The sequence below is a fragment of the Mycobacterium asiaticum DSM 44297 genome (assembly GCF_000613245.1).
GTDB lineage: Bacteria > Actinomycetota > Actinomycetes > Mycobacteriales > Mycobacteriaceae > Mycobacterium > Mycobacterium asiaticum.
The window spans coordinates 218237-275907 of record NZ_HG964938.1 but is presented as its reverse complement, the minus strand read 5'-3'; the positions used below and the strand labels follow the sequence as shown (position 1 = coordinate 275907).

The following is a 57671-nucleotide window of genomic DNA, read 5'->3' as shown; positions in this document are numbered from 1 at the left end:
GAGCCGGCCTGCTGGACCGGATCGGCGAACTTGGCCTGACGCCGGACATCTTGATCAACAACGCAGGCCTGTCCACGTTGGGTGTGGTCGCCAAGTCCGTTCCGGAGGACGAACTCAACCTCGTCGAGGTTGATGTGGCCGCAGTGGTCGATCTGTGCAGCAGGTTCCTCCCGGGTATGGTCGAGCGGCACCGCGGCGCAATCCTCAACGTGGCATCGGTCGCGGCGTTCGGCCCGCTGCCCGGGCAGGCGGCCTACGGTGCGGCCAAGGCCTTCGTGCTGTCCTACTCGCACAGCCTGCGCGGCGAACTGCGGGGCACCGGCGTGTCTGTGACGGCGCTGTGTCCGGGGCCGGTGGACACCGGGTTCGGCGAGGCGGCCGGGTTCACCAAGGAGGAAGCCGAATCCGCCTTGCCCAAGGTGATGTGGATTCCCGTCGATCAGGTGGCGCAGGCAGGAATTGACGGACTGGCGGCCGGCAAGGCGGTCGTCGTCCCGGGAATGGCCAACCGCATCTCCGCGGGGCTATTCCGGGTGGCGCCGCCGGAATGGATGCTGCCGTTCCTGGCCCGGAACCACCCGGGCGTCAAACGCGCCCTGGCCTGAACTGCTTAGCCGGCTCTAGCCCGTCCGGTCGCTTTCGTTGGCCGCGCGCAGCAGGTCATCGCGGGCCCGCGCCACCCGGGATCGCACGGTGCCGACGGGGCAGCCGCTGATCTCGGCCGCCTCGGCATAGGACAGGCCGAGGATCTGCGTCAAGACCAGCGCCTCACGGCGCTGGGGGTCCAGTCCGTCGATCAGCAGGCGGACCTCCACCATGTTCTCGATCCGGCTGCCGCGACGGGCGGCCCCGGCTGCGGCGTCGAAATCCGTCACATGCGTGGTCCGGGGGCGGCTGGAGTTGTGCCGGATCTGGTCGACGACCACTCGACGGGCTATGGACAGCAGCCAGGTGCGCGCGCTGGAGCGTCCGGCGAAGCGGGGCAGTGCGCCGATCGCTCGAAGGAATGTCTCCTGGGTGAGGTCGTCCGCAGTTGCCGGGTCGGCCAGATAAGCAACCATCCGCCAAACATCGCGTTGGGTGGCCTGGATGAATTGGGTGAGGGCGGCCCGGTCACCTCGTCCGGCACACTTGGCGAGGTGAGTAATTTGATCCTCGTCGTCACCCACGTTTGTAGAGACTAGGCCATATCCGCCGGAACTAATGAGCGAGTTCCGACGACTGTTCTCTAGACATGGTCACGGGAGGTGAGGAGTCAGGATGTCGACCGCGGTAACCCACGCGCAGTCCGGGCGTCCCGAGCTCGTTCAGCTCGAAATCAGCGGCATGTCCTGCGCGGCCTGTGCGCACAAGGTCAAATCGACGCTCAACAAGCTGCCGGGGGTTCGGGCCTCGGTCAACTTCGCCACCCGGACGGCGACCATCGAAGCCGACGAAGGAACCACCACAGAGGAACTGTGTGAAGCGGTACGGCGGGCCGGTTACCAGGCCGAACCGCGCCAGGCCGGCAGTGCACACGACACTGATCCCGACGCCGAGCATGCCCGGTACCTGTTCACCCGGCTGGCCGTCGCCGCGGTGTTCTTCGTGCCGCTCGCCCACTTCTCGGTGCTGTTCGCGGTAATGCCCGAGTCGCGCTTCACTGGCTGGGCCTGGCTGCTGACCCTGCTCGCCGTGCCGGTCGTGGGATGGGCGGCGTGGCCGTTCCACCGGGTCGCGCTGCGAAATGCCATGCACGGTGGCGCATCGATGGAGACGCTGATCTCGGTGGGAATCACCGCCGCGACCATCTGGTCGCTGCGCACCGCCTTCGGCTCGCCTCCGTCCACCGAGCGCCGGGGGGTTTGGCAGGCGCTGCTGGGCAGCGATGCCATCTATTTCGAGGTGGCGGCCGGGGTCACGGTCTTCGTCCTGGTAGGGCGGTACTTCGAGGCCCGTGCGAAGTCCAGGGCGGGCAGCGCCCTGCGTGCCCTCGCCGCGTTGAGCGCGAAAAGCGTCGCCATCCTGGAGCCGGACGGCTCCGAGATGGTGATCCCGGCCGACGAACTGCGCGAACAGCAGCGCTTCGTGGTGCGCCCGGGCCAGACGATCGCCGCGGACGGCCTGGTCGTGGAGGGGTCAGCCGCGGTCGACATGAGCGCGATGACCGGCGAGGCCAAACCGGTCCGGGTGGACCCCGGGTCGAGCGTGATCGGCGGAACCGTCGTTCTCGACGGCAGGCTGATCGTGGAGGCGGCGGCGGTCGGTGCCGACACCCAATTCGCGGGCATGGTCCGGCTGGTGGAGCAGGCGCAGGCGCAGCGCGCCGACGCCCAGCGACTCGCGGACCGGATTGCGGCGGTCTTCGTCCCGTGTGTCTTCGTCATCGCGGGGCTGACCGCCCTGGCCTGGCTGGCCGCCGGTGGCGGGGCCGACCGGGCATTCTCGGCCGCGCTGGCCGTTCTGGTCATCGCCTGCCCCTGTGCGCTTGGTCTGGCGACCCCGACGGCGATGATGGTCGCGTCGGGTCGCGGTGCGCAACTCGGCATCTTCCTCAAGGGCCATCATTCGCTGGAGGCCACCCGCGCGGTCGACACTGTCGTGTTCGACAAGACCGGGACCCTGACGACGGGTCAACTCACCATCAGCGCCGTCACCGCTGCGCCCGGCTGGGACGCCGACGAGGTGCTGGAGTTGGCGGCGACGGTGGAAGCCGCCTCCGAGCACGCCGTCGGGCTTGCGATCGCAGCGGCCACCGCGTCCCGGCGGTCGCTCGCCGACTTCCGTGCCGTTCCGGGTCGCGGCGTCGCAGGCACCGTGGCCGGCCGACCCGTGCGGGTCGGCAAGCCGTCCTGGATCGCCCCGCGGGATCCGGCGTTGGCAGCCGCCCGGCGCGATGCCGAATACCGCGGTGACACAGCGGTTTTCGTAGAGGTCGACGGCCGAACGTGTGGCGTCATCGCGGTCGGTGACGCGGTGAAGGAGTCAGCGGTGGGCGCCGTTGCGGCGCTGCACGAGCGGGGATTTCGGACGGTCCTGCTGACCGGTGACAACCCGGCCTCGGCGGCGGCGGTGGCAGCGAGCGTCGGGATCGACGAGGTGATCGCCGACATCCTGCCTGAGGGCAAGGTCGATGTCATCGAGCAGCTGCGGGAACGCGGCCGGGTGGTGGCCATGGTCGGCGACGGCATCAACGACGGGCCGGCACTGGCATGTGCCGACCTCGGCATGGCCATCGGGCGCGGCACCGATGTGGCGATCGGTGCTGCCGACGTCATCCTGGTCCGCGATGACCTCGAGGTGGTGCCGCTGGCGCTGGACCTGGCCGCCGCGACGATGCGCACGATCAGGGTCAATATGGCGTGGGCGTTCGGCTACAACATCGCCGCGATCCCGATCGCCGCTGCGGGGCTGCTCAACCCGTTGATCGCCGGCGCAGCGATGGCGTTTTCGTCGTTCTTCGTCGTGTCGAACAGCCTGCGGCTGCGCAACTTCGGTGCCGACCGAAGCGATACGGTAACACCCGGCTATGCGGCCGAACCATCCGTCGGCCACAGGTGACCGCGCCGCCGCCCGTGAGATGCGTTCTGCGGCAACACGATATCGGGCTCCGATGCGGCGCTTGACGGGGTCGGTCCGCGCGAGTCGCCGCTTCGCCACACCATGGTTGCCAATATTGCGCCGATCACGACCGGCAGGTGAGTCAGCACCCGAGCGGCCGTGACGGCGTCGGACAGTGAGTCAATCACCACATAGACCGCGAGCACCAAGACATACGCCGCCGACACCGCGGCCAGACCGGCCGCGGCCCGCGGCCACACGGCCGCGACGATCATCACGACCGCGAGGGCTATCGACCACGAGGTCGACTCGTTGAGCAGGTGGCCGCCCGGTGCAACGCCGTGGTGGTCGGGAAGTCCGACGCTCACTCCGAGACCCTGGGCGCCGGCCAGCGCCAACTGGGTCAGTCCGACACCCAGCAACGCCCAGCGCTGCCAACTCGCCCGTGCCCGCACCGGCGCCGGGGCGTCGGGCCCGAACGGGCCCACCGGCGTGATCACCGGCCGGGACCGCACCAGCCGGCGCAGCAGGTCGGCTTGGTCGGCCACCTGGTCGAACCAGTCCCGGCACGCCCCGCATTCGGCGAGATGTTCGTCCACCCGCGCCGACGGCACGGGCTCGCGCTCGCCGTCGATCCGAGCCGACAGCGCTTCGCGCGCCACCTCACAATCCATATCTCTATAGTCGCGCAAGTGGGGCCCGATGTTCCCGGCAACCCGGCACACCGCTCACTCGAAATCCACCTCGGTGGTGGGCGCGCGGAACCTCTTCAGCGCTGTGAGCCGGTAGGCCAGTGGGACGACTCTGCGTAGCAGCAAGCCACGACCCGGCGGAGCGGGCAGTTCGCGCACGGCCCGGACACCGGGGACGGCACGCAATTGCGAATAGTCCTCGGCGGTGAACCAGAACGGCATCGGTGGCGCCGTGTAGTGCTCGCTGAGCCGGAAACCACGCCGCCGCGAATACATACTCAGTAACCACGGAACGCTGTCGAAGATGAGCCGGCCGTTCGGAAATCGTCTGGCGCACTGTTCGATCAGGCCGAACACGGCGGGGCGCTGCAGATACTGGAACAGACCCTCGGCGGTGATCAGCACACCGCCGGTGACGTCTACTGCGTCCATCCAGGAGTAGTCGAGCGCGGACTGAGCACGGTACTGCAGCCGGTCGGTTGCCGGAAGCAACTGCCGGCGCAATTGCACGATCGGCTCGAGGTCCACCGACAACCAGGTCAGCTGTCCGTTGTCCACGCGCCAGAAGCTGGTTTGCAGGCCCTCGGCCAGGGCCACCACCGTGGCGCGTGGACGCGCCGCCAGGAAATCGCGGGTGGCGTTGTCGAAAGCCAAGGCGCGCAGCGCTGTTGCCTGATGGGTGCGGCCGAAATGGTCGTAGTCGTAGTCGATGCTGTCGCGAAGTCTGATCGCCATCGGGTCGTCGATGATGCCGTCCGGACGAGCGGCCTCGGTTGCCCGCTGATGCAGCGTGAGCAACGCGGTCTCGGAAACGCCCTGCAGGTGACGGCCGTCGACGGTCGGCATGGATCCGACTCTACTGATCACGGGTTTCCGCCTCGCCGCTGTCGACAGGGAACTTTCGGCCCGCCCCGGACGACTACCTCAGACGACCGAGCAAACCGACGCCCCGGAGGTGGCAGCCTGACTGGCCCGATATGGATGGCGATGCCCCCCGAGGTGCATTCGTCACTGTTGAGCGCCGGACCCGGGCCGGGATCACTGCTTGCCGCCGGGGCACGGTGGCATGAACTCAGCGAACACTACGGACACGCGGCCGCCGAGTTGCGCCGGGTGCTGGCCGAGGTGCAAGCCGGCGCCTGGCAGGGCGCCAGTGCCGCAGAATATGTAGCGGCACATGGCCCGTATCTGGCCTGGCTGGAGCAAGCCGCGCTGGACAGTGCCACTGCCGCGGCACAGCATCAGGCGGCGGCGGCCGCCTACGATAGCGCACTGGCCGCCATGCCGACTCTGATGGAACTGGCCACAAACCACGCGGTGCACGGTGTCCTGGTCGCAACGAACTTCTTCGGCCTCAACACCATTGCGATCGCCCTCAACGAGAGCGACTACGCCCGGATGTGGGTGCAAGCCGCCGACACCATGGCTGGCTACCAAGCCCTCACGGCAATGGCGACCGCGGCAGTGCCGGCCGCCCGGCCCGCGCCACCTATCCTCACGTCCGACTCGATCACGTCGCTGGTCGACAACCTGGCCGATTTCCTGGCTGATCCCTACAAGTATTTTCTGCAGTTCTTTCAGCAATTCGGACTCAGCCCGCCCGGCGCCGTTGCGCTGGCCGTGATCGCGCTGCTCCTCTACGACGTCCTCTGGTACCCGTACTACGCCTCGTACTCCCTACTGCTGCTTCCGTTTTTCACTCCCGCGCTCAGCGCCCTGAGCGCCCTTGGCGCGCTCGACGGCGGGTGGCTTCTCGAGCAGCTACCGGATGCGCCGGCCACGGCGGTCGCCGCCGCGCCTGCCCAGCGGATGAACGACAACATCGCGACCCCGGCATCGCCCGTCGCCGCGAGCGCGGCCAGCGCGGTCCAGCACGCCGGCACGCCCGACGCCGGCACTACCTCCGCGACCTCGCCCGCCGCCGGTTCACCGGCGCCCGGTATCAGCTACGCCGTGCCCGCTATGTCACCACCCGGTGTCGGGTTCGGGCCCAGAGCCGCGACGACGGCCACGGAAACTGTCGGCGAACCCGTGAAGACTTGCACCACAACGAGATTGGACCGTCAAGCGGGGGCTTGGCGTCGCAGCCGCGGCAAGAGTGGCGCTGTGCTACGCGGGTACCGGGACGAGTTCCTCGATGCCTCTATGGATAGCCCCGTCGCCGACGAGGGGGCCGAGGCGACAGCGAGCTCCCTGGGCGCCGGTCCACTCGGTTTCGCCTCCACAATTCCTGAAAGCGCCAGTGCACCAGCAGGATTGGTGCAACGCCAGGCAGGGGGCGCCGGCACGACGGTCCCGTTGCTGCCGGCCGGTTGGGACATCTCGGACGAACAACCGGCGAGGCGCCGATGACGCCGACCCAACCAGTGACCCCAAGGATCCGTCAAGAATGCACCAAGAATCCGCCAAGCAACCGGTGGCAGATTCCTCCCATCACGAATGTTGAGTCGCCGTCGATCCGGCTGCCGGCTCACCAAGGGGGTTTGCATCACGACAGATATTGATTTCCAGCACATTTCGCGCCGCTGCGGCGTGCGCCCATTCAACGACTGAAAGAACAATCCCATGACTCTTAACGTCAAAGGCGAGGGACTCGGAGCCCAGGTCACCGGCCTGGATCCACAGAACCTCGACCACATATCCACTGAGGAAATTCGGGACATCGTCTATACCCACAAGCTGGTGGTGCTCAAAGATGTCCATCCCTCGCCCGAGGAATTCATTCAACTCGGCAGGCTCGTCGGTGAGATCATTCCGTATTACGAGCCGTTGTACCACCATCAGGACCATCCCGAGATTTTTGTCTCCTCCACAGAGGAGGGGCAGGGGGTCCCCAAGACGGGCGCCTTCTGGCATATCGACTACATGTTCATGCCGGAGCCGTTCGCGTTTTCCATGGTGCTGCCGCTAACAGTGCCAGGACACGACCGCGGCACCTACTTCATCGATCTTGCCAAGGTGTGGCAGTCCCTTCCGGCCGCCAAACAGCGGCCAGTCCGCGGGACATTCAGTACCCATGATCCGCGGCGCCACATCAAGATTCGGCCGCGTGACGTCTACAAGCCCATCGGGGAAGTGTGGGACGAGATCAACCGGACCACACCGCCCATCCAGTGGCCGACGGTGATCAGACACCCGCACACAGGTGAAGAGATTCTCTACATCTGCGCCACGGGCACCACCAAGATCAGCGACAAAGACGGTAATGTGCTCGACCCGGCGATCCTGCAAGAACTGATGGAAGCCACGGGTCAGCTCGATACCGAGTACAAGTCGCCGTTCATTCACACGCAGCACTACGAAGTCGGCGACATCATTCTGTGGGACAACCGCGTCCTCATGCACCGTGCCAAACACGGTACGGCCAACGGCCACTTAACCACTCACCGTCTGACCATGATGGACGGACTCGAAACACCAGGATATCCAGTATGAGTACCATCGTTTTGTCCCCTTCTGCCCAAACCCGCACGGAGTTCGCGGATATCACCGACACCGGCCCCATCGAGGAGCACCTCCTCGCCAGAGTGCTCGAGCCGTACGCGTACAAAGGGTGCCGCTATTTGATCGACGCGTCGTACAAGGCGACCGCCGATTCGGTGTTGGCATATGGGAACTTCAGCATCAGTGAGCCGGCCTACATCCGGAGCACGGGCCACTTCAATGCGGTCGAGTTGGTGATGTGTTTCAACCAACTCGCATATTGCGCCTTTGCGCCGGCGGTTCTCAACGAGGAAATTCCGGTGCTGCGCGGCTGGTCGATCTCCGACTATTTCGACCTGCAGCTGCCGAGCATGCTGATCAAGAACACGTCGTCGCGCTTCAGAAGGCCGATTCACGCCCAGAAGTTCTCCGCCCGCCTGTTGTGTCAGAACTTCAAGGTCATGGAGCGGTCACTGCGCTACCTCTCGGTCCCGTGTGCGATCGAGTTCTGGGACGAGTTCGGTGGGGCGGCGACCGCTGAGGTCGAACTAGCCGCCCTCAACATCCCGTAACCGGCTGGCAGGAAAGAAGTTAGGAAGTCATGACGCAATTACCGTCCACCGTGCTGGAGCGTGTTGTCGCACAGGCGCGGCAGCGGCCCGATGCCATCGCACTGCGTCGGTGCAACGGCCGCAGCACGCTCCGGTACGGCGAACTGGTCGCCGAGGTGAACCGGCTTGCCACGACCCTGCGTGCGGCCTCGGTTTCGCCGGGCGCTCGGGTGCTCGTCATCTCGGACAACGGGCCCGAGACGTACCTGTCCGTCCTGGCTTGCGCCAGGGTCGGCGCGATCGCCGTCATGGCTGACGGCAATCTCCCTTCGGCGACCATTGGGCGGTTCGGTCAAATCACTGCCCCGAGCGCGATTCTCGTCGCGCCCGGGAGCAGGACCGGCACCGCCGATCTGCCGGACACGCTGCGGTCGATACCGTCGATCCCGGTCGACGTGACCGACGGCGTGCAAAGCACCGGGCCGGTACCGGACACCGATACGCCGTTCCCGGAGCGGGGCGCCGACGATCCACTGGCGATGATTTTCACCAGCGGCACGACCGGCGAACCCAAGGCCGTGTTGCTTGCCAACCGCACCTTCTTTGCGATCCCGGACATTCTGCGGGAAGCCGGGTTGAACTGGGTGACCTGGGTCGACGGTGAAACGACCTACTCGCCACTGCCGGCCACACATATCGGCGGACTGTGGTGGATCTTCACCTGCCTGATGCGGGGCGGTCTGTGTGTCACCGGCGGCGAGAACACGACTTCGCTTCTGGAGATTCTCACCGCGCACGAGGTGGCCACCACATGCCTGGTTCCCACCCTGCTGGCCAAACTGATCGCCGAACTGAAGGCCGGCGATGCCAAGGTCCCGTCGCTGCGGCTGGTCGGATACGGCGGCTCACGAGCGATCGCGGCCGACGTGCGAGCCATCGAAGCCATGGGCATTCGCACCGCGCAGGTTTACGGCCTCAGCGAAACCGGCTGCACCGCACTGTGTCTCCCGACCGACGAGGGATCGATCAGCAAGATCGAGGAAGGTGCGGTGGGACGCCCATACCCCGGCGTGCAGGTTCGACTCGTTGCCGCCGACGGCCGTCCCGCCTCCTCCGGGACCCTGTGGATCAAATCACCGGCAAACATGCTGGGGTACTGGAACAATCCGCAACGCACCGATGAGGTGCTGGTGGATGGCTGGGTGAACACCGGGGATTTGCTTGAACAACGCGAGGACGGCTTCTTCTACATCAAGGGCAGGTCGTCGGAAATGATCATCTCCGGCGGTGTGAACGTTGCGCCCGATGAGGTCGACCGTATTGCCGAAGCCGTGCCCGGGGTGCGGGAGGCGGCCTGCTATGAAATCGCCGATCAAGAGTTCGGCGCGCTGGTGGGTTTGGCCGTCGTCCCGTCGGCGGACCTGGACGAGACGCAGACGCGAAAGCTCAAGCAGGCGATCGCGGCTCACTTCCGGCAGGAGTCGGAGTCGGCGGCACGACCGTCGACGATAGCCATCGTCACCGCCATTCCGCGCACCCAGTCCGGCAAGGTGATGCGGGCGTCGCTGGCCGCGCAGGCTGGCATCGAAATGGTCGGAGTCGACGCTCGTGGTTGAGGTGGTGCGGGAAAAGATTGTCACCGCCGTCTGTGAGGTCCTCTACATCGACGAGACCGATCTGTTCGACGGGGATGCCACGGATCTGCGAGACCTCGGACTGGACTCGGTACGGTTCGTCCTGCTGATGAAACAGCTTGGGGTGAACCGCGAATCCGAGGTGCCGGCGCGACTGGCGGAAGATCTGTCGATCGCGGGCTGGGTTCGGGAATTGACCGGAGGCCTGGGGTGATCACGCGAATCCCGTTGAGCAGATCGCAGCGGAACCTCTACAACGGGGTGCTGCAGGACAGTGATCCCGCGCTGTATCTGATCGGCAAGACCTACCGGTTCCATCCGCTGCCGCTGCCCGGGTTCTTGGCCGCCCTGCACGCCACGATCTCCGAAAATCCCGTGCAACTCTGCATTCTCGAATCCGCCGGCACCGATTATCCCGAACTGACACCGCGCCTGCGCACCGGTGACATCGTCCGGGTGCGGTCGGTCGATGACGCGGACACCGCCCGGTGCGCCGACGACATCACCCGCTCCTGGTCCTCGGGCATTGTGGACAAGCCACTAGTCCGCTACACCGTTTGGACCACGAACGACGGCCACGTGTCCGGTCTTGACGCCCACACCCATCACATCCTGCTCGACGGTGGCGCCACCGGGATCATCGAGAATGACCTGGCTCGGCATCTGGCGGACGCCGGTAGTGAAAACGCCAGCGTTACCGAGGGTTTGACCAGACTGGCGGCGGCCCACCGACGTGAGGCGGCCAAGGTTGACGAGGCGCTGCAACGCGTCGGGCCTGTGGTGCAACGTGAGCTCACCGACGATGCGCGCCGCGGCCTGCACAATTCCGGCTCGGATGAACCGCACGGGGCGGCCGCCAAGGGTGTCCTGCGTGAGTCAGTCACCCTGTCCGGCAACGCCTTTGCCGCTATCCGAGCTCTCTCAGAGGACAAGCAGGTCCCGCTCAACGTGCTGGTGGCCGCGGCGGCCGTCGGGGTGTTTTCCAGCCTCCGGCAGAGCACCGACAACCTACTGGTACACGCGGTGGATAACCGGTTCGGTGATCCGGAACTGGATGTTGCGACCTGTCTGGTCAACTCCGTCGCGCACCCGGTCCGATTCTCCCCGTTCGCCTCGGTAGCCGATCTCGTCAACACGCTCGACCGAGGCTACGTCAGGGCCGTCCGGCGGCGGTGGCTTCGTGAAGAGCATTTCCGCCGTATGTATTTCGCGATCAACCGGACCACACAGGTAGAGACGTTGACCCTCAATTTCATCCGCGGGGCGTGTGCGCCCAGCCTGCGCCGGTACCTGTCCGAAACGCCGATCGCCACGGATATCGGTCCGGTCGAGGGTATGACCGTGGCCAGTGTGCTGGACGAGAACGAAGGCATGCTGCGGGTGGCCATCTGGGACAGGGCGGATCGGTCCGCGGACAAGGCATATCGCGGCGTCGCCGCACGCATCGGCGACGCGCTGGAGTCAATGGCGGCGTCGTGGGAACAGCCGATTGCCACGGTGGTCGACGAGTGGTTGCGCATCGACCCGGACGGGGCCTACCGCCGCAGCGGGGCGGCGTTCCGGCCCGAACCGCCGGCCGTACCGGCCTGGTTTCTGAACTCGCCGGCAGGTGCCCGCGGGATATTGGCCAGTCGCCCTGATGTGCAGGCCTGGCTCGCCTGGCTGGTCCGCAACGGTGTGGTGCCCGGCGACATCGTGGTCTGCTGCGACGACGACACGGACCGGACCATCGACCTGCTGATCGCGTGCCACCTCGCCGGTTGCGGATACAGCGTCTGCAACAGCGGAGACGAGATGCCGTTGCGGGCCAGCGCGATTGCCGAGCACATCGACGATATCTCGGTGCACGTGGTCGAAATCGCCGCGGCAACGTTGACCGCGGCGACCGCCGACGAGAACGACCGCGAGCTTGTCGACGGACGTGTCGAGCTGGTGGCAAGGGATGCCCGGTTGTCGGCCAGGACCGCCTACGTCATGCCAACCTCCGGGACCACCGGGACACCCAAGCTCGTCCACGTCACCCATGGGTCGCTGGCGCTGTTCTGCGCCGCGGTCGCACGGGCATACGGATGGGGCACAGCGGACCGCATCCTGCAATGCGCCCCACTGACATCCGACATCAGCGTCGAAGAGATCTTCGGCGCGGCGGCCTGCGGAGCGCAGCTACGCCGGACCGCAGCCATGAAGTCCGGTGACATTACCGCGCTGGCAGCCGACATAGCCGCCGAGAACGTGACCGTAGTCGACCTGCCGACTGCCGTATGGCAGCTACTGTCCGAGGACCGCGAGGTGGTCGACATCATCCGCCGCTCGAGCGTGCGGCAGATCGTGATCGGCGGGGAAGCCGTACGCCCGCGCGCCGTCGACAAATGGGTCGCGGCACCGGGCGAGCGAGAGATCTCGCTCGTTTCCAGCTATGGCCCGACGGAAACCACCGTGGTGTCCAGCTATCTGCCTATCACCGCTGCCACCGGCGACCCCGCCCGGCGCCGGGTGGGCCGGCCGCTGGTGGCTGAGTCAATGTTCGTCGCGTTCGGTGAGATCGTCATTGTCGGTGACCTGGTCGCAACGGGCTATCTCGGCATTGACGGCGGCGGCTTCGGCACCGTGACCGCCGTGGACGGTTCGCGGTATCGGGCGTTCGCCACCGCTGACCGGGTGACCGCCGACGATGAGGGTCATCCGGTCTTCGCCGGACGAAAAGACGCGCTGGTCAAGATCTCCGGTAAGCGGGTCGATATCGCCGACGTGAGCCGACGCATCACCGAGGATCCCGCGGTATCCGATGTCGCCGTCGAATTGTGCGACGGAAGACTCGGGGTGTGGTTCCAGACGCAGCGAAGCCGCACAGACGGTGCGGACACCGCCACGGCCGCACGCATCCGCTGTGTCCTGACGAGACTGGGGGTGCCTTCGTTTTTCGTCGTCGCCGTGCCGAACATCCCCCGCAAGCCCAGCGGCAAGGTAGACAGCGCGAAGCTGCGGATGTTGCCGGGCTCGGCGGATGCCCTGCCGGGCGCGGCCCATGCCGATTCCGGCGCGGCCGGACTCGCTCAGATCTGGAGCCGTCACCTGGGCGCCGATCTGGCGGCGGACTCGTCGTTACTCGACGCCGGCGTCGGTTCGCTGGATTTGATCCGGATCCTGCCCGACACGCGCAGATACCTGAACCGGCACCTCACCATCCTGGATCTGATCAGCGCCGACACGGCCGCCAACCTGGCACGGATGCTGCCCGCCGGCGAGTGGATGGACGGCGCGACCGCGGCCGAGATAGCGGACGACCTCGCGGCGGCATACCCACCGGAACACCCAAAAGCGTTGAGCGACAATGCCAAACGGGACACCATCCTGGTACTCGGGGCATCCGGGATTCTCGGCACCGGATTCGCGCGGGCGGTTCTCGACCTGAAACAGTCCGGGACGCCGTGTCCTGACGTGGTCTTCGCCACCAGGTCCGAGCTGCCCGAGCACGCACCGTGGACCGATCTGCAACGCATCGACGGCGTGTGGACCCGGCGTCTGAGCGCCGAACCCGGCCCTGAGGAACTCGACACGCTGATCCGCGACACCGGCGCTCGAACCGTCGTGAACTGCGTCGGGAACACCAACGTGGTCGTGCCCTACCGCGATCTCCGACCGGCGAACGTCAACTTTGTTCGCGTGCTGGTGGATTCGTGCGTTCAGCATGGCGCCAGACTGGTGCATCTGTCCACCTACGTCGTCAATGCACAGGTTGACGCGACGGTGGTCACCGACCCCGGCACGTCGCCCTACCCGTACGCGGCGTCCAAGTCGCTGGCGGAACTGGTGGTGTCGGCCGCACCGAGCACACTCGATTACACCATCGTGCGACTGCCGAGGGTGCTGGGGATTGACCGGCAATTAGCCACCAGCGCCGACATTTTGGTCTCCCTGATCGACGCCTGTGTGACTCTGGGCGCCTATCCCGCGGTGAACCTGACAGAAGAGCTCACCACCGGACACGCCGCCGCCCACGCGATCCTGGGATTGGTTCCGGAGCTGGGTGGGCCGGCTGCGCTGGGTCGCGGCATCACCGTGGTGACGGGGGAGCGGGTGGCCTACGCCGGGCTGCTCACCGAATTCGGTTGTGCGGAAACCGAGGTCGTGCAATGGAAGAACCGTCTGGACGAAAGCGACTGGGCCGTAGCCAATCCACGGCGATGGTCGGTGCTGGACGCCTGGGTGAGTTTGGGCATGCGGCTTGGTGGCCGCTCCTACGGGGAGTACCTGGCCGATTTCCCGACGGTTGCGCTGAATGTCGAACGTGTTGCTGAAGTCGCCGCGGCACCAGAGGGGTTGCGGCCGCTGCTTCAGGACGCAGTCACAGCCCCAGTTGCTTGACCAGCTTCTTGGGTGCGACGAGGCTGTAGGAGGTCAGGATCCACTCCTCGATCTCCCGCCAGCGCTCGGCCGAAACCCTGCGCCCGAGCCGGATTGACACCCAACCGTGCCGACCGAGGCCGTAGCCCGTAGGTTCCGCGTCGGCGTCGGTGGCAACGACTGCCGCGGCCTCTTCCTGGGAGAGCTTGACGGTGATGCTGCTCGCGTCCGGTGAGCTGAAGACGAAGTTCTTGCCGCGCACCCGGAAGGTCGGCTCAGAACCCCACGCCTCGATGTCGACCCGGGTGGCCTCCGGGAGGCGAGCGACGATGGCCTCCAGCTTCGGCATGTTGGACACAGCTGGCCTACCGCTGATCGCTGGAGACCAGGGAACGGTCCGGCGGGTTGGGCTCCACCGGTACCCGCGGCCGGGCGGGCCGCGACCGGACATTGATCGGCCACCAGAACCAGCGACCGAGCAGCGCGGCGATCGAAGGCGTCATCAGCGCGCGCACGATCAACGTGTCGAACAGCAGCCCCAGTCCGATGGTGGTGCCCACCTGTCCGATCATCCGCGCGTCACCCACGATCATGGCGCCCATCGTGAAGGCGAACACCAATCCCGCGTTGGTGACCACCTTTCCGGTGCCGCCCATGGACCGGATGATCCCGGTGTTGAGTCCGGCGTGGATCTCCTGTTTGAACCGCGAGACCAACAGCAGGTTGTAGTCCGACCCCACCGCCAGCAGCACGATCACCGACATGGCGATCACCAACCAGTGCAACGGGATACCGAGAATGTGCTGCCACATCAGCACGGACAGCCCGAACGAAGCACCCAGCGAGATCGCGACCGTCCCCACAATCACCGCGGCGGCGATGAACGCGCGGGTGAGGATCAACATGATGATGAAAATCAGACAGAGCGACGAGATCCCGGCGATCACCAGGTCCCACTTGGCGCCCTCGGAGATGTCTTTGAAGACGGCGCCCATGCCGGCCACGTAGATCTTGGCGTCCTCTAACGGTGTGCCCTTGAGCGACTCCTCCGCCGCGGTGTGCAACTTGTCGATACTGGCGATGCCGTCCTCGGAGGCCGGGTCGCTGCGATGCAGCACGATGAACCGCGCCGCGTGCCCGTCCGAGGACAGGAACGAATTCATCGCACGCTGAAAGTCCTTGTTCTTGAACACTTCTGGGGGAAGGTAGAACGAATCGTCGTTCTTCGCGGCATCGAAGGCCTTGCCCATGGCGTTGGCGTTCTCGCTCATCTCGGCCATCTGGTCGAAGATGCCCGACATGGTGCTGTGCATGGTCAGCATCGAGACCCGCATGCTTTCCATCGTCTCGATCATCGGAGGGAAGGTGGACAGCATCTGCGGCATCAACCGGTCCAGGTTCTTGATGTCGCCGACCAGCACGTCAAGGCGCTCGTCGATCGCGTCCAGCCCGTCCAGGCCGTCGAAGATCGACCGCAATGACCAGCAGGCCGGGATGTCGTAACAGTGTTTCTCCCAATAGAAATAACTGCGCACCGGGCGCCAGAAGTCATCGAAATCCGCGATGTGGTCGCGCAACTCGTTGGTGATCTCCTGCATCTCGACCGTGTCGATGACCATGCGGTGGGTCTGGTCGGCGAGCTGGGTCATCAGGCCGTACATGCGCTGCATGAGCGAAATCGTCTTGGCCATCTCGTCGGCCTGCTTGCGCATGTCGTCCATCCGGTCCCGCTGGTACTTCATCGTCTGTACCTGCCCAGCGTTGGACATGCTGACCTGGAACGGAATCGTGGTGTGCTCCATGGCCAATCCGTCGGGGCGGGTGATGGCCTGGACTCGCGAGATCCCCGGCACCCGGAAGAGGCCCTTGGCCAGCTTGTCCAGCACCAAAAAGTCCGCCGGGTTGCGCATGTCGTGATCCGACTCGATCATCACGATCTCGGGCTTCATCCGGGCCTGGGAGAAGTGCCGGTTCGCTGCCGCGAATCCTTCATTGGCGGGGATGAAGCTGGGCAGGTACGCCTGGTCGTCGTAGCTGGGTTTGTATCCGGGCAACGTCAGCAACCCGACCATGGCGACGGCGAAGGTGGCGGCCAGCACGGGCAGCGGCCAGCGGACCACCACGGTGCCGACCCGGCGCCAGCCGCGCACCGCCAGGAAGCGCTTGGGATCGAAGAACCCGAACCGGCCTCCGACGATCAGAACGGCGGGACCCAGGGTCAACGCCACGACGACCGCGGTCAGCATTCCCACCGCGCAGGGCACACCGAGGGTCTGGAAGTAGGGCATTCGGGTGAAGCTCAGACAGAACGTCGCACCGGCGATGGTCAAACCGGAGCCCAAAATGACGTGCGCTGTCCCTCGGTACATGGTGTAGAAGGCCGACTCGCGGTCCTCACCGGCCTGGCGGGCCTCCTGATAGCGACCGATGATGAAGATCCCGTAGTCGGTCCCGGCCGCGATCGCCAGCGAAGTGAGCAGGCTGACGGCAAAGGTGGACAGCCCGATGAGCTCGTTGTGACCGAGCAGTGCGACTATCCCGCGCGCCGCCGAGAGCTGTACACCGACCGTGACCAGTAGCAGGAACACGGTGATGGGCGACCGGTAGACGAACAGCAGCATCACCAGGATCACCGCGACCGTGGTCAGGGTGACTTTCGCCATGGATTTGTCGCCGCTGTCATGCAGGTCCGCAGCCAGTGCCGCGCCGCCGGTCACGTAGGCCTTGATTCCAGGTGGTGCGGGAGTGCCGTCGACGATCTTGCGCACGGCGGCGACGGATTCGTTGGCCAGCAGCTCGCCCTGGTTGCCGGCCAGGTTGACCTGGACGGTCACCGCCTTGCCGTCGCTGCTCTGGGCGCCCGCCGCGGTCAGTGGGTCGCCCCAGAAATCCTGGATGCTGAGCACATGCGTCTTATCGGCACGCAGCTTGCGGATCAGCAAGTCGTAGTACCGGTGCGCGTCATCGCCCAGCGGCTTGTCGCCCTCCAAGACGACCATCGCCACACTGTCGGTCTCGCCTTCCTTGAAGACGTGGCCGATGCGGTTCAGGGCAATCAGCGACGGCGCGTCCTTCGGACTCAGCGACACCGATCGCTCCTGCCCGACTATCTCCAGCGAGGGGACGAACACGCTGAGCACGACGACCACGGCGATCCAGAACAGGATGATCGGCACCGCGAGGGCGTGGATCGTCCTGGCGATGAGCGGCCGCTCGGCATGGCCGGGATGAGCTGAACCCGTCGCCGCCCCGTCGACGGGTTGCTGGGTCTGCACTGACATCTCCTTTGCGGCCTGCCACCGCGGCCCAATCTACTGAGCGTCTGCGCAGTTAGTCGATGGAAGGGCGGAAACGTTACACCCTCAGCCCTGCAGCAGCAGCGCGCCGAACATGATCGCCGTACCCGCGGCCATCATGGCCTGCAGGGCGGCGCCGAGAGTGGTGCGCCACCGCCGCGACCGCCGCCGCCGGGCTACGCGCCGTTGCGCGACATACCGATACCCCCACACCGCGGCGGCGACGACGAACAGCAGCGCCCACCCCCAGTTGCCGACATCGACCCAGCCCGGCCAATCGTCGGCCGGCGCGGCGGCGGGCGTCATGCCCGGGGTCATGCCGGGGTTCATGTCGGGGGTCATCTCGATGTCCGGCATCGGCTGGTCCGGCGGCATCTCATGGTGGTGGTGGTGGTGCTGGTGCCCGGCACCCAGCCCCTCGGGCAGCGGCTGATGATGAACAACGGCATACATCCACGCCATCGCCAGCATCTTCAGGGCGTGATAGCCACGCAGCAGTCGCATGCCGCCCATGCGGGTGGCGAGAACCGCCATGATCACGAACCACAGGGCTGCCGCCAGGAAGAAGGCCTCGGCGGGTGTCGGCGGCAGCCCCAGTCCCTGCGGCCAGGCCATCACCGCCATCGCGATCGCCATGGTGAGGTGCAGCCCGTAGCTGACCACCGAAGTCCAGGACCGGCGGTCGACGACTAGCACGAACCCCACGGCGCTCAGCAGGAACAGGCCGGTGACTGCCCACCGCAGCGGCAGATCATCAATCACAGTCACCGAACACTAGGCGCTCCAGGCGACAGGTGGCTACGACGCACGGTCGTAAGCTGCAGGGGTGGGGACTGATGGGCCGAGCGCGCAGGTGACGCCGGCCGCCCGAGTGGACCGGTCGCGTTCGGCGCGGACGGCGGCGCTGGCGGCCGGGTCCGCCGTGCTCGCCGGCGCCGGTCAGTGCATATGGGTTGGCATCGGGAACTCGTCGCTACGCCGAGTCCGGCAACCCGTATCCCGGTGCTTTCATCAGCGCCGCCGCGCCGGTGGGGTACTTCGTCGCGTCGCTGCTGGGTGCGGTGTGCCTGGGCGCCCTGCTGCTGGTCGTGATGACGTCGCGGCCGGAACCGGACGGGCTGATCGATGCGGCCGCGTTCCGGATCCATCTGGTGGCTGAGCGTGTTTCGCTGGTGTGGCCGGTGGCTGCGGCGGTGATGGTGGTGATCCAGTGCGCCCACGACGTCGGTGTGAGTGCCGGTGCGTTGTTGAGCAGCGGGAAGCTGTTCGACGCCGTCTCTGTTTCCGAGACAGGCCGCGCATGGATCGTCGTTACGGTCCTGGCGGTGCCGGTTGCGGTGACGCTGCGCTTCAGCACGCGCTGGCTCGGGCACGCGGTCCTGCTCATCCCCACCCTGCTCGCCGTCGCCGCGCCCGCGGTGACCGGCAATGCGGGCCAGGGGCCCGATCATGACTACTCGACCAGCGCGGTAATCGTGTTCGCGGTTGCGGTGGCCGCCCTGACCGGCCTCAAGACGGTTGCCGCGATGACCGCGACGGCACCGACCCGCGCGGTGCAGGTGCTGCAGGTGGTCTGCGGCGCGCTGGCGGCCTGCTACGGCGCGATCCTGTTGTACCTGCTGACTCCGGGATCCGGATCGGCCTTCGGATCGGATTTCGCCCGGCTGGGTTTGGCCGCGGGCGCGCTGGTGGCGGCGGTGTGGCTGACCGACTGCTGGGGGTTGTTCGTGAGGCCGGTGCGCTCCGGCACCGTCGGCGTGATTGCTGCGCTGGCAACAATCGCGGTCATGGCGGCTACCGCCGCGACGACCGTGCAGGCCGCCCCGCGGTTCCTCACGCACCGGTACACCGGCTGGGACGTGTTCCTCGGTTACCAGCTTCCGGATCCGCCGACTATCGGGACCGTGCTGACGTTGTGGCGGTTCGACAGCCTGCTCGGCACCGCCGGCCTGGTTCTCGCGATCCTGTACACGGCGGGTTACGTAAAGCTGCGGCGCAACGGCAACCCCTGGCCGGCCGGCAGGCTGGTGGCCTGGCTGATCGGTTGCGCCGCACTGGTATTCACCAGCAGCTCCGGCATCCGCGCCTACGGGTCGGCGATGTTCAGCGTCCACATGGCCGAGCACATGACGTTGAACATGTTCATCCCGGTGCTGCTGGTGCTGGGCGGCCCGGTCACGCTGGCGCTGCGGGTGCTTCCGGCCGCCGCCGAAGGACAGCCGCCGGGTCCGCGGGAATGGCTGACCTGGCTACTGCACTCGCGAGTCACCGCTTTCCTGTCGAACCCCATCATCGCGTTCGTGCTGTTTGTTGGGTCGCCGTACATCGTCTACTTCACGCCGCTGTTCGACACATTGGTCCGCTACCACTGGGGCCATGAATTCATGGCGGTGCACTTCCTGCTCGTCGGATACCTGTTCTACTGGGCGATCATCGGGATCGATCCGGGGCCGCGCCGCCTGCCCTATCCGGGGCGGATCGGATTGTTGTTCGCGGTCATGCCTTTTCACGCCTTCTTCGGCATCGCGTTGATGACGATGGCATCGCCGGTGGGCGCCACGTTCTACCGCTCGGTCGACCTGCCGTGGCTGTCCAGCATCATCGACGACCAGCATCTCGGTGGCGGAATCGCTTGGAGCCTCACCGAAGTGCCGATCATTATCGTCATCGTGGCGTTGGTGTCGCAGTGGGCGCGTCAGGACCGCAAGGTGGCATCGCGCAGTGACCGGCACGCCGACAGCGACTATGCCGACGACGAACTCGCGGCCTACAACGCGATGCTGCAGGAGCTCTCAAAGATGCGACGGTAGGGCCTACATCGGGCCCAAGTCACGCCAGCACGTTGAAGTTGCCCTCACCCTTCAGGGCCGCCTGCACCTGCTCCGGGCTGAGCTCGGCACTGGACGAAACATGTACCGCCGAGGCGCCTTCGGTGTTCAGCTCGATGCGCACCGCGCTCACCGGCCGCAATGCTGTCAATGCGGTGGTGATGGTGTCCACGCACCCCTGGCAGTGCAGTCCGTCGACCGAGAATGTCTGTTCAGCCATGCAAAATATCCTACTGAGGTCCAAAGTTACGCAGTCGCAGGCTGTTTGAGACGACGAAGAACGACGAGAACGCCATCGCCGCACCGGCGATCAACGGGTTGAGCAGACCCGCGGCGGCCACCGGTATGGCGGCCACGTTGTAGCCGAACGCCCAGATCATGTTCATCCGGATGGTGCGCATCGTCGCACGCGCCAAATCCAGCGACTGGGGAACGATGGCGAGATCGTCGCGCACCAGGATGATGTCGGCGGCACCGATCGCGACGTCGGTTCCGCGGCCGATGGCCAATCCCAAATCGGAACAGGCCAATGCGGGGCCGTCGTTGATGCCGTCGCCCACCATCGCGACCGTCCGGCCTTCCCCGCGCAGCCGTTGGATCACCTGGACTTTGCCCTCGGGCAGGACGTCGGCGACGACGGTTCCGATGCCCACCCGCGCCGCGACGGCGTCCGCCGCCGCCCGGTTGTCGCCGGTGAGCAGCACCGTGTGCAGCCCGCGCCGATGCAGCGCGGCCACCGCATCGGCGGCGGAGTCCTTGACCGTGTCGGCAATGGCGATCGCCGCGCAGGGCGCACCATCGACGGCCACGAAAACTACTGTTTCCCCACGACTCTCGCCCTCGAGTCGCGCCGCGTCGAGCACCGGATCGGCCGGTGCCGTCCGGATGATCCAGGACGGCTTGCCCACCTCGATGCGGCGTCCGTCGACCAGTCCCGAAACACCGCAGCCCGCGACCGCAGCGAAGTCGTCGACCGGGGCGGAGTCGGGCGCGGCTGCCACGATCGCCGTCGCGACGGCATGTTCGGAAGCAGCCTCCACGGCGGCGGCCCAGGCCAGGACGTCGTCGGCGGAGCGCCCGCCGGCCGTCGTCACGCTGCTGACCGTCAGCTGCCCGACGGTCAGCGTGCCGGTCTTGTCGAACACCACGGTGTCGATGCCGTGCACGGTTTCCAGCGCGCGGTAACCCTTGATGAAGATGCCCAGCTGTGCCCCGCGTCCGGAAGCGACCATCATCGCCGTCGGAGTGGCCAGGCCCAGCGCGCACGGGCAGGCGATCACCAACACCCCGAGCGTCACCGAGAAGGCGCGTTCGGCCCCGGCGCCGCCGATCAGCCAGGCCGCGCCGGCAAGCAGCGCGATGGCGAACACGGTCGGCACGAACACCGCCGATATGCGGTCGGCGAGGCGCTGGGCCCGTGCCTTCTGCGCCTGGGCCTCCTCGACCAGTCGCACCATCGCCGCGAACTGGGTGTCGGCACCCACCGCGGTGGCCTCGATCAGCAGCCGGCCGTCGAGTACGACGGTGCCGCCCACCACGGCGGCGCCCGGATGTGCCCGCACCGGTTTGGCCTCACCGGTCATGGTGCTCGTGTCGATCGCCGCGGTTCCTTCGACGATGACGCCGTCCGCGGCGATCGTCTCGCCGGGCCGGGTGACGAAGCGCTGGCGCTTCTTGAGCTCGCCGGCCGGTATCACCAGCTCCGCGCCGTCGGGCAGTAGCACGGTGACGCTCTTCGCGCCGAGCGCCGCCAGGGCGCGCAGTGCCCCGCCGGCTTTGGACTTGGCCCGGGCCTCGAAGTAACGGCCGGCCAGCACGAAGACAGTGACACCCGCCGCCACCTCGAGGTAGATCGCGTCGCTGTGCAGAATCGCCTGCCAGACACCCGTGGTCTCGCGCGGTTGCTTTGGAAAGAACACCGTCGCCAGCGACCACCCGGTGGCCGCGGTGACGCCGACCGAGATCAGGGTCTCCATCGAGGCCGTGTGGTGGCGGGCATTGCGCAGTCCGACCGAGTGGAAGGGCCACGCGGCCCACGTCACGATCGGCGCCGCTAGCGCGGCCAGCACGTAGCCCCAGCCGGGGAATCGGGCTTCCGGCACGATCGCCAACATGCTGGACAGGTCCGCCAGCGGTACGAACAGCACCGCCGCGACCAGCAATCTGCGCAGCAGGCTGCGGGCGTGCTGCGCATCAGGGTCGCGGGCCGGGGTTGCCCCGGGCGTCGATTCGGTGTGCGGGGTCGCCCGGTAGCCGGCCTTGGCCACCGCGTCGCACAGGTCTTCGTCGGCGACGTCGACGGCATCGATGGTCGCGACGCGGGTGGCGAAGTTCACCGACGCCCGGACCCCCGGCACCTTGTTGAGTCTGGTTTCGACCCGGCTGGCGCACGCCGCGCACGACATGCCGGAAACGTCGAGCCGGACTCGCCGCACCTCGCCGATGCCGGAGTCCTGCACAAGCGGGGTCGCCACAGCACTCCTCCGGTCGGCAAGTTGGATACCGCCAGCGTACAAGCGGTGTCAGGACCGGACAGTCGCGTGTTCGCGCACCAGGGCGCACAGCTGCCACTGGCCGGGGACGCCCTTGAGTTCACGTTCGCCGCGACTGGAGAACCGGTGCCGGGAACCGGTGACGATGTCGCGCACCGTCGAGGACACCAGCACCTCGCTGGGACCTGCGAGTGCCGCGACGCGCGCGGCGATGTGCACGGCCATGCCGGCCACGTCTTCTTTCTGGACACCGCGCACTTCGACCTCGCCGGCGTGGATGCCAACCCGGATCTCGATTCCGAGTACCCGAACGGCGTCGACCAGAGCGTCGCAGCAGGCCAACGACGCGCTCGGGCTGGAGAACGTCGCCACGAAACCGTCCCCGGCGGTGTTGACTTCCCGGCCACCGAAGCGCTGGATCTCGTGGCGCACGATGCTGTCGTGATTGTCCAGCAGGTCGCGCCACCGGTTGTCACCGAGCTGGGCCGCCCGTTCGGTGGAGCCGACGATATCGGTGAACACGATGGTGGTGAGTACCCGCTCGGCGTCACCGCTGCCACGGACGCCGGTGACGAACTCTTCGATCTCGTCAAGCATCGGGCCGGTGTCGCCGACCCAATACAACGTGTCCTCGCCGGGCAGTTCGACCAGTCGCGAACCGGCGATGTGTTCTTCGAGGTACTGCCCGTGCTCGATCGGGCTGAACTTGCGGTTGTCGCGATGAAGGATCAGGGTCGGCGCGCTGACGCGGGCCAGGGTGTCGCGCACGTCCGCCTGGCGCACGGCGGTGATGATCGCGCGGGCCATGCTCGGCGAGGCCGCCCGATTGCCGGCCATGTCCCACCAGGTGCGGAAGGCATTGTCGTTCGCGACGCTGGGAGCGATGATGCTGAGGATGTCGAAGCCCCGCTCGACCGCGTCGGGCTCGATCGCGATAGTCGTGTAGGGGTCCGCTTCGCCGATTTCGTGCCCGATCGGGTAGTCGGGCGCGCGCAGCGTGCGGGCCCCACCGTTGACGATGACCAGGCTGGCCACCCGCTCCGGGTAGTCGGCGGCCACCACCAGCGCGGTCATCGCGGTGAAGCCCGGGGCAAGGATCGTCGCACGCTCACACCCGACGGCGTTCATCACGGCGATCGCGTCCTTGGCCCAGTACCGGGGACCGATCATGTCGGTGGAGACCCGCGAGGACAGCCCGATCCCGCGCTGGTCGTAGCGGATCACCCGGGCGAACGACGCCAGGCGCCGGTGGAAGCGGTACATCGACGGTTCTGAGTCGACGGTGTCGATCGGGATGGACGGGCCGGGCAGCACCAGCAAATCGATCGGACCTTCGCCGAACACTTGATAAGCGATATCGACCTCGCCGCAGGTGGCATAGCGAGTCCGAATGTTCCAGGGCACCTGGGCCACGGTTACATGCTAGTCAGCCATCACCTGCGATAGCGGCCGGCATGTGCCGCAACCGTCAGGCCGTGTCCGGGCCGGGTGGTGTTCGGGATGAGGGTCCCGGACACCGCCTCAGGCACCCCGTCGAACAAGAGCGGTTCCAGCCGGACATGGTCGACGAAATACTCGACGTGGCGAAGATTGGGGATGGCCGCTGCGACCGAGGCGTGCAGTGCTGGCGCGCAGTGGGCGGACACTTGCAGATTGCGCGAAGCGGCTATTGCTGCCGCGGCCAGCCAACCGGTGAATCCCCCGCATCGCGTGGCGTCCAGCTGCAAACAATCCACCGACGGCGTAAGCAGGCGGGCTTCGTACAGATCGGACACGTACTCGCCGGCGGCGATGTCGCAATTCAGGGTGCGCCGCAGGACACTGAGCCCGTCCAGGTCGTCGCTGCTGACCGGTTCTTCGAACCAGACGACGCCGAGTTCGTCGAGCGCGGCACCGACTCGGCGGGCCTGCCCCACCGAGTAGCCGCCGTTGGCGTCGACCATCAAGGCCACGCCGTCACCCGCGAGGTCCCGTAATTGGCGAACCCGCTCGAGATCCCGCCGGCCGTTGGCACCCCAGTCCTGTCCGATCTTGATTTTCATCGCGGTGCATCCCGCGGCAAGCCAGGCGGCCACCTGCTCACCAAGCTCCGCTTCGTTCAGCGTGGTGAAACCACCGGAACCGTAGATCGGCACCGTCGCGCGGCTCTGACCCAACAGCGTGGACAGCGGTTCGTCGCGCAGTCGTGCCTTGAGGTCCCAAAGAGCTACGTCGACCGCGCTGAGGGCCTGCATGATCAGGCCGCGGGTGCCGAAGTTGCGGCAGCTGCGACGCATCGCGTCCCAGGCGCCGGCGACGTCATCGGGGTCGCGTCCGATCACCACTTCCGAAAGCTCCTCGGCGACAACGGCGGCCGCCGCCGGGGAACTGTATGTCCAACCCAGTCCGGTGGTGTCGCCGGCGCACGCCTGCACGACGACGGCCGTGGTGGCGTCCCACTGGAATGTGCCATCGGCTTCGGGCCGGGGGGTTGGGACGGTGTAGACCTCGACGTCGACCGTGTCGACGGTGTCCACCGGACGGCTCATGCGAGGGACTCCTCACGCACCCCCGCTCGCGTCCGCGCGTGCTCATGCATGAGTTCGGCGGCGCGTGCGGCCAACGCCATGATGGTCAGCGCGGGGTTGGCGGAGCCCTGGGTGGGCAACGTGCTCCCGTCGACGACGTAGAGGCGCTCGACACCGAATACTCGGTGCTGCGCATCGACCACGCCGTCTTGTGGACGGGCGGCCATCCTGGCTCCGCCGACGAGGTGGGCATAGCGCTCGATCGAGATCACCTCTTGCGCACCGGCCGCACGCAGGATGTCCTCCATGATGTCGGTGGCGGCGCCGATGAGTTGTCGGTCGTTGTCGCACTGGGAGTAGGAGAAGTGAGCCACTTTGAGTCCGTGGCGGTCGGTTTCATCGGCCAGCGTGACCCGGTTGTGGGCTAGGGGGAGTAGCTCGCACAATGCGCCCAGGGTGGCCCAGTGCACGTAGTCCCGCATGTATTCGCGTAGCGTTGTGCCCCAATGACCCTGTGCGGCTACGTGTTCAGCCCAGGTGATGGGCAGCGGGCTGATGTTTTGGACGGACCAGCCACGCTTATAGGGCTTGGTCGGGTCGGTCTCGTAGAACGCTTCGGTGCTAACCTCCGGCGGCGGAGCTTTGTACATCCGAATCTCGTCGTCGAAGCGTCCGGCGACTTGGGGCGCACCCTGCACCATCAGGTAGCGGCCGAGTTGATCATGGTCGTTGCCCAGCCCGTGCGGGTAGCGGTTGGTGGCCGAAAGCAATAGCAACCGGGGGGTTTCGATCGAATAACCGGCGACCACCACCGCGGCGGCGCGTTGCCGGTGGACGACCCCGGCGTGGAAGTATTCGACGCCGGTGGCGCGACCGCTGCGGTCGTCGACGAGGACCCGGGACACGTGGCAGTCGGGCCGGATCTCGGCACCGTGAGCCAGCGCATCGGGGATGTGCGTGATCAGTGGGCTGGCCTTGGCGTTGACCTTGCAGCCCTGTATGCAGAATCCGCGGTAGATGCAGTGCGGCCGGTTACCGAATCGGCCGTTGGGAATAGCGACCGGACCCACCCGCGTGGGAATCCCCAGAGCGGCCGCGCCGCGCAGGAAGATCTGTCCGTTCCCACCGACCGGGTGCGGCCGGTGGGGATAGGTGTGCGGGTCACCCCAGGGCCAATCCTCCCCGGCAACAGGAAGTTCGGCTTCGATCTGCTCGTAGTAGGGGCGCAGCGTGGTGTATCCGATCGGCCAGTCGGCACCGACCCCGTCGGCGCTGTACGTATGAAAGTCCGACGGGTGAAACCGCGGGACGTAACCGGCAAAGTGCACCATCGAGCCGCCGACCCCGCGACCAGAGTTGTTCGAGCCCAACGGAACCGGGTCGGATCCGCCGATCTGTCGCGGTTCGGACCAGTACAGCACGTGCGACGCACGTTCGTCGCTGACCCAGTCGGTGTCGGGATCCCAGAACGGTCCGGCGTCCAGCACCACGGTGCGCCATCCCGCTCGGGCCAGGCGTTGCGCCAGAGTGCCGCCGCCGGCGCCGGCTCCGACGATCACGACGTCCACTTCGTCCTCTTCGGAGTAGCGCCGCATATCGGCGCGCAGGCGATGATTCGTGCGCGATCCGTCATTGGGAATGAGCCAGGCGGATTCGTTGCGGGCGCGGATTGCGCGGTAGTCACTCACCGCTATTCCCGCCCGACAGATCGTCGTCACACTTTCTGGCCCGCTCCACCCGCTGGGCGAACGGCACCGGGTCGACATCGTCGTGATCGGCGACCTCCCACTTCTCCCGGGTGTTGATGCCGGGGTTGAGATAACCACGCGGGTAGGCCGGCCCGCTGAATCCGATCTCGTTCCATGCCCAGGGATGCGAATAGAACGCGGTGGTGGCATACCGGGTCCATAGGCTCCATACGTGATTCGCCGTCCAGCCGTGCCAAGATTCACCCGCATCAGCCAGGTCCTGGACGTCTTGTAAGAGCCGGGCCTGGTCCTTGCTGGCGAGCTCGGCATATCCTTTCCCGTGCCTACGGCGCGCGTCCTCGTCGAGCCCCGCCAGTGTCTCCCGCCAGGCCTGCCCGTCTTCGGGCATGTCGTCGTAGTGCCAGCCGTCGGTCTCCGCCGTCGCAAGGCGGGTGTCGATGAGCCCGAGGACGGGCACCCTTGGATCGTCGTCCTGGGCGAGCAGCAGGTCGAGCATTGGTGCGGCGATGCCGACTTCGTGCGTGGTGAAAAACGACAACATGTTCGGCAACGCCAGACGCGCCAACACCACACCCGCCGTTACGTCGTCCCACTTGTGTGCCTGGTCGAGCACGTCGAAGCCGGGAAACCGACCTCTGCCCTGGGGGGTGATCGCGTGTTGATTCGGGGGGCGAAAGGGCATCAGCGGCTGCCTTCACCGGGCAATGGGAGGTCCTCCCGCCGCAGCAACGCGGCTAGCAGGCCCATGGCCCCCACCAGTGAGGCCAGCAGCGGAGCGAATGCCGGTGGGCCAGACTCCATGTTGTATTTCGTCAGGCCCCCGGGACGTTGGACGATTCCCCGCCAGTGCAAGTAGGTGCCCTGCACGCCGTTGACGACGATCGCCACACTGGCGGCCGGTAGAACGGTTTTCGCCGCTCGACGGGAGAAGAAGGCGGCCACACCGGCCGGTACCGCGGTGGGCAGGACGACGACCGGCCACCACATCATCTTGTTGCCGAAGCTGGCTCCGTCGTGGGAGAGATAGATTTCGCCCGCGGTTATCGCCGCGCCCGCCGCGGTCAGCGCCGAGAGTGTCCGCTCGAAACGTCCCGTCCGGATGTCCTGCAACGCAGCATCAATCACCTTCATGGTCAGCCCTTCTTCTCGCCGGGCAGATATTGCTGCACCTTCTGCTTGACTCCCTGCTTGATGAAACCCGCTGCATCCTCGTCGCCGCCGAGTACCGATTTGGCCAGGGACCTGGCCTGCTCGAAGGTGGCGTGCGGCGGGATCGGGGGAACGTCGGGATCACACCGCACGTCCAGCACGGTCGGACGGTCCGCCGACAGGGCGCGCTCCCATGCGCCACCCAATGCGTCGGCGTCACAGATGTTTTCGGCCTGCAGGCCCAGCGTGCGGGCAAACGCGGCGTAGTCGACGTCCGGAAGCGTCTGCGAAGCCTCGAATTTCGGTGAATCCTCCATCGCGCGCATCTCCCAAGTGACCTGGTTGAGGTCGTTGTTGTGCAATACCGCGATGATCAATCGGGGGTCAGCCCACTGCCGCCAATACCTGGCGATCGTGATGAGCTCGGCCATACCGTTCATCTGCATGGCTCCGTCGCCCACCAACGCAATACCGGGACGGTCTGGGTGCGCCCACTTGGCACCGATCACGTACGGCACCCCGGGACCCATGGTGGCCAACGTCCCGGACAACGATCCCCTGACTCCGCCGGTGAACTTCAGATGCCGCGCATACCAGTTCGCCGCTGACCCGGAATCGGCAGCGACGATGGCGTTGGACGGCATCCGCGTCGACAGCTCGTAGAAGATTCGCATGGGGTTGATCGGGTCGGCGTCGGTCATCGCTCGCCGTTGAGCGGTGTTCCACCACTTGGCCACGTGTTTCTCGATTTTCTCGCGCCAACTGCGGTCCGGTTTCTGTTCCAGCAGCGGAATCAGGGCCTGCAGAGTTCTTTTCGCGTCACCGACCAGATTGATCTCGTAGGGGTAGCGCATGCCGATCCACTTACCCGAACGGTCGATCTGTACCGCGCGAGCCTGGTCGAGTTTCGGCAAGAACTGGGTGTAGGGGAAGTTGGACCCAACGGTCAGCAGCGTGTCGCACTCCATCATGAGGTGCCAGCTGGCGGTGGTACCCAGCAACCCGATCGAACCCGTCACCCACGGCAGGTCGTCGGGAAGTACGTCCTTGCCCAGTAAAGCCTTGGCCGCGCCGGCGCCCAACAGGTCGGCGACCTGCGTCAATTCTTCGACGCAACCCCGTGCCCCTTGGCCGACCAGTAGCGCGACCTTCTCGCCGGCGTTGAGCAGGTCGGCGGCCGCGCGGACGGCGGTGTCGTCGGCTACCACATGCGCAGGGCTGAGGCCGAGGCTGGACGGGACCTGCTTGAAAGCGTGCTCGGGTGGTTCATATTTCAACTCGAATACGTCGGAGGGGACGATGATGCAGGTCGGACAACCCTCGCTCAGGGCAATCCGGATAGCCCGATCGATCAAATTCGGCAATTGCTTTGGCACGGTGCACATCTGGACGTATTCACTACAGACGTCTTTGAACAGGCTGATCAGATCGATCTCTTGCTGGTAGGAGCCACCCATCGCGGACCGCTCGGTCTGCCCGACGATGGCCACCACGGGCACGTGGTCGAGCTTGGCGTCGTACAGTCCGTTCAGCAGATGGACCGCGCCGGGACCGCTGGTAGCCACGCAGACCCCGAAGCCGCCCGAGAACTTCGCGAAACCGACGGCTTCGAAGGCGGCCATCTCCTCGTGCCGGGCCTGCACGAACTGAGGCTTGTCACCGGCTCGCTGCCAGGCGGCGAGTAGACCGTTGATCCCGTCTCCGGGAAAACCGAAGACCTGTTTGACGTCCCAGTCCCGGAGCCGGGACAACAGCACATCACCAACGGTGTCAGACATGATCACTCTCCTCGTAGTCTTTGTTTGTTGTTGCTAGGCAACAACTCTGGCTATGTCCCGCGATTGCCCGTTGGCACGCTGGGCGCGATCCAGTAGTGGTCGGCCACCGGGCAACCGCGGGAGGATCAATTGGGCTAAGCGATCGCGAAGTCGCTGCCGGTGCGGTGGTGGCGTCCTGCCGGAAGCCAGGTCGTGCGCACCCGACAACGCCCACAGCGCGGCGACGAACGCATCGGTGAGTGCGCCTCGGGCCCGGCGCCGGTCCAGGGCAGCCAGACCCAGTGCAGTTAGCGCATGGACGCTGTCGACCCATATTCCGGCGGCGATGATTTCAGGGCTGGGGCGGATTCCCGAAAGGCTTGCCTGCGCCAGGTGCCGCGCACCCAGGATCCTGGCTATTACCACCGCCTTTTGGTCGACCTCGACCCGGTGAATCGACCTCAACACAACTCTCGGGGCGGTCAACAGCATTGCGCCCCAGATCATCCGAAATATCTCGATGAATCTGGACGGCGAGTCCGACGTGCTCATCGGCGGCGTCGGACGGCCAGGGCCGCGGTCGCGGCAGCGGTCGCCGCGCCTACGCCGGTCAGCGTGCGCGCGTGCTGGGCAATCCAAACCTGCGGGGCACGGTGGTGCGCTCGATCGTCGAACGCGCCATGGGCGCCATGGTCCTGGCCGGCATCGCCGTCGCGAGGTTCCCACAGGTTGTGGGGGCGCTCGGGGCTGACAGACTGCCCGGTCTGTTGCGAGGAGTAGCCGGTTTTCGCCAGATACCGGTCCAGTAACGCCGGTGCCACCCGCTGTCCGAGGATGGTGGCGACGGTGCTCGCTCCGACCCAATAATGTTTACGCCGGGGATGATCTGCGGCGAAGACCACCGCGCGCGCCGCGATCTCGGGTTGATAGATCGGCGGGACCGGTTGCGGGTGGCGCGGTAACCGGGACAGCACCCACGAGAACTGCGGGGTGTTGACGGCAGGCATCTGCACCACAGTGATCCGAATGTTGCTGTGCTCGTGCAACAATTCGGTGCGTACCGACTCGGTGAACCCGTTTATCGCGTGTTTGGCCCCGCAGTAGGCGGATTGCAGCGGGATCGCCCGAGCCCCGAGGGCCGAGCCAACCTGGACGATCGTGCCGACGTCACGCTCCCGCATGCGCGCCATGGCGACCATGGTTCCGTGGACGAATCCGAGGTAACTGACCTCGGTGACGCGGCGGTACTCCGCAGCGGTGATCTCGTGGAACGGGGCGAATACCGAGGCGAACGCGACATTGACCCAGACCTCGATGGGACCGAATGTGCGCTCGATCTCGCCGGCGGCAGCCTCGACCGCGTCGTAGTCAGCGACGTCGGTCGGAATGGCCAGTGCCTGCCCGCCGGCATTCTGGACATCCTTGGCGGCACCATCCAGGCCGGCAGACCCACGAGCGAGCAGGCCGACTTTATCGCCTCGAGCCCCGAACAGCCGAGCGGTGGCCCGGCCGATCCCGGCACTTGCTCCGGTGATCACGACAGTGCGTGACGAAGTCATACGCCCCCTTCCGGCCGAATTCGCCTCTCTCGAACGACCATACGCCGACTTCGTGCATAACGCACAATTTGCATTTGACAGGATTTTCTTGTCGCAAGTTTTGAGCACAGGATGTATTGTGCTGTCAGAAGGGAGCGGCATGGCCTCAACGCGGAACAGGAGCCGCCCCGACGCCGCAACGGATGGTCTCGATGACCTCGCCACGGAGCTGGAATCGGCGACCCGAGGATTCCTTGAAATCAACGTCGGGGTGTTGGAGCAAATGGAGAAGAAGATCAGTCTTAGTGCGTTGCATGCGCTTCAGTCGCTCGAGCGACTGGGCCCGAGTCTGGTTACTGAGCTGGGTGAGGACCTGAATCTGCTGCCGTCGACCGCGAGCAGGCTCAGCGACCGGCTCGCCGAGGCAGGCTGGATCACCCGTCGGGTGGCGCCGGCGAACCGCCGCGCCACGTTGCTCGAACTGACCGCAAGCGGCCGCGCCATCCTCGCGGAATTGCTCATTCTCCGCAGAGATGCGCTGAAATCGGTTGTCGGACAAATGGACGACGACGACCGCGCCGCGCTACTTCATGGCGCCCGTGCGTTCACCGCGGCTCGCCAGAGAATGGTTGCACTGGGGCCGTGACCGCAACCGCGGCGGCCCGCCAGCAGACACCGCGCCGGAGGGTGCGTCGGCTGGGCGCGATCGCCGCGGGCACCCTGCTTGTCGGGGCTTGTGCCTCGGCGGGGCAGTCACTGGAAACCGAACCAGAGGTCATGGTGACGAGGGTCGAGTCGGCGCTGCACGCCCCGGTCTGGTCATACCGTGAGCACGCGCTGGTTGCGCTGACCGATGATCAGCGGGTTGCCGTACTGGCCGACCCCGCCAACTCGGGCAATGTCCGCATGCGGCTCTCGCCGCCGATGGCCGCCGGCCGCAACATTCAAATCAGTCGAAAAGATGACAACCAGCTTTACGTCCCGCAGCCAAAGTCCGGTGTGGTTGCGGTAGTGGACCTGACCAGCCTGCGTCCGGTCGGCTCCGTCGATGCCGGTCCCGCGCCCGCCTACCTCGCCGAGGACGCGGGCATGCGGATCCTGCTGGCGCTTTCCGCGGACGGGACGACGGTAACGCCGGTTGAGGAGTACGGGTACCGGAAACTGCCTGCGGCCACAATCGCCGGTGCCCCGGCACACTCGATCGACGGGACCAACCGTGGCCGGTCGATCGAATACCAGGCCTATAGTCCATCAGGAATTCGTCACTACAAGGGTTCCTCGTCACCGCCCGAACTACGCGGCGTGATCGGCATGGATGTCACGGTATCGGCGGGGGACGGAACACAGGTGGCGCGCAGCTATGTCGCCGGCCGCGATGACAACACGTTGTATGCCGTCGATTCCCGCCGCGGGGGAAAGGGTTTGGAAGTGTTGGGCACCGCGGAGTTGCCGGCGGCGCTGCGGGAGATCGGTACCGACGACACCCGTATCTACGCCGCGACCAATCGCCAACTGGTGGTGCTTGAGACGGCAAGCTTCACCGGTTACCCGGGCAAGAAAATCCCGATAATCCGTGTCGTGGATTATCGCGCTGGTCTTCCCGGTTCGTCACGGTCCGCGCCGTTGTCGGGGCTGGCCGTCGGTCCGCATCGCGTGTACCTCACGTTGCGGGGCACACCCTATGTGGTCAGTGTTGCCAAACCGCGGCTTTGAGCGCAGGAGGGTCGAATGCCGGTGAACATCGACGGCGACGTCGAGTTCCTCCGCGAACAGATCAACGTGCTCGAGCGGCTGGGCCAACGAGAATCGGTGGGCGCCGGCGAGATCTACGACTTCAGCATCCGGTGGGGTACCGCTCTGGCTGGGCGCCTTCCGCGGCTGGTGCACTACAGTTCGCTCAACTTACTCGCAGAGGACGATCAGCGTCGATTCGAATCGCTGTGCGCTGAGCTTCGCGGGCTGTCCGCACTGATCGCACGATTCGGACTGACGCAACCCGAATTCGATTCGCCAGCACCGCGAATCGCCGGCCACCGGGGCTGGGTTACGAGTCTGCGGCGCCTTGTCCGGCGAGGGTGAAGATCTCGTCGTGGTGGAGTGCGATCGCGGTGCGTGGCTTCGGACAGCCTGGGGTTCGGCAGCTCAGGGCCACCAGGTAGGCGTCATGGTCCTCGTTGAGGAAAAGAAATCCCAGCGGAAGGGCACGACCGATAGTGAACTCGGTACCGGCGCAGCTTTCGCAGTAACCACCTTTGGCGTTGATCTGGTCGGAAACCCGTTGTCGGCAAGCGTCAGTCAGGTCGATCAGTTCGGGTGAGACCGGGGCGTCGTCGGCCATGTCAGATCTCCACATTCTTGTCGTAAAAGACGTTGTCCTCGCGCCAGCCCCCGGCACCCTTTCCGATGCCGGCGTAATCGTTGATGAATTCGATCTGATCGATCCATTTGGCCATCTTGAAACCGACTTGCGTCTCGACCCTCAATCGCAACGGTGCGCCGTGCTGGATCGGTAATGCCCGGCCGTTCATTTCGTAGGCCAGCAAAGTCTGCGGTTTGTAGACCAATTCGAGATCCATCACTTCGTAGAACTGTCCGCCGCCGTGGGAGGCGGGCTCGTCTCGATCGTTGTCCTGCATCGTCAGAAAGCAGACGTATCGAGCTTGGGGGAGTGGTCGCACCAGCTCCGCCAGCCGTGCCAGTGGAACACCGCTCCATTCGCCGATGCTCGTCCAACCTTGCACACAGTGATGCAACACCCGCTGGGTCTGCCGTCCGTTCAGCGCACGCAGCGCGGCCAGATCCAAGGTCACCGGATTCTCCACCAGACCGCCGACGCGCAACCGCCAATCGATGAAATTGTGCACGGCCATCACCTTGTATTCGATGCTGGCAGGCGGCTTTCCATTGACGCGGTGGGATGGGGAAATCTTCGATGGCGGATAGTTCTGTCGAGAGTCCAGCGGCCGAAGAAGAATGCGCCGGGCCGCGTTGACCACCGAGCCGAGTACGCGCTGTACCGACCGAGGCCTACGAAGGCTCCAGATTGTCGCCGCCGCGTGAATGGCGATGATCAACGCGATGATCGCCAGCGACAGCAGGGTGGCCAACGTGGTGTTGCGCACCGAACCGAAAATCATTGCGGCGGTGAGGGGGCCCCATCCCCAGAAAAAAACCATCGACAGGTGAATCGCAATGAACACGAGGAAGGCCACCAGGCCAAGAAAATGCAGGCTGCGCGCCCACTGGCGGCCGCCCCAAAGTTGGATATACCAAGGGAGCCGAGCCGCGATCGCCGGCGATTGCGCTGCGCCGGTGAGTATCTGGAACGGGGCGAGCAAAAAGATCACCGCCGCATAGGTCAGCTTCTGGATCGCGTCGAATGGTTCTCCCGGCAGCAGCGGCGGTAGGTTGAAACTCAGGTAAGTCACGATGTCGTCCCATGCTTCGGGGAAGATCGACCACGAGGCGGGCCAGTAGCGGTGCCATTGGCCGGTTACGAACAACAGGACGTAGTAGGACAGCCCCAGCAGAATCCAGCCGATCACCGAGAAGAAATGCCAATGGCGGCCCATGCCCAACTGTGCGCGACCAGGAAGCGCGATGACCGGGTGATAGTCCTCTTCCTCATCGAGGGTGTCGTACAACCGGTCCCGCGGCATCACCTTGCGGGTGAATCTCGCCCACTCGCTGCCGGGTTTGCTGTCATCATGCCAATACAGTTTGGGGTGGGTGGCAAGGATTTCAATGCCGCTGCGAATGATCAACGTCACGAACAGCACGTTGACCCAGTGCTCGATTCGCAGCCATGCCGGGTAGTCCAAGCTTGTCATGCTGTTCCGTTCAGTCTTGCCAGTTCTGCCGGTGGGGGTACGCCGCGTTGATCCCCGACAGAACGGTGGTGTGCACGGCTAGGAAGGCCACGGCCAAGGCCATCGCCAGCGTCACAGGCGCGACGTCCCAGCGTCCGGTGAGTGCCTCGAGGCCAGACAGGCTGATCAGCCGGCTCAGCACATAGAGTCCGAGAAAAGCGCAGCAAATCAAGCTGCCTACATACCAACCACGCTGCGGTACCGAGGGATTCATGTTCGCAACCATGGCAACCGCCGCGATCAGGCAGCCGGCGACCAGTGCAACGGCGTAGCCGACGAAATACCATGGCAATCCGGGTTCGGTGCTGAGCAGATAGACGTGAACCCCCGCGAGTCCGGCCAGAAGTCCTTGCCCGACCGCGGTCACGGTGCGCGGCAGATTGAAGGCTACCCAACCGTCCAGGGTGAGAAATCTGGACGACAGAATGCCATGCCAGGTCTTCAGCCATAGTCGTCCGACGAAACCGGCCACCCGGGTGAGGTACCCGGCGAAAGCTGCGACAAACGCGCTATTTTGACGGCGTTCCGGTGCCCGCTCCCACCGTCGTCGAGTCGGCACGGGCGAGGCGATGTGCCGACTCGAACAGCAGCGCGTGGACGAACGCCTGCGGCAGGTTACCGCGCAACTGGCGCTGGACGACGTCGAATTCTTCGGCGAACAAACCCGGTGACCCACAGGCGGTGCGGTTTCGATCGAACCACCGCACCGCCTGGATCAGGTTGCCCTGCTGGTAGTCCGCCAGGGCCATCAGAAAACCGCACAGCAGAAACGCCCCTTCTGCCTCGCCTAACGGGCGTTCGTCGGGCTGGAAGCGATAGACAAAGCCATGCCGGCCCAAATCGGCGCGCACCGCTTCCAGTGTGGCGACCGTCCGCGGATCATCGGCGGGCACCGCGCCCCTGATCGACGGGATGAGCAACGATGCGTCTACCCGCGAATCATTTGGTGCTCGTTGCCATCTGCGGTCGATATGCAGGCAGTCCGAGGCGGTATCGGCGACCAACGCATCCGCCAATTGGCGCCATTCGTCACCTTCTCGGCGCGGTGCCACCTCGCTGATGCGACGCAATCCGGCGGCGCATGTCAATCGCGAATGCGCCCAACGTCGGTTGTCCAGTTCCCAGATTCCAGCGTCGGGCTCCGACCATCGCCCCTTGATTGTGCTCGCCAGGGTCTGAACTGCTTGCCAGTGACCGGTATCGAGGCGATCGAGACACGCCGCCGACGCCAACAGCAGCAGCGCTTCACCACACGCATCGAGCTGGAACTGCTCGGTTACCCAGTTCCCGCTCTTGACCGTAGCGCCGGGATATCCCGGTAGGTCGAGCGTCTGTTCGTGCGGCACCGTGCCGCCGACAACCGAGTAGGCCGGCTTGAGATCCGGGCCGTCGGTCAGGACACGCTCGCTGACGAAGCGAACCGCATTATCGAGCAGCGGGGAGGCGCCGGCCACGGCCACCGCCTGCCCTGCGTAGCACTGGTCGCGTATCCAGCAATAGCGGTAGTCGTAGTTGCGGCCCTGTTGGGCTCGCTCGGGTAGCGACATGGTGGCCGCCGCGACCATTCCGCCGCTGCTGCTCGTCAGTCCGCGGAGCACCGCGTAGGCGAGCTGCGCATCGACGTCAGCCAGCGTCCCCGTGACGGTCGGAACCGCTTCGCGCCAAGCGTTTTCGGTCTGTCGCCAGGCGTCCTGCGGACGGGCCGGCTTCCACGTCAGCTCCTGATCGGAAACTTCCAGGACCAGATCGTGGTCCTTTCCTGGGGAGACGTCGATCGTTGCCGCCAGCGAACCGTCTGAACACACCCGTGCGCCGGGGGCGCCGGTCCAGCGGAACCGGTGCGGTCCCGAGCGGCCCATGAAGACCCCGCTGTCGAGACGAAGGTCGCGGATGCGCTCGGCGCCGAAGTTGGCACGCAAGTCAAGTGCGACAAACACGCGTGCCGGTCGATCGACCGCGATAATGCGACGCAACAACACCGCCGTGTGCTGATCTCCCGGGAACGCCAGCGCTTCCCGGCACTCAACGATTCCGTCAGTTGTTACCCAGCGCGACCGCCAGATCAGTGATCGCTCCTCGTAGTGGCCACCCCAAACAAATCGTGGCTCAGCGGGACAGACGGTGTAACCGCCCGGACCGCCCAGCAGTGAGCTGAACACGGCGGGACTATCCCACCGGGGCAGACACAGCCACGAATAGTCTCCGCGTGGCCCCACTACGATTCCTCGCTCCCCGTCGGCAAGCACCGCGTATTCGCGCAACACGTGGGGTGAGAGCCGTTCGGCGGCGGACGGTTTGTCGTTCATAAGCACCTTCGATCCACACCGGCGTCGGTGTGGGCATACCCATTCACGCCGCGGCGCTTACCGGATGTCACCGGGGCGGCTGATGATCGGGATCAGGTAGCGCGCGGCGTAGTCCCGCACGGCCTGCTGGTCCGACGTATCGAGGCGGTCGGTTGGGAAGAAGATGATGCCGACGGCGACCCGCAGCAGGATGTCGGCGATGTTGGCCAGGTCGGCGTCGTCCATGTCGGCGCCACAGCGGCGCAGGGTGTGCGCGATGCCGTCGGCGAACTGGCCGGTCGGGAAGACGTGCGAGCGGGAGAACATGCCGAACAGCTCCGGTTCGCTGTCGGCGATGCGGGAGTACAGCGGCGAATCCTCGATCAGTCGCACGCCAAGTGCGAACGCCTCGACGACCGCTTCCGCGGGGTTCCGGCCGGTAGTGGCCTGGTCCAGCGTGGTGAAGAACAGTTCGGCTTCGCGGCGCACAACGGCTTCGAAGAGTTCGTCCTTGGTGGGGAAGCGCCGGTAGATCGTGCTGCGGCTGACACCGGCGCGGGCGGCGACGTCGCCGATGTTCGCGCGCCGCACGCCGTACGTCTCGAAGACGGCCCGCGCGGTGTCCAGGATGGTGTTGTCGAGATCGGCAACGAGGTTGCTCTCACGAATTTTCACGGACCCACGACCCCCACACGGCGCACTCGGGGCGCACACTGATCATGCTAAGCTCTGAAACAAAGATACGATTTTGTTTCTCTGACTCACAAACGGGCGCGGGGGAGTGCTGGTGAGGGGATTTGCCATGACGGCTGAGCTGGATTTCGACACCGGGGTGCGGGAAGCCACCCCCGTGGTGGTGGACGAGGTCCCCGATCAGTCACCTGTGCTCGGGCCCGATTCACTGATCTGGAAGTTCTATGGCGACGTCCGCACCCAAATCTTCGGGTTCCAGCGCGTTGCCGGGACGGAGAATTGCATCGAGCAACTCGCCCAAGGTGTGCTCGATCATTCGGTGATCTTCAGCGACACCCTGGGCCGGGCCAAACGGACCGCGCCGCCGCTCATGAAGACGGTGTACTCCGAGGACCCGCACAAATGGGGCCGCACCGTGCGCGACTTCCACAAACCGATCAAGGGCACCATCAGCGACGGCTCAAGGTACCACGCCCTGAACCCGGAGCTGTTCTATTGGGCGCACGCCACGTTCGTCGATCAGGTCATCTACAACGCCGACATGTTCATCCGGCGACTTTCGCATGCCGAGAAGGAACAGATCTTCGTCGAGAGCAAGGTTTGGTACAGCCTTTACGGCGTGAGTGACCGCGGTCAACCGCAGACCTACGACGAGTTCGTTGCTTACTGGGACGGGATGCTCGACCGGTTCATCCCGCACAAGACCGTCCGCTACGGCACCGGCTACATCCGCAAGGGCATTCCCGGTCCCCGCAAAGTTCCCAAGCCGCTCTGGCGGCTGCTGACCGCGCCGGTGAACGCCTACGCCCGCCTGGTCATCGTCGGAACATGCCCGCCGCAGATGCGCGAGGTGTGCGATCTGGAGTGGAATGACAAGAAGGAGAGGCGTTTTCAGCGATTCGCTGCCTTCATGCGGGCGCTCAACCCGCTGATCAACCGGCTGCCGGTGCGGATGATTTACGCCAGCTGGGCGGCCGACGCCTGGGCCCGGGTCGGTGTCGATCCGCGCCGGCTGCACAACCGACCGCGGTAACGAAAGGGCTCAGCGCTCCTCGCGGAATTCGACGTGGCGGCGCACCACCGGATCGTACTTGGTGAGGATGAGCCGGTCGGGATCATTGCGGCGGTTCTTGCGGGTGACGTACGTATAGCCGGTGCCGGCGGTGGAACGCAGCTTGACGGTCAGTCGAATCTCGTTGCGCGCCATCAGATTTTCTCACCCGACCTGCGCAGCCGTGTGACCACGGCTTCGATCCCGTCGCGATCGATGACCTTGATGCCCTTCGCGCTGACCCGCAACCGGATGCGGCGGTCTTCGGATGGCAGGTAGTAGGTCTTGTGCTGCAGATTCGGCGACCACCGCCGTCGGGTGCGGCGGTGCGAATGTGACACCGCGTTGCCGAAACCCACTGTGCGGCCGGTGACTTGGCACCTTGCGGACATGGTGTGACTCCCTGGCTGGTTGGTTCGCTTTCGACAAGCCGTGCCCCGGACTGTAGCCTGATCGGAGCTTAATGACAATCATTTTCAATAAGGGGTGAAGATGCGGACTCCCGTCCTGCTTGTCGCCGGCCAGGGCCCAACCGATGACGTAACCGGACTCCTGTTGGGTCAGCCGGGGACGGTGATCGTCGAGCACCGCTTCGACGGACACGTGGTACGCCGCGCCGTGATCAGCCTGGAGGACGGCGAGCTCAACAGCACCGAGGACGTTCTGGAACTGGCCCGCGGCTGCCTGTCCTGCACCGTCCGCAACGACTTGCTGGTGCTGCTGCGCAAATTGCATCGGCGCTCCAACGTGCAGCGCATCGTCGTGCACTTGGCGGCGTGGCTGGAACCGGAACCGGTCTGCTGGGCCATCAACCATGTCCACGTCCGGATCGGCCCCGGCTTCCTGGACGGTCCGGCGGCCCTGGACGTGGCCATTGCCGGAGTGGTGACGTGCGTCGATTCGGTCAAATGGCTGACCGATGCCCTTGGGGACGGCGTCCTGCCGGACGGCCGCACGGTAGCCCAAGCGGCCGTCAGCCAGGCCGAGTTCGCCGACGTGCTGGTACTCACGCATCCGGAGCCGGTAACGCTGGCGGTGCTACGCCGACTGGCTCCCCGGGCGCGAATCACCGTCGGCGTGGACCGCGTGGAGCTGGCGCTGGCCAATCTGGACGAGTACTCCCGGCGCGGCCGCAGCGATCACCCGCACGCCCCGCTGCTGGCCGGACTGCCCCCGCTCGCCCGCGATCGAAACGTGCAGATCGTCGAGTTCAACGCGCGCCGACCGTTTCATCCGGAGCGTTTGCATGCCGCGGTCGACGTCCTGCTGGACGGGGTGATCCGCACCCGGGGACGGCTCTGGCTCGCCAACCGGCTCGACCAGGTGATGTGGCTCGAGTCGGCCGGCGGTGGCCTGCGGGTCGCCTCGGCGGGGAAGTGGTTGGCGGCCATGACCGCCGCGGAGGTCGCATCGGCCGATCCCGAGCGGCGACTGTTCGCCGAACTGATATGGGAATACCGCCATGGCGACCGCCACACCGCGATGACCGTACTGGTCTGCGGTGCCGACCCCATCGACGTGCGGACGGCGTTGCACGACGCCCTGCTCACTGACGCAGAGATGGCCGATCCGCACCGCTGGGGCGAGTACCACGATCCGTTCGGCGACTGGCACCAGGACCCCTGCCACGAGACGCCGGACGCCGGCGGCGAGTTCACCGCCCACCGCGCCGACGGGCAGCAGGGATGAAGGCCGGCATCCACCCCGACTATCACCCGGTGGTGTTCCAGGACGCCAACACCGGCGCGACCTTCCTGACCCGATCGACGCTGACCAGCAACCGCACCATCGAGTGGGACACCCCAGCGGGCGTGCGTACCTATCCGTTGGTGATCGTGGAGGTGTCGGCGGACTCACACCCCTTCTGGACCGGTACCCAGCGAACCCTCGACAGCGCCGGCCGGGTCGAAAGATTCCGCCGCAGGTACGGCCACCGCGGCAGCCGTCCATAATTTTCGCAGTCCTAAGACGCGCCCTCGCCCACCGTTGTGACCATGGGTCATGTGGGTACAAGATAGGGGTCAGGTAGTCCCGACACCCAACCGAGGACGCGTCGATGAATCTGGTCTTGCAGGCGATTGATGCCGCTGCCAGCAGATTTGCGAACCCGGCGCGGGAATCCGACCCCGACAAGCTGCGGGACGCCGTCTCCGGCAGGACGGTTCTGGTGACCGGAGCGTCGTACGGGATCGGTGAGGCGACCGCCCGCAAGCTGGCCGCCGCGGGAGCGAACGTGTTGCTGGTGGCGCGCTCGGCCGAGCGCCTCGACGACGTCGCTGCCGCGATCAACACCGGCGGGGGAGCGGCGGTTGTCTACCCCACCGACCTGAGCGACGAGGCCGCCGTCAGTGTGCTGACCAAGCAGGTCACCGAGAATCACGGCGCCGTGGACATCGTGGTGAGCAACGCTGGGAAGTCGCTTCGTCGGTCGCTGCATGACCAGTACGACCGCCCGCACGACTTCCAGCGCACCATCGATATCAACTACCTGGGCCCGGTCTGGCTGCTGCTGGGGTTGCTTCCGGCGATGCGCGAGAGCGGCCGGGGGCATCTGGTGAACGTCTCGAGCGTGGGCGTCCGGGTGGCCCCGGGCCCGCAGTGGGGTGCCTACCAGGCTTCCAAGGGCGCCTTCGACCGGTGGCTGCGCAGCGTGGCACCGGAGTTGCACGGCGACGGCATCGACGTCTCGACGGTGTACTTCGCCCTGGTGCGGACCCGGATGATCGAGCCAACCCCGCTGTTGGGCAGGCTTCCGGGTCTGACGCCGGATGAGGCTGCCGATTCGATCGCCAAGGCGATCATCGACCGCCCCCGTACCAACGAGCCGCCTTGGTTGGGACCCGCGGAGGTGGCTTCGGTGCTGCTGGCCGGACCGGCAGAGCGCGCCGCCCGGATCTGGCACAGCCGGTTCTTCGCCGAGTCTGGCGGCGGGCCCTCGTGACTGAAAGCGTTGTGGGTACGACGGCCAGCGCGGTGCTGTCCTCAGGCCTGCTGGGGCCGCCGAGTCCGGCAGCGGCGGTGCGCCTGGCTCGTGAAATCTGTCGGGGCGGCACGAATCTGTACACCGTGCTTGCGGTTTCCGCGGCGCGGTGGCCGGACCGGACCGCGATCATCGACGACGACGGCGCGCTGCGGTACCGGGAATTGCAGGCGATGACCGAAGCACTGGCCGGCGAACTGCTGGACGCCGGTGTCCGGGCCGGACACCCGGTGGGTGTGATGTGCCGCAACGGACGCAACTTCGTGGCCGCGGTGTTCGCCACGGCCCTGGTGGGTGCCGACGTGGTGCTGGTCAACACCGAGTTCCGCACTGACGCGCTCACCGGCGCGCTGGGGGCACACCAGATCCGGACGATGTTCGGCGACGACGAATTCGCCGGCCAGATCAGCCAGACCGACGCACCAATCCGGCTCATCGATCCGCAAACCGTTGCGCCGCGACCCAATCGGTCACGGCCGGGGGTCGCCCCGTCCGGCCGGATGGTGCTGTTGACCTCGGGGACCACCGGTATCCCCAAAGGGGTGCCGCGGACACCGCGGATGAGTTCGGGCGTTGGAGTCAGCATGACGCTGCTGGCCCGCACCCGGCTGCGCGTCGGCTCGCGGATCGCCTTGGCGGCACCGATGTTTCATGGTCTGGGGTTCGGCATCCTGATGCTGGCGATCGCTTTGGGCGGCACGGTGCTGACCCGCCGACGTTTCGACGCCGAAGCCGTGCTGGCACAGGCCTCACTGCACCGCGCCGAGGCGATGAGCGCGGTGCCGATCATGTTGGCCCGCATGCTGGACCTGCCGCAGCGGGTGCGAGCGCGAAACCCGTTGTCGTCGTTGAAAGTCGTCATCTCCAGCGGCGACCGGCTGGACCCCGCCCTGGCCCGGCGGTTCATGGACGCTTACGGTGACGTCCTGTACAACCTGTACGGCTCCACCGAGGTGGGCATCGGATCGCTGGCGACACCGGATGAACTCCGACGGTTCCCCGAAACGGTGGGCAGGCCCGTCGCCGGGTGTCCGGTGCGAATCTACAATCGCGCCGGCAAAGCCGTTGGGCCCCGGGTCACCGGCCGCGTCTTCGTCGGCGGCGGGTTGTCTTCCGAGGGCTACACCGGCGGTGGCGGCAAGACCGTGATCGACGGCATGACCAGCACCGGGGACATGGGCTACCTCGACGAAGCGGGTCGGCTGTACATCGTTGGCCGTGAAGACGACATGATCGTCTCCGGCGGCGAGAACGTCTATCCGCGGGCGCTGGAGAACGCCCTGGCCGGCCACCCGGACGTTGCCGAGAACGCCGTCGTCGGGGTTCCCGACGAGCAGTTCGGCCGCCGGCTCGCGGCCTTCATCGTGCTGCGCCCGGACAGCGACGCCGATGCGCCGGCGCTGCGAGAGTACCTGAAAGGCAAGGTGTCTCGGTTCGAGCAGCCCCGGGACATCAACATCGTCTCGAGCATCCCGCGCAATCCGGCGGGCAAGGTGGTGCGCCGGGAACTCTCCGGCTAGCCGATCCGGGTCGTCAGACCGGTTCGTCGTCTTCGGGTTTGAGTGGTCTCTCGGGGTGGTGCATGCAGTTGGTGCGGGGGCGTCGGTGGTCGAGGTGGCGGGGTGGGATCCATTCGGTGTCGCCGTGGGCGTTTCGGCGAGTGATGTAGTTGCGGAGTTCGACCATGCGGTTATCGGGCCCGCAGGCCAGGGTGAGTTCGTCGATGTGGGTGCGGCGTTTGGCCAGCCAGCCTTCGAGGTGGTGGACCTGGGTCCAGTAGCCGGGCACGGTGCAGCCGGGGCGGGTGCAGCCGCGGTGTCGCCCTAGCAGGGCCAGACGTTGTTCGGGGGTGGCTATGCGTTTGCCGTGATATAGGGCCAGGGTTCGGTCTTTGTCGAAGATGGCCAAGTAGTTGTGGGCGTGTGAGGCCAGCTGGATCACGTCGGACATGGGGAGCAGGGTGCCCCCGGCGGTCAGGGCGCGCCCGGCGCCGGCTTCGAGTTCGGCCAGTGTGGTGGTGATGACGATCGAGGTTGGCAGCCCGTGGTGCTGGCCCAAGGTTTTCGACATCAGCAGGGCGCGCAGCGCGGTGTTTAGGGCGTCGTGGTTGCGTTGCGCCGCGGTGCGGTTGTCGCGGTCCACCGCCTCGGCGGTGGCGCGCCCGTCGATCACCGGTGCGTCGTCGGCCGGATTGCACATCCCTGGTGCGGCGAGTTTGGCCAGCACGGGCTCGACGGTGGCGCGGCATTCGGCGCTGATATACCCACTGATCTTGGACAGGCCGTCGGATTGCTGTTTGCCCAGCGTGATCCCGCGGTTGCGGGCCGGTTCGGGGGCCTTGTCGGGATCGAAGTCGCCGTTGGGTTTGAGGCAGTCCTTGTACACCCGGGCGTACTCGGCCAACTCGTCGGGGCGAAACCCGGTGGCGAACAATGTCAGTTTGGCCTCGGCCACGGCCCGCCCGTGCGCGTCGACGGTGTCGGGCAATTTGGCGAAGAACTTGCGGATCACCCCCACCTGGGCGTCGCCGATGAGCCCGCGGCGTTCGGCGGCCGCGGTCGCGGCCAGCACCGGTTGCAGCGGTTGGCCGGTCAGCGCGCGGCGCGGACCCAGCACCGCGGCCTCGGCGATACGCCGATCCGCCTCGGCTTTGGTGATCCGCAGCCGATCCGCCAACGCTTGACCTAGGGTGCCACCCAGCTCGTATCCGGTGGCCACCAAGCCCAATTGGGTGATCACCGCATGCCCGGGCACGCGCAACTTGCGCACCACCCGTTGCGTACCCTCGATGATTGACAGCAACTCGCCCGTACCGCAGGCGTCAAAATCCAAGTCCCCCAAGCGATCTGCGCATGCTTCAAGCGCGTCGAGAACCTCGACGATCTCTTGCGGCGTGCTCGCTGACATACCCCGATCCTAGGGAGGGGCACTGACAACTCGACCCAAATCTATTGGGCCGCCTAGCCTTCCTCCGGCTCGGGTGTCACCGCGACGACCGCCTTGGACAGCCACTGTGGTGCCAGCACCGAGATCGCCGTGGTCCCCGCGGTGGCGCCGATGACCCCTGTCCAGGCGACCGGGCCCAGCGGCGTACAACCGAAGAACTGGCTCACGACGGGTGTCTGGATGATGCCGACCAGCACTCCGGCACTGCCCAGTGCCGTGGCCACCACCAAAGGGCTGTGCCGCCGGGTCAGCAGCGTCTGGGCCAGCTGAGTGGTCACCAGGGCCGTCAGACCCATTGTGGCCGTTCGACGTTCGGTGCCGGGCGTCCAGCGTCCAATGGCCCAGGCGGTGGTGGCTCCGGCGGCGGTGACGACGCCGCGGTTCACGATGTCGCGCATCAGCGAATCGCCGAGTGACGGCTTGGGCTGGGTGAGCACCTCGAGCTGACGGGTCAGGCGCGCTTCGTCGACCTCGTCGTCGGTGAGACCCTCGTCCTCTTCGGGGTCGTCGTACTGCGAGGTGACCGCCACCGCCAGCGCGGGGAACATGTCGGTGAGCAGGTTCACCAGCAGCAACTGGCGGGTTCCGATCGGCGCGCGGCCCTGGCCGAACGCGGTGCCCAGGATGGTGAACAGCACCTCACCCACATTGCCGCCAACCAGGATGGTGACCGCGTCGCGCACGCCGGCCCACATGTTGCGGCCCTCGACCAGCGCGTCGATCAGCACACCGAGGTCGTCGTCGGTGAGCACGATGTCGGCAGCGCTACGGGCGGCCGAGGAGCCGCGGCCGCTGACCCCGATACCGACGTCGGCCATCCGGATGGCGGCGGCGTCGTTGGCGCCATCACCTACCATCGCGGTGACCCGGCCGCAGCGCTGCAGCGCCGCCACAATCTGCACCTTCTGCTCCGGACTAACCCGGGCGAAGACCTGTACGTCGGCGGCGAGCTTGGCGTGCCCCTCCTCGTCGAGACTGGCGAGTTCGGCCCCGGTCACCACACGCACGTCCTCGGGCAGTCCCAGTTGCCGGGCGATGGCCCGTGCGGTGATGGGGTGGTCACCGGTGATCAGCACGACGTTGCGCTCGGCCTCGATCAGCGCCTCGATCAGCGGTCGCGCCGATTCGCGCGCGGTGTCGGCCAGGCCGACGTAACCCAGCAGTTCCAGGTCGTGGGCTTCGGCGTCGACGGCATCGGCGTCGGTCTCTTCTTCCTGGCTGGTCCCGTTCGGCCACGGGCGCCGCGCCACCGCAAGTACCCGCAGACCCTGCTCGGCCAGGCTGCGTACCAGCGAATCCGCTTGGCCCTGATCGCTTTCCGCATCGTCGAACCGGCAGCGAGGCAGGATCACTTCGGGCGCGCCCTTGACCATCAGCATCGGTGCTGAGTTGCTGTCCGTCCCGATGCCGATCGAGGCTGCGTAGCCGCGGCTCGACTCGAATGGCACCTCGGCCAGGATGGTCCAATCCCCGTTCCCGTGCCCGTTCAGCGACACGGACGCATTGATGATCGCTTCGTCGGTGGCGTGCGCGTGACCCTCACCGTCTTGGGGCTGAGTGGACGCTTGCGCTGCGGCGCGCACCACCTCGGCGTAGCGCGGATCGCTCGGCTCGGGGAACGGATCCTGGGGCGACCAGCCGACCGGAACGGCGCGCACCACGCGCAGCCGGTTCTCGGTGAGTGTGCCGGTCTTGTCGAAACATATGGTGTCCACCCGGCCGAGGGCCTCGATGGTGCGCGGCGAACGCACCAGCACTCCGCGCGCAGTCAGCCGCTGCGCGGCGGCCAGTTGGGACAGAGTGGCCACCAACGGCAGGCCCTCCGGCACCGCGGCCACCGCAATCGCGACGCCGTCGGCCACTGCCTGGCGCAGCGAGGCGCGCCGCAGCAACGCCAAACCAGTCACCGCCGCCCCGCCGGCCAGCGTGAGCGGCAGGACCTTGCTGGTCAGTTCCCGCAGCCGGGCCTGCACTCCGGCCGAGGTCTCGACGTTGGCGACCGCCGAGATTGCGCGCTGCGCGGCGGTGCCCACCCCCGTGGCCACCACGATGGCGCGCGCGCGTCCGGCGACGATGGTGCTGCCCTCGAACAGCATCGACGCCCGCTCCGGGTCGTTGACCGCGACGGGGTCGACCTGCTTGTCGACCGGCAGCGACTCGCCGGTCAGGTACGACTCGTCCACCTCCAGGTCCTCGGCCACCAGCAGGCGCGCATCCGCCGGCACCACTTCCGGCGCGGCAAGGTCGATGACATCGCCGGGCCGCAGCTTCTTCGCCGACACGGTCGCGGTGCGGGTGGCGTGCTGAGCCGCCTCCAGCCGGCGTCGCGTCGTCGCCACCGCCGGCACCACCACGCGACGCACCAGCTGGTCCTGCTCGGCGAACAACTCGGCGGCCGCGGCTTCGGCGCGAAGCCGCTGCACGCCACCGGTCAGCGCGTTGACACCCATCACGCCGGCGACCAGCAGTGCGTCGACGTTGCTGCCGACGATCGCCGAGGCCGCGGCACCGACAGCCAGGATCGGAGTCAGCGGGTCACCGAGCTCGACCCGGGTGGCCGCCGCCAGCCGCCCCAGCAGCTGGGCGGGCCCGCGCAGCGGGGCGACCAACGGCTCGTAGGACAGGTCGTCGAGCCGGCGTCGCCAGGTCGGAGTCGCGGACTCGACCGCCAGCGGCCGCTTGCCGCCGGCCAGCCGGGAGTAGACGATCTCCGGATCCAGCGCATGCCAGGCCGTGAGCGGTTGCGGCGACGGGTCGGGCAGCCGCAACACTCGGGTGGCCGACCAGAACCCGGACAACAGGGCCGAGGCCGCGGCGGCGTTGACGGGGTTCAGCCAGCGCCGCAGGGTGGCCGGGTTGCTGGTCCGGTTGTCCTCGCCGGTGACCAGTAGCAGGCCGGCCAGCGTGGTGCCGCCTTGGGCCAGGTGAACCCCGGATTCACTGGCGGCGCGGGCCACCGGCAGCGCCGAAAGGATCCGCACCGCTGCGGCCAGGTCGGTGCCGGTGATGATGTCCGCGGTCCACGGGGTGGCCGCTCGCGGGTCGTCCAGCGCGATGCCAACGTCGGCGATGGCCAGCGCGGCCAGCGTGTCGGTCGACGCGAAGTCGCGGTGGAGCGCGGTGATCAGCAGCACCGGTCCGCGATCGGTGCGCAGGTCGCGTACCAGCTTCAGCAGCGGCGTGCCGGGCGGATGCGTGGATCCGACGCTGGCCGAGAGGTCTTCGGTGCCGGCCACGTGCCGCAGCACCACCCGGGCGCCGGTACGGTGCGCGGTCTGCAACAACGGGATGGCGTAGGGGTCAACTTCCCATCCCACGTCGACCCGGCCCACCTGCCGGCCCTCGCAGACCAGCTCGGCGTGCTCCAGACCCTGCGCGGGTGTCGCTGAAGACCCTTGCGCGCGTTGCCATTTCAGCCGGGCTCCGGTGGCCGGCAATTCGTCGGGATCGGGTTCGGGCGCCTCTTCGCCGTGCAGCAATGCGTCGGCGACCTCGTAGACGCGGTCATCGTCCCAGCCGGGTTCCTCACCCTGGGCACGCAGAACCGCACGATGGTCACCGCGCAGCGCGGCGCCGTCGATGACGACCACCTTTACCCGGTCCAGCCGGCGCAGCGCGCCAGGGTCGAGCACCAGCAGTCCCGCGTTGGCCAGACCGCGGCCGAGGGTGGTGGCGAACGCCTGGCGGCCGAGATGGGCGGCCTTGGGCACGCCGGCCAGGATCGCTTCGGCGGCCTCGGCAGCGCCCCCGCCGGCGAACAGGGCACCCGCCGCGGCCACCACAGAGCCGCTCGCGGCTTGCGTCACGTAGTCCTCCACCGGGCCGTCCATCGAGCCCTTTTCGGTGTCGATGGCCGAGTCGATCGCGCCGTCGACCACCACATGCGAGGCTTCGCCGGCCGCGGCGGCAGCCCAATTGTGGCGGGGCACTTGCGATTCGGCTCCCGCCGAGGACAGGATCGGGACCACCGGCGCCTGCGGCCGGGTAGGGGAGGCCAGTTCGGGTTCGCGTTCCCGCCACCGCTGGCGGTGCGCCGCCGCCTCGGAGAGCTGCAGGCCCCGCTGCAGCAGGTCCAACAGCGGTGTCCCCACCGACTGGCTCAGCCCGTAAGCCAGCGCCGTCGATCCGCTGAGCGCGATGTCGGTGCCGACGCGACCAAGTCGGGACTCCAGCACCGCCACCACGCGGGGTTGGTAGTTGATCAACGCCGCGGCGGCGCGGGCACTGCGAGGCGCAACCGGCAGCCGGGTGAACCAACCGGTCACCGCGGCACCCACCGCGACAACATCCATCGCGGCGGCGGTCAACGGCACCAGGATCGCCAGTGGGTTGCCCGGGTCGGCGAACGGGGCGGCCTGCGGCGCCACGACATCGCCCGCTTCGGTGAGGTCGGCAGCCACCGCCGAGGCGGTGTCGCGCACCTCGTCCAAGACGGCGTCCGCGTCTGCGGCAGCGGCGATTTCCAGGACCAGCCGGCCCAGCGCCCCTTCGACATGGGCCTCGGCGACGCCCGGAATCCGGCGGACCGGCTCTTCGATTACGGCAGCGTATTCGTGCCAAGTGGGGAAGGGCAGCAACGGGTCGAGGTCCAGATGCACGCGCCGCCCGCTCTGCCAGCGCACTGGGGGTGTGACCGGTTCGGGCGCGCCGTCGAGGGACCCGCCCAGCCCGATCGCGCGGCCGGTGGTGTGCGCCACCGCTTGGGCCACCGGGCCGACCAGTTCCGTCATCGGGCTGGTCAGCGCCTGCATGACGCCGGCTGCCCCGGCGGCGCTTTGCACGCCGGCGCGCACGACCTGTGTGGCCCCTCCGGTGAGAGTGCCGACGATGTCGGCCACACCCGGAATCTTCATCCGTCACCCTTCGACTGCATCTACCGCGCCAATCCTTCCGGTGCCGTCGAGACCTGTCCACACGGCCCGCATGGTTGCCTCTGGGCTACCCCGTCAATGGCAACCCGAAAGCGGGAAACAGCGTCGGATCGAGAAAGACGGTCAGTGCAGCCAGCCCCGCGCCGCCGCTCCGGGGAACAGAGCTGAGGACCTGGATGGAGTGGGCTGCCATGATGCTATCGGTGTTGCGCCGGTATTCGGCGACGGCGGGCTGATCGTTGGCGGCCGTGGCGACCATCACGATGTCGCCGGGCGGGGCGAAGGCGCGCGTAGTCAGGAAGCCCAGCACCGCGTCTCGCCCACTGAACCACATTGGCATTGGCGGCATTTCGAGCCTGACATCGTCCTGCAACAGGGCGGCCAGGGCGGCCATGTCCGCATTCTCGAAGGCCGCGCAATAGCGGTCGAGCAATTCTCTGCGCGCGTCGTCATCCGGTTCGGCTGGTCGGTCTTGGCCGGCGGACACCTCGGCGAGGCGGGCGCGGGCCCGCTGCAGGGAACTGTTGACCGCCGCCGGTGTCGTCTCGAGGAGTTCGGCGACTTCGGCGGCGCTGAATTGGACGACCTCGCGCAGCACCAGCACGGCACGTTGGCGTGCCGGGAGTTCCTGCAGCGCCGTCATCACTGCCAGCCGGACGGTTTCCCGGGCGGCAACGATATCTTCCGGTGTGGCCTGCAGATAGGAGTCGGGGAGCGGTTCCAGCCACTCGTGTGCGGCCTCATGCGACACGTTGTCGCCGGCCAGACCGACACCGGCCGGCAGGACCCGGCGGGCGCGGTTCTCCAAGGCGCGCAGGCAGGCCGTGGTCGCGATGCGGTACAGCCAGGTGCGCAACGCAGCGCGCTCCTCGAACGCCGAATAGCCGCGCCAACCGCGCAGATAGGTCTCCTGCACCAGGTCCTCGGCGTCGTGCACCGATCCGAGCATCCGGTAGCAATGGGCAATCAGCTCGGCGCGATACGGCGCCGCGCGCTCCATGAACTCGTCCTGCTCCGGCACACCCAACTCCTCGCGATTGCCCAATAGATCGCCCTGGATGGATAGATAATTCCGGCCGCCGAAAGTCATCGACCTGGACGGCGATGAATCCATGGGCCGCGACGTATCTGCATTGGGGACAACATCCGATACGGAAGTGAGCACATCATGAATGAACTGGACGGCACGACGGCGATCGTGACGGGCGCCAGCCGCGGATTCGGCCGCGCGATCGCCAAACAGTTGGTGGCGGCCGGCGCGCACGTGGTCGGCATCGCCCGTAACCGCGCTCATCTCGAGCTGGTGAGAGAGGAACTGGGCGACAGGTTCGAGGTGCTGGCAGCGGATGCCGCCGATCCGGCGGTGGCGGGCCGGCTCGTCGCGGAATACCGCCCTCGCACGATCGTGCTGGCCGCCGGGCTGGCACCGCGCATGGCCGCGTTGGCCGATCAGACCTGGGACACCTTCACCGAGAATTGGAATGTTGATGTCTCGCAGGCGTTTCACTGGGTCCAGTGCGCGCTGCGACTTCCGCTGGCGCCGGGCAGCTCGGTGATCGCGATATCCAGCGGCGCCGCGGTCAACGGGTCACCGCTCAGCGGCGGCTACGCGGGCGCCAAAGCCACCGTCAGGTTCATCAGCAGTTACGCCGCGCAGGAATCGGCGCGGGCGGGGCTGGGCATCGACTTCGTCTCGCTGCTCCCGCGCCTGACGCCGGCGACCGATCTGGGCGCAAAGGCGGTGGCGGCGTACGCCGAGCGCCAGGGCGTCGACATCGATGCCTATCTCGAGTCATTCGGGCCGATACTGACTCCTGAGCAGGTCGGCCGGTCGGTGCGCGACCTACTCGGCAAGGGAGCCGGCAAAGCAGCAGACAACGACGGCGCATACCTGCTCACCGCGGCAGGCATAGCGCCTTTGCGATGAGACGGTCCAGATGAAGGAGGCAAGCGCAATGAAGACACCGGAGATCGTTTCCGCGCGGGAGTGGGCCGCCGCCCATGCGCGATTGCTGGTGAAGGAAAAGGAGCTGACCCGAGCCCGCGACGCGTTGGCCGCCGAGCGGCGCCGGATGCCGTGGCTGCTGGTGGACAAGGACTATGCATTCGACGGACCCGACGGCAGGGTCACCCTGCTGGACCTGTTCGCCGGCCGCAGGCAACTGCTGGTGTACCGCGCCTTCTACGGGCCGGATATCCATGGCTGGCCCGAGCACGGCTGCCGCGGTTGCTCGATGATGGCCGACCACGTCGGCAATCTGGCCCACCTGAACGCCCGTGACACCACGCTGGTCTACGTCTCCCGCGCGCCGCAGCCGGACATCGAGCGCCTCAAGGCGCGGATGGGTTGGCAGATGCCGTGGTACACGATCACCGACGAGTTCGATGCCGACTTCGGCGTGGACGAATGGCACGGCACCAACGCGTTCATTCGCGACGGCGATCGGGTGTTCCGCACCTACTTCATCAACAACCGGGGGGACGAGGCGCTCGGGACCACATGGAGCTTCCTGGACATGACCGCACTGGGACGCCAGGAGGACTGGGAGGACTCGCCGGAGGGCTACCCCCAGACCAAACCGTACGAATGGTGGGACTGGCATGACGAGTACGGCCAGCACCAGCCGTCCCGGTGGTTCGGTGAGCCGGATCCTGATGATCCCAATGATCAACGGCCACCGCGAAATTGAAGGTGAAATACGGCAAAGATCGGTAGCCGTCCAAAAACGGCTACGGAACGCAATATCCGCACCGGCACTGCCGGCGCGGATATTGCCTAAAGAATTCTGTGGTGCGCTCTCCCGACGTGGTAACCCGTCGGAAAGGACTTCTCGATGACCTGCAGTTGGTGGTCGACTCTGGACTCCAGCTCAAGGACCACACAACTGTCGCCGACAGTTTTGGACTCGAGAACTATGTAGCGTTGACCGCCATCGGTGATCGGGTCACCGGAGTGCAAATGTTCGACGGGCACCAATTCAGGGTTTCCGTGTGATTCCACCCGAATCACAGTAGGTCAACTCGGCGGGTGAGGGAATAGCCTTACCGGCGGGCCGCCCCCAGCGGCAATTCGGCGAGGCGGGCAAGATTGGGTGCGATGAGTACACCCCAGGCAACGACCTGCTACCGGCATCCCGACCGTGAGACCTACGTTCGGTGCACCCGCTGCGAGCGCCCGATCTGCGGTGACTGCATGCGCAGCGCGGCGGTCGGGCATCAGTGCGTAGAGTGCGTCGCGGCGGGTGCCCGCACCATCCGGGAGAAGCGGACGCCGTTCGGGGGACGGGAACGGTCGGGCGCACCGGTGGTCACGATTGCGCTGATCGTCGTCAACGTGCTGGCCTTCATCGCCGAACTGACGGTGCCCGATGTGCAGAAGCAGTTCACGCTGTGGCCTCCGGCCGTCGCGGACGGGCAGTATTACCGACTGGTGACGTCGGCGTTCCTGCACTACGGCGCACCGCATCTGCTACTCAACATGTGGGCGCTGTACGTGGTGGGCGCGCCGCTGGAGAGATGGCTGGGCCGGCTGCGCTTCACGGCGCTGTACGCGGTGAGCGGCCTGGGCGGGTCGGTGTTGGTGTACCTGCTCTCCCCGTTGAACACCGCCACCGCGGGCGCGTCGGGCGCGGTGTTCGGTCTCTTCGCGGCCCTGTTCGTGGCGGCCAAGCGACTCACCCTCGACGTGCGGGGTGTGGTGGCCGTCATCGTGATCAACCTGGTTTTCACCTTCGTCGTGCCGGCCGTCAGTTCCCACGCGATCAGCTGGCAGGCGCACGTGGGCGGGCTGATCGCCGGCGGGCTGCTGGCGGCGGCGTACGTGTATGCGCCGCGCCAGCATCGGGACGCCATCCAGGCGGCGGCGACGGCGACGGCGTTGACGTTGTTCGCGGTGCTGGTGTGGTGGCGCACCGGCGAGCTCCTCGCCCAGTTCGGTTAGGTCTGCTCGCGCTACCGGGGTGACCCCTCGGCGCAGTAGGTTGGCTGCAATGAGTTGGTGGATTGCCCGGGCCGAGCGGACGCTGAGCGAGCAGGTGCCGGCGGCGCCGGAGCAGGTGCGCGACTACTACGTCGACCTGGACAACATCAGGCTCGTGCACCCGCTGATCGTTTCGGTCGAAGTGCTCTCCCGCACCGAGACGGCCGACGGGTATGAGCAGAGCTACCGGGTGGTGGACCGGATTCCGCTGGGGCCGGTAACCATGAAGGTGACTTATCGTGCGCGGCTGCGTGTTCCGGCGCACGGCGACGTGCTGACCGAAGCCGACCAATCACCGGGCGTGCGCCTGCGCGGGACGGTGAGCTTCATCGCGATCGAGGGCGGCACCCGCATCACCGAACGGATCCGGTTCGAAGCGCCGCGCCCGTTGGCCGCGTTCACCGTCCGGGAGGCGGTCAAGGCACACACCAAGATGCTCTACGGCATCCGGCGGCATTTCGAATCACGCTGACCTATTGGACTTTCCATTCCGAGTCCAGTGCCCGATCCGACAGGTACTTCGTAGAACTCCAGCCGCCGTCGACGACGATGGTCTGGCCGTTGATGAACGCGCCGCCGGGCGAGCACAGGAACGCCACCGTGCTCGCGACATCCTCGACGGTGCCCAGGCGTTGATGCGGTGTCATCTCGGTGTTGATGCGCCGGAATCGCTCGTCGGCCAGCCGGTGCTCGGTCATGGGGGTCTGGATGACCCCTGGGGCCACTGCGTTGCAACGGATTCCCTGCGCACCGTACTGGCAGGCGATATGTGTGGTCATCGCGGTCAGCCCGCCCTTGGCGGCCGAGTAGGCACCGCCGCGCATGCCACCGACGACGGCGAACGTCGAGGTGATGTTGACGATCGCCGATCCGGGCTGCAGATGTGGCAGCACCTCACGGATGAGCCGGAACGGCGCGCGCAGCATCAATCCCAGAAAATGGTCCAGGGATTCGTCATCGGTCTCGTGCAGCGGTTTGGGGCTACCCACGCCGGCGGTGTTGACCACGAAGTCGATGCGGCCCCAACGGGCCAGGGCGGCTTCGGTGATCCGCTTGGGTGCCGCGTCATCGGTGAGATCGGCAGCGTGGGTGGCCACCCGCTCCGGATCGCCGATCGCCTCGGCCAGCGCGTCGAGTTTGGCTTGGTCGCGCCCGGTGGCGAACACCGCGATGCCGGACTCAGCAAGCTTCGCCGCGCAACCGGAGCCGATGCCGCCGGTCGCTCCGGTCACAATCGCTACCTGCATGTCACTGCCCTGCCTTTTCCAGCGTCGCCTTGATCTGGTGCTTGAGCACCTTGCCGGCGTCGTTTTTCGGCAGGTCATTCCAAATGACCACCTGCTCGGGCGCTTTGAAGCGGGCGACGCCGGCGCTCTCCAGGAAGGTACGCAGCCCGGCGACATCGGGTATCGCTGTGCCGGCCGGCACCACCACCGCGCAGGCTCTTTCGCCGGTGCGGGCGTCGGGCAGGCCGACCACGGCGACCTCGGTCACATCGGGATGGTTCACCAGGACGTCCTCTACCTCCTTCGGTGAGATGTTCTCACCGTTACGGATGATGATGTCCTTGGCCCGCCCGGTGACGACGAGGTAGTCGCCGTCGACCCAGCGTGCCAGGTCGCCGGTGCGGAAGTAGCCGTCGGCGTCGAATGATCCGTCCTCGTCCTCCCGATGCAGGTAGCCGACCAGCATTTGTGGTCCGCGCACCCGGATTTCACCCTCGACCAGCTTGACCTCGGCCACACCGACGCGGCCGTCGGTGTCGCAGGCGTGCTCGCGGTGCCCGGGGGAGCCGATTGTTGTCACCGGGACCTCGGTGGAGCCGTACACGCGCGTCACCACAGCGGACTCGAAATACGCTGCCGCTGAACGTATCAGGGACGGTGATACGGAGGCGCCGCCGCAAATGAACACCTTCAGATCCGGCAGCCGGGTATCGGCACGCTGGGCCGCCGCCAACAGTTGGGTCAGGAACGGTGTCGCGCCGGCCATGTGGGTGCAGTGTTCGGCCGCCATCACGCGGACCGCTTCGTCGGCATTCCAGCGCTCCATCAACAGCGCGGTCGCGCCGAGCAGGAAAGGGGCTTCGAAGGCGTAGATGGAACCGCCGATGTGCGCTATCGGTGAGGCGACCAGGAACGAGTCGCCTGGCTCGACCAGCCAATGCTCGCGTATTTGGCGCAGCAGAGCATGGATCGAATTATGGCTGTGCAGAACCCCTTTGGGCCGGCCCGTGGTACCCGAGGTGTAGAGGACAATGCGCACCGCGTCGGGATCCAGCGTGGGTAGCGGCGCGGACACTCCGCCGCCATCGCTGAGCGCGCCGAACGGGGTCTGGTCGGGGGCCCAATCACCGCGCAGCACAACCACTTCTGGTGGTGACTCCAATTGCGCGGTGACCCGGCTCAGCATCGCGGGATAGTCGTACCCACCGAAGCCGCCCGGAATGAAAATGATTCGGCTGTCGGCGTCCTCCAGGATGAATCGTAGTTCGGAGTCGCGCAGCGACGGCAGGATCGGGTTGGCTACCATGCCGGCCAGCGTGGTGGCCAGGTAGATCACCGCAGCCTCGTGCCAATTGGGCAGCATGAACGACACCACGCTGCTCGGCGGGATGCGGTCGGCCAACGCGCGGGCCAACGCTGTGGCCCGTCGGTGCAGGTCGGCGCAGGTGATCCGAATATCGCCGTCGATCAACGCCACCCGGTCCGGGCTGTCCCGCGCGGCCGCAGTTACGGCGTCGGCCAAGGTGGTCCGCGTCCACCAACCGTGCGCGTAAGCCTGGGCGGCGCGCTGCTCGTCCCAACGAACCGATCGCCCGCCGGTGAGCTTCCTAGCCACGCACTCGTCGCATCGTCATCGAATGGCGGAACCGGGACGCCGGGTGGGTGTTGATCGTGACCTGGGCAACCTGACCGTCGGAGGCCCGATAGGTGCGTTGCACCTGCAACGCAGGCGTGCCCGGTTCGATGTCGAGACCAGCGGACAGTTCGGGCGTCAGCAGCACGGCCATGATTTCCTGCTGCACCTCAACGATATTGAGGCCGAACAGGTCCTCGATCAGCGGGAAGATGGGACCCTGGTGGCGCTGCAGCAACCTGCCCACCGCCGCGAACGCGCGGTTGATGTAGTACTCGGTGCGGCACAGCGCGGCGCCGGTGTCCTCGACGCCGTCGGTCTGCCGGAATCCCCGCACCGTCAGCCACTGTTCAGCGATCCCCAGGCCGCTGCGCGCCGCGAGTTCGTCGTCGATGGTGACCATCGCGACCGATTCGATGGCGAACCGGGTACCGGTCGCGAATTCCAGCAGGTCGTTGATCGACATGACGTGCTGGACGTAGGAGTCCGCCGACGGCCGCGGCACCACCAGGGTGCCGGCGCGCGGACGCGACGACACCAGATTGTCGTCGCGCAACCGTCGCAGCGCCTCCCGGATCGAGTAGCGGCTGACCGCGAATCGCTCGCAAAGCTCGTGTTCGGTGGGGAGCTGGGACCCTACCGGGTAGACGCCGTCGACGATCTCCTTGCGTAACGTGC

50 protein-coding genes and 1 pseudogene (1 of these 51 cut by a window edge) are annotated in these 57671 nt (G+C 66.6%); 21 read left to right on the top strand and 30 right to left on the bottom strand.

The genetic code is table 11. From position 1 onward, the window contains the following. On the top strand, positions 1-605 hold the 3' portion of the coding sequence (locus BN972_RS20145) for an SDR family NAD(P)-dependent oxidoreductase (RefSeq protein ID WP_036361714.1). Its footprint begins 208 nt before the window's first position; only the last 605 of its 813 coding nucleotides appear in the window; the start codon falls outside the window, past its left edge; it ends in the stop codon at positions 603-605. Between the two features lie 15 nt (positions 606-620). On the opposite strand, the gene sigC is transcribed toward BN972_RS20145, so the two are convergent. Continuing rightward, positions 621-1169, bottom strand: a complete 549-nt coding sequence (sigC, locus tag BN972_RS20140; protein ID WP_036361711.1) for an RNA polymerase sigma factor SigC — start codon at positions 1167-1169, stop codon at positions 621-623. Between the two features lie 91 nt (positions 1170-1260). Here sigC and BN972_RS20135 point away from each other — a divergent pair, with 91 nt between their 5' ends. Next, complete coding sequence (locus BN972_RS20135; RefSeq protein WP_051545688.1) at positions 1261-3540, top strand: heavy metal translocating P-type ATPase; 2280 nt, start codon at positions 1261-1263, stop codon at positions 3538-3540. Here the strand turns inward: BN972_RS20135 and BN972_RS20130 are convergent. Both BN972_RS20130 and BN972_RS20125 read right to left on the bottom strand, forming a co-directional pair. Beyond that, positions 3507-4214, bottom strand: coding sequence for a zf-HC2 domain-containing protein (locus tag BN972_RS20130; protein ID WP_036361709.1), 708 nt, complete (start codon positions 4212-4214; stop codon positions 3507-3509). The genes BN972_RS20135 and BN972_RS20130 overlap by 34 nt on opposite strands. Positions 4215-4268: 54 nt before the next feature. Beyond that, positions 4269-5078, bottom strand: coding sequence for a class I SAM-dependent methyltransferase (locus BN972_RS20125; protein WP_036361706.1), 810 nt, complete (start codon positions 5076-5078; stop codon positions 4269-4271). A 135-nt stretch (positions 5079-5213) separates the two neighbouring features. On the opposite strand from BN972_RS20125, the gene BN972_RS20120 reads away from it, so the two are divergent. The 6 genes from BN972_RS20120 (at position 5214) to BN972_RS20095 (ending at position 14205) form a co-directional block, all read left to right on the top strand. Beyond that, a complete protein-coding gene (locus BN972_RS20120) occupies positions 5214-6584 on the top strand; it encodes a PPE family protein (protein ID WP_036361705.1) in 1371 nt (456 codons plus the stop codon). A 213-nt stretch (positions 6585-6797) separates the two neighbouring features. Continuing rightward, on the top strand, positions 6798-7667 hold the full coding sequence (scoE, locus tag BN972_RS20115; RefSeq protein WP_036361704.1) for a (3R)-3-[(carboxymethyl)amino]fatty acid oxygenase/decarboxylase: 870 nt from the start codon (positions 6798-6800) through the stop codon (positions 7665-7667). After that, a complete protein-coding gene (locus BN972_RS20110) occupies positions 7664-8227 on the top strand; it encodes an FcoT family thioesterase (RefSeq protein ID WP_036361703.1) in 564 nt (187 codons plus the stop codon). Before scoE ends, BN972_RS20110 begins: the two co-directional genes overlap by 4 nt. Before the next feature lie 50 nt (positions 8228-8277). Next, the gene (gene fadD10 / locus BN972_RS20105) at positions 8278-9822 is read left to right on the top strand and encodes a fatty acid--CoA ligase FadD10 (RefSeq protein ID WP_390176233.1); all 1545 of its coding nucleotides are present in this window, start codon (positions 8278-8280) and stop codon (positions 9820-9822) included. Between the two features lie 4 nt (positions 9823-9826). Next, positions 9827-10054 carry an acyl carrier protein gene (locus BN972_RS20100; RefSeq protein WP_080697127.1) on the top strand — a complete coding sequence of 76 codons (228 nt, stop codon included), beginning with the start codon at positions 9827-9829 and terminating at the stop codon, positions 10052-10054. After that, positions 10054-14205 (top strand): AMP-binding protein, encoded by a 4152-nt coding sequence (locus BN972_RS20095; protein ID WP_080697125.1) that lies wholly within the window; start codon positions 10054-10056, stop codon positions 14203-14205. The genes BN972_RS20100 and BN972_RS20095 overlap by 1 nt, the downstream gene beginning before the upstream one ends. Here the strand turns inward: BN972_RS20095 and BN972_RS20090 are convergent. From BN972_RS20090 to BN972_RS20080, 3 genes are all read right to left on the bottom strand, one after another. Further along, complete coding sequence (locus BN972_RS20090) at positions 14186-14533, bottom strand: MmcQ/YjbR family DNA-binding protein (protein ID WP_036363482.1); 348 nt, start codon at positions 14531-14533, stop codon at positions 14186-14188. The genes BN972_RS20095 and BN972_RS20090 overlap by 20 nt on opposite strands. A 16-nt stretch (positions 14534-14549) precedes the next feature. Then, the gene (locus BN972_RS20085) at positions 14550-17465 is read right to left on the bottom strand and encodes an MMPL/RND family transporter (protein WP_051545687.1); all 2916 of its coding nucleotides are present in this window, start codon (positions 17463-17465) and stop codon (positions 14550-14552) included. A gap of 81 nt (positions 17466-17546) precedes the next feature. Beyond that, positions 17547-18242 carry a DUF5134 domain-containing protein gene (locus BN972_RS20080; RefSeq protein WP_036361695.1) on the bottom strand — a complete coding sequence of 232 codons (696 nt, stop codon included), beginning with the start codon at positions 18240-18242 and terminating at the stop codon, positions 17547-17549. 64 nt (positions 18243-18306) lie between these two features. Between BN972_RS20080 and BN972_RS20075 the strand changes: the two are divergent. Next, positions 18307-20290, top strand: a pseudogene (locus BN972_RS20075) (cytochrome c oxidase assembly protein). Between the two features lie 19 nt (positions 20291-20309). On the opposite strand, the gene BN972_RS20070 reads toward BN972_RS20075, so the two are convergent. The 10 genes from BN972_RS20070 to BN972_RS20025 all read right to left on the bottom strand — a co-directional run bounded on the left by BN972_RS20070 (position 20310) and on the right by BN972_RS20025 (position 31481). Beyond that, complete coding sequence (locus tag BN972_RS20070) at positions 20310-20528, bottom strand: heavy-metal-associated domain-containing protein (protein ID WP_036361693.1); 219 nt, start codon at positions 20526-20528, stop codon at positions 20310-20312. Positions 20529-20538: 10 nt separating this feature from the next. Continuing rightward, the gene (locus tag BN972_RS20065; protein WP_036361686.1) at positions 20539-22782 is read right to left on the bottom strand and encodes a heavy metal translocating P-type ATPase; all 2244 of its coding nucleotides are present in this window, start codon (positions 22780-22782) and stop codon (positions 20539-20541) included. A 48-nt stretch (positions 22783-22830) separates the two neighbouring features. Then, positions 22831-24213 (bottom strand): adenylate/guanylate cyclase domain-containing protein, encoded by a 1383-nt coding sequence (locus BN972_RS20060; protein ID WP_036361684.1) that lies wholly within the window; start codon positions 24211-24213, stop codon positions 22831-22833. Between the two features lie 20 nt (positions 24214-24233). Continuing rightward, positions 24234-25328: an enolase C-terminal domain-like protein gene (locus BN972_RS20055; RefSeq protein ID WP_036361682.1), complete on the bottom strand. Its 1095-nt coding sequence runs from the start codon at positions 25326-25328 to the stop codon at positions 24234-24236. After that, positions 25325-26902 carry a GMC family oxidoreductase gene (locus tag BN972_RS20050; protein ID WP_235192561.1) on the bottom strand — a complete coding sequence of 526 codons (1578 nt, stop codon included), beginning with the start codon at positions 26900-26902 and terminating at the stop codon, positions 25325-25327. Before BN972_RS20050 ends, BN972_RS20055 begins: the two co-directional genes overlap by 4 nt. An 85-nt stretch (positions 26903-26987) precedes the next feature. Then, positions 26988-27698 (bottom strand): gluconate 2-dehydrogenase subunit 3 family protein, encoded by a 711-nt coding sequence (locus BN972_RS20045; RefSeq protein WP_036361678.1) that lies wholly within the window; start codon positions 27696-27698, stop codon positions 26988-26990. Next, positions 27698-28147, bottom strand: a complete 450-nt coding sequence (locus tag BN972_RS20040) for a hypothetical protein (protein WP_051545686.1) — start codon at positions 28145-28147, stop codon at positions 27698-27700. Before BN972_RS20040 ends, BN972_RS20045 begins: the two co-directional genes overlap by 1 nt. Positions 28148-28149: 2 nt before the next feature. Further along, positions 28150-29943 (bottom strand): thiamine pyrophosphate-requiring protein, encoded by a 1794-nt coding sequence (locus BN972_RS20035; RefSeq protein ID WP_036363477.1) that lies wholly within the window; start codon positions 29941-29943, stop codon positions 28150-28152. Between the two features lie 33 nt (positions 29944-29976). Beyond that, positions 29977-30474, bottom strand: a complete 498-nt coding sequence (locus BN972_RS20030; RefSeq protein ID WP_036361674.1) for a hypothetical protein — start codon at positions 30472-30474, stop codon at positions 29977-29979. Continuing rightward, positions 30471-31481: an SDR family oxidoreductase gene (locus BN972_RS20025; RefSeq protein WP_036361671.1), complete on the bottom strand. Its 1011-nt coding sequence runs from the start codon at positions 31479-31481 to the stop codon at positions 30471-30473. The genes BN972_RS20030 and BN972_RS20025 overlap by 4 nt, the downstream gene beginning before the upstream one ends. Before the next feature lie 139 nt (positions 31482-31620). Here BN972_RS20025 and BN972_RS20020 point away from each other — a divergent pair, with 139 nt between their 5' ends. From BN972_RS20020 to BN972_RS20010, 3 genes are read left to right on the top strand one after another with little or no spacing between them, the layout of a single operon-like run. Further along, the gene (locus tag BN972_RS20020; RefSeq protein WP_051545685.1) at positions 31621-32106 is read left to right on the top strand and encodes a MarR family winged helix-turn-helix transcriptional regulator; all 486 of its coding nucleotides are present in this window, start codon (positions 31621-31623) and stop codon (positions 32104-32106) included. Beyond that, positions 32103-33173, top strand: a complete 1071-nt coding sequence (locus BN972_RS20015) for a YncE family protein (RefSeq protein WP_051545684.1) — start codon at positions 32103-32105, stop codon at positions 33171-33173. The genes BN972_RS20020 and BN972_RS20015 overlap by 4 nt, the downstream gene beginning before the upstream one ends. A 15-nt stretch (positions 33174-33188) precedes the next feature. Further along, positions 33189-33539 carry a hypothetical protein gene (locus BN972_RS20010; RefSeq protein ID WP_051545683.1) on the top strand — a complete coding sequence of 117 codons (351 nt, stop codon included), beginning with the start codon at positions 33189-33191 and terminating at the stop codon, positions 33537-33539. On the opposite strand, the gene BN972_RS20005 is transcribed toward BN972_RS20010, so the two are convergent. Genes BN972_RS20005 through BN972_RS19985 form a run of 5 tightly spaced genes read right to left on the bottom strand, consistent with a single transcriptional unit; the run spans position 33505 to position 38289 of the window. Beyond that, on the bottom strand, positions 33505-33798 hold the full coding sequence (locus BN972_RS20005) for a hypothetical protein (RefSeq protein WP_036361664.1): 294 nt from the start codon (positions 33796-33798) through the stop codon (positions 33505-33507). The genes BN972_RS20010 and BN972_RS20005 overlap by 35 nt on opposite strands. A 1-nt stretch (position 33799) precedes the next feature. Next, positions 33800-35290: a molybdopterin-dependent oxidoreductase gene (locus BN972_RS20000; protein ID WP_036361662.1), complete on the bottom strand. Its 1491-nt coding sequence runs from the start codon at positions 35288-35290 to the stop codon at positions 33800-33802. 10 nt (positions 35291-35300) lie between these two features. After that, positions 35301-35801, bottom strand: coding sequence for a hypothetical protein (locus BN972_RS19995; RefSeq protein WP_036361660.1), 501 nt, complete (start codon positions 35799-35801; stop codon positions 35301-35303). Positions 35802-35838: 37 nt separating this feature from the next. Continuing rightward, positions 35839-37635 carry a glycoside hydrolase family 15 protein gene (locus BN972_RS19990; protein ID WP_036361650.1) on the bottom strand — a complete coding sequence of 599 codons (1797 nt, stop codon included), beginning with the start codon at positions 37633-37635 and terminating at the stop codon, positions 35839-35841. Positions 37636-37692: 57 nt separating this feature from the next. Continuing rightward, positions 37693-38289: a TetR/AcrR family transcriptional regulator gene (locus tag BN972_RS19985; RefSeq protein ID WP_036361647.1), complete on the bottom strand. Its 597-nt coding sequence runs from the start codon at positions 38287-38289 to the stop codon at positions 37693-37695. 127 nt (positions 38290-38416) lie between these two features. Here BN972_RS19985 and BN972_RS19980 point away from each other — a divergent pair, with 127 nt between their 5' ends. Then, positions 38417-39340, top strand: coding sequence for an oxygenase MpaB family protein (locus BN972_RS19980; RefSeq protein ID WP_036361646.1), 924 nt, complete (start codon positions 38417-38419; stop codon positions 39338-39340). Positions 39341-39349: 9 nt separating this feature from the next. On the opposite strand, the gene rpmG is transcribed toward BN972_RS19980, so the two are convergent. Beyond that, positions 39350-39514 (bottom strand): 50S ribosomal protein L33, encoded by a 165-nt coding sequence (rpmG, locus tag BN972_RS19975; protein WP_036361645.1) that lies wholly within the window; start codon positions 39512-39514, stop codon positions 39350-39352. Next, positions 39514-39750 (bottom strand): 50S ribosomal protein L28, encoded by a 237-nt coding sequence (rpmB, locus tag BN972_RS19970; protein ID WP_036361644.1) that lies wholly within the window; start codon positions 39748-39750, stop codon positions 39514-39516. Before rpmB ends, rpmG begins: the two co-directional genes overlap by 1 nt. Positions 39751-39850: 100 nt before the next feature. Between rpmB and mrf the strand changes: the two genes are divergently transcribed. From mrf to BN972_RS19950, 4 genes are all read left to right on the top strand, one after another. Continuing rightward, complete coding sequence (gene mrf / locus BN972_RS19965) at positions 39851-41047, top strand: ribosome hibernation factor-recruiting GTPase MRF (RefSeq protein ID WP_036363468.1); 1197 nt, start codon at positions 39851-39853, stop codon at positions 41045-41047. Next, positions 41044-41310: a type B 50S ribosomal protein L31 gene (locus BN972_RS19960; RefSeq protein ID WP_036361643.1), complete on the top strand. Its 267-nt coding sequence runs from the start codon at positions 41044-41046 to the stop codon at positions 41308-41310. Before mrf ends, BN972_RS19960 begins: the two co-directional genes overlap by 4 nt. A gap of 104 nt (positions 41311-41414) precedes the next feature. Continuing rightward, the gene (locus tag BN972_RS19955) at positions 41415-42299 is read left to right on the top strand and encodes an SDR family NAD(P)-dependent oxidoreductase (RefSeq protein WP_036361641.1); all 885 of its coding nucleotides are present in this window, start codon (positions 41415-41417) and stop codon (positions 42297-42299) included. After that, complete coding sequence (locus tag BN972_RS19950) at positions 42296-43858, top strand: AMP-binding protein (protein WP_036361639.1); 1563 nt, start codon at positions 42296-42298, stop codon at positions 43856-43858. Before BN972_RS19955 ends, BN972_RS19950 begins: the two co-directional genes overlap by 4 nt. 13 nt (positions 43859-43871) lie before the next feature. Here the strand turns inward: BN972_RS19950 and BN972_RS19945 are convergent, their stop codons facing one another. From BN972_RS19945 to BN972_RS19935, 3 genes are all read right to left on the bottom strand, one after another. Then, positions 43872-45245 carry an HNH endonuclease signature motif containing protein gene (locus BN972_RS19945; protein ID WP_036361638.1) on the bottom strand — a complete coding sequence of 458 codons (1374 nt, stop codon included), beginning with the start codon at positions 45243-45245 and terminating at the stop codon, positions 43872-43874. 53 nt (positions 45246-45298) lie between these two features. After that, positions 45299-50137 carry a cation-translocating P-type ATPase gene (locus tag BN972_RS19940; RefSeq protein WP_036361636.1) on the bottom strand — a complete coding sequence of 1613 codons (4839 nt, stop codon included), beginning with the start codon at positions 50135-50137 and terminating at the stop codon, positions 45299-45301. 85 nt (positions 50138-50222) lie between these two features. Beyond that, on the bottom strand, positions 50223-51176 hold the full coding sequence (locus BN972_RS19935) for an RNA polymerase subunit sigma-70 (RefSeq protein WP_036363465.1): 954 nt from the start codon (positions 51174-51176) through the stop codon (positions 50223-50225). Between the two features lie 147 nt (positions 51177-51323). Here BN972_RS19935 and BN972_RS19930 point away from each other — a divergent pair, with 147 nt between their 5' ends. Then, positions 51324-52082, top strand: a complete 759-nt coding sequence (locus BN972_RS19930; RefSeq protein WP_036361634.1) for an SDR family NAD(P)-dependent oxidoreductase — start codon at positions 51324-51326, stop codon at positions 52080-52082. 28 nt (positions 52083-52110) lie between these two features. Beyond that, positions 52111-52845: a DUF899 domain-containing protein gene (locus tag BN972_RS19925; RefSeq protein ID WP_036361632.1), complete on the top strand. Its 735-nt coding sequence runs from the start codon at positions 52111-52113 to the stop codon at positions 52843-52845. A gap of 86 nt (positions 52846-52931) precedes the next feature. On the opposite strand, the gene BN972_RS28430 is transcribed toward BN972_RS19925, so the two are convergent. Beyond that, a complete protein-coding gene (locus tag BN972_RS28430) occupies positions 52932-53156 on the bottom strand; it encodes a hypothetical protein (RefSeq protein ID WP_080697031.1) in 225 nt (74 codons plus the stop codon). 96 nt (positions 53157-53252) lie between these two features. On the opposite strand from BN972_RS28430, the gene BN972_RS19915 reads away from it, so the two are divergent. After that, complete coding sequence (locus BN972_RS19915) at positions 53253-54095, top strand: rhomboid family intramembrane serine protease (RefSeq protein WP_036361629.1); 843 nt, start codon at positions 53253-53255, stop codon at positions 54093-54095. A gap of 49 nt (positions 54096-54144) precedes the next feature. Continuing rightward, positions 54145-54606, top strand: coding sequence for an SRPBCC family protein (locus BN972_RS19910; RefSeq protein WP_036361628.1), 462 nt, complete (start codon positions 54145-54147; stop codon positions 54604-54606). Between the two features lies 1 nt (position 54607). Here the strand turns inward: BN972_RS19910 and BN972_RS19905 are convergent, their stop codons facing one another. The 3 genes from BN972_RS19905 to BN972_RS19895 form a co-directional block, all read right to left on the bottom strand. Then, positions 54608-55381, bottom strand: a complete 774-nt coding sequence (locus BN972_RS19905; protein WP_036361627.1) for an SDR family NAD(P)-dependent oxidoreductase — start codon at positions 55379-55381, stop codon at positions 54608-54610. A 1-nt stretch (position 55382) separates the two neighbouring features. Next, positions 55383-56975, bottom strand: coding sequence for an AMP-binding protein (locus BN972_RS19900; protein WP_036361626.1), 1593 nt, complete (start codon positions 56973-56975; stop codon positions 55383-55385). Then, positions 56968-57671 (bottom strand): GntR family transcriptional regulator (locus BN972_RS19895; protein WP_036361625.1); only part of this gene is annotated, 704 nt, incomplete at its 5' end. The genes BN972_RS19900 and BN972_RS19895, both read right to left, overlap by 8 nt.

Coding starts and splice junctions, on each gene's coding strand:
- BN972_RS20135 (WP_051545688.1), top strand. CDS start 1,261: ATGTCGACCGCGGTAACCCACGCGCAGTCCGGGCGTCCCGAGCTCGTT.
- BN972_RS20130 (WP_036361709.1), bottom strand. CDS start 4,214: ATGGATTGTGAGGTGGCGCGCGAAGCGCTGTCGGCTCGGATCGACGGC.
- BN972_RS20125 (WP_036361706.1), bottom strand. CDS start 5,078: ATGCCGACCGTCGACGGCCGTCACCTGCAGGGCGTTTCCGAGACCGCG.
- BN972_RS20120 (WP_036361705.1), top strand. CDS start 5,214: ATGGCGATGCCCCCCGAGGTGCATTCGTCACTGTTGAGCGCCGGACCC.
- scoE (WP_036361704.1), top strand. CDS start 6,798: ATGACTCTTAACGTCAAAGGCGAGGGACTCGGAGCCCAGGTCACCGGC.
- BN972_RS20110 (WP_036361703.1), top strand. CDS start 7,664: ATGAGTACCATCGTTTTGTCCCCTTCTGCCCAAACCCGCACGGAGTTC.
- BN972_RS20090 (WP_036363482.1), bottom strand. CDS start 14,533: ATGCCGAAGCTGGAGGCCATCGTCGCTCGCCTCCCGGAGGCCACCCGG.
- BN972_RS20085 (WP_051545687.1), bottom strand. CDS start 17,465: ATGTCAGTGCAGACCCAGCAACCCGTCGACGGGGCGGCGACGGGTTCA.
- BN972_RS20070 (WP_036361693.1), bottom strand. CDS start 20,528: ATGGCTGAACAGACATTCTCGGTCGACGGACTGCACTGCCAGGGGTGC.
- BN972_RS20055 (WP_036361682.1), bottom strand. CDS start 25,328: ATGAGCCGTCCGGTGGACACCGTCGACACGGTCGACGTCGAGGTCTAC.
- BN972_RS20050 (WP_235192561.1), bottom strand. CDS start 26,902: ATGCGGCGCTACTCCGAAGAGGACGAAGTGGACGTCGTGATCGTCGGA.
- BN972_RS20045 (WP_036361678.1), bottom strand. CDS start 27,698: ATGCCCTTTCGCCCCCCGAATCAACACGCGATCACCCCCCAGGGCAGA.
- BN972_RS20040 (WP_051545686.1), bottom strand. CDS start 28,147: ATGAAGGTGATTGATGCTGCGTTGCAGGACATCCGGACGGGACGTTTC.
- BN972_RS20035 (WP_036363477.1), bottom strand. CDS start 29,943: ATGTCTGACACCGTTGGTGATGTGCTGTTGTCCCGGCTCCGGGACTGG.
- BN972_RS20030 (WP_036361674.1), bottom strand. CDS start 30,474: ATGAGCACGTCGGACTCGCCGTCCAGATTCATCGAGATATTTCGGATG.
- BN972_RS20025 (WP_036361671.1), bottom strand. CDS start 31,481: ATGACTTCGTCACGCACTGTCGTGATCACCGGAGCAAGTGCCGGGATC.
- BN972_RS20020 (WP_051545685.1), top strand. CDS start 31,621: ATGGCCTCAACGCGGAACAGGAGCCGCCCCGACGCCGCAACGGATGGT.
- BN972_RS20010 (WP_051545683.1), top strand. CDS start 33,189: ATGCCGGTGAACATCGACGGCGACGTCGAGTTCCTCCGCGAACAGATC.
- BN972_RS20005 (WP_036361664.1), bottom strand. CDS start 33,798: ATGGCCGACGACGCCCCGGTCTCACCCGAACTGATCGACCTGACTGAC.
- BN972_RS20000 (WP_036361662.1), bottom strand. CDS start 35,290: ATGACAAGCTTGGACTACCCGGCATGGCTGCGAATCGAGCACTGGGTC.
- BN972_RS19990 (WP_036361650.1), bottom strand. CDS start 37,635: ATGAACGACAAACCGTCCGCCGCCGAACGGCTCTCACCCCACGTGTTG.
- BN972_RS19980 (WP_036361646.1), top strand. CDS start 38,417: ATGACGGCTGAGCTGGATTTCGACACCGGGGTGCGGGAAGCCACCCCC.
- rpmG (WP_036361645.1), bottom strand. CDS start 39,514: ATGGCGCGCAACGAGATTCGACTGACCGTCAAGCTGCGTTCCACCGCC.
- rpmB (WP_036361644.1), bottom strand. CDS start 39,750: ATGTCCGCAAGGTGCCAAGTCACCGGCCGCACAGTGGGTTTCGGCAAC.
- mrf (WP_036363468.1), top strand. CDS start 39,851: ATGCGGACTCCCGTCCTGCTTGTCGCCGGCCAGGGCCCAACCGATGAC.
- BN972_RS19960 (WP_036361643.1), top strand. CDS start 41,044: ATGAAGGCCGGCATCCACCCCGACTATCACCCGGTGGTGTTCCAGGAC.
- BN972_RS19955 (WP_036361641.1), top strand. CDS start 41,415: ATGAATCTGGTCTTGCAGGCGATTGATGCCGCTGCCAGCAGATTTGCG.
- BN972_RS19945 (WP_036361638.1), bottom strand. CDS start 45,245: ATGTCAGCGAGCACGCCGCAAGAGATCGTCGAGGTTCTCGACGCGCTT.
- BN972_RS19940 (WP_036361636.1), bottom strand. CDS start 50,137: ATGAAGATTCCGGGTGTGGCCGACATCGTCGGCACTCTCACCGGAGGG.
- BN972_RS19930 (WP_036361634.1), top strand. CDS start 51,324: ATGAATGAACTGGACGGCACGACGGCGATCGTGACGGGCGCCAGCCGC.
- BN972_RS19925 (WP_036361632.1), top strand. CDS start 52,111: ATGAAGACACCGGAGATCGTTTCCGCGCGGGAGTGGGCCGCCGCCCAT.
- BN972_RS19915 (WP_036361629.1), top strand. CDS start 53,253: ATGAGTACACCCCAGGCAACGACCTGCTACCGGCATCCCGACCGTGAG.
- BN972_RS19910 (WP_036361628.1), top strand. CDS start 54,145: ATGAGTTGGTGGATTGCCCGGGCCGAGCGGACGCTGAGCGAGCAGGTG.
- BN972_RS19905 (WP_036361627.1), bottom strand. CDS start 55,381: ATGCAGGTAGCGATTGTGACCGGAGCGACCGGCGGCATCGGCTCCGGT.